Origin of the sequence: Uruburuella testudinis, from assembly GCF_022870865.1 — a bacterium.
GTDB classification, from domain to species: domain Bacteria; phylum Pseudomonadota; class Gammaproteobacteria; order Burkholderiales; family Neisseriaceae; genus Neisseria; species Neisseria testudinis.
The window spans coordinates 2759703-2817373 of record NZ_CP091508.1; the positions used below are offsets into that span (position 1 = coordinate 2759703).

A 57671-nucleotide genomic window follows, 5' to 3' on the forward strand; every position below is an offset into this window, starting at 1 on the left:
TACTCGTAAAATACAACCTAATCATTATGATTTTTTCAAAGATCATAATGTTTTAGTCACACAGCAAAAAGACAACCCATTAGAATGGATTTCCTACTGGGTTCGATTTCATGTTAAGTTTCATGAAGTGGATAGTATTTTGCTATATGACAACAATAGCATATCTTATACCACCTCTCAACTAGAAGGTTTATTATCATCAATTGAAGGCCTCAAAAAAGTTTGTGTTATTAAATGGCCGATTCCATTTGGGCCTACAGGTGGCCCAAAATCAGTTTGGGACTCTGACTTTGGTCAACATCAGGCTTGGGAACATGCTTTAACACGATTTTTATTTCAAGCAAACTGTGCCATTATTGGTGACATAGATGAGCTCCCTGCTCATGAAGACAATTCTAGTATCCCATCTATTTTATCAGCTATTGATGAGCCCGTTTTATCCTATAAACGTAGGCAAATTATAGAGGTTGCAAGCTGTGATGAGTATTTTAACCTACCAAGGCTTCATTGTTATAGCCATTTATATGAAAAAGATAAATCAGTAATTGCACCAAAGTATTCTATTAACCCCAAAAAAATCGCTCGAAATAGCCATCTATTAGTTCATCAAGTTATAGGAAACAAGGTAAATCATAGTGATAAAATAATATCTAGGCATTTTGGAAATTTAAGAATGGATTGGCGTAATAATAATTACGTACCTATTAAATTGAAAACAATAGATATGTTTTCAAATGAGCTACTAGAGGATAATTTTATTAGAGACTGTTTTTCTCAAATAAATACTAGCTGGCTGAAATAATATATTTTGAATATTTCTTATTCATGAGTGTAAAAATATGACAATTACTATTACTGGAACAGGCTATGTTGGCCTTTCTAATGCCATCCTGCTAGCACAACATAATCAAGTCATTGCATTGGATATTGATGCTGCTAAAGTTGCTCTCTTGAATAATCATCAATCTCCAATTGTAGATGCGGAAATTGAAGATTTTTTGATAAACAAGCCTTTAAATTTTCAGGCAACATTGGATAAACAATCGGCTTATGCAAATGCTGATTTTGTGATTATCGCCACACCCACAGATTACGACCCACAAAGCAACTATTTCAATACCCAATCGGTGGAAGCGGTTGCACGGGATGTATTATCGGTTAATCCAAATGCACTGATGATAATAAAATCAACCGTACCAGTGGGCTTTACCGAACGTTTAAAGCAGCAACTAGGTACAAAAAACATCATTTTCTCGCCTGAATTTCTGCGCGAAGGCAAGGCGCTATATGATAATCTTTATCCAAGCCGAATTATTGTCGGCGAACGTTCGGCACGGGGTCAGCAGTTTGCGGACTTACTGAAATCGGCGTGCTTTAGAACTGACGTGGAAGTATTACTCGTAGATAACACGGAAGCGGAGGCCATCAAGCTGTTTTCCAATACATATTTGGCAATGCGCGTGGCCTATTTCAACGAACTAGATACTTATGCTTCTGTCCATGGCTTAAATACGAAGCAGATTATCGACGGCGTTTGTTTGGATCCGCGTATCGGCAGCCATTATAATAATCCGAGTTTCGGTTACGGCGGCTATTGTCTGCCGAAAGACACCAAGCAACTGTTGGCCAATTATCAAGATGTGCCTCAAAACTTAATCAATGCCATTGTGGAGGCCAATCGCACCCGCAAGGATTTTATCGCCGAAGATATTCTCAAGCGTAATCCGAAAACCGTGGGCATCTACCGCCTGATTATGAAAGCGGACTCGGATAATTTCCGTGCATCTTCCATACAGGGTATTATGAAACGCTTAAAAGCCAAGGGCATTGCTGTCATTGTGTATGAGCCGGTATTACAGGAAGTGGAATTTTTCCACTCTAAAGTAGTCAATGATTTGGCTGAATTTAAAGCTGTTTCGGATGTGATTGTTGCCAATCGGGTAACCGATGATTTGCAAGATGTGCTAGATAAGGTATATAGCCGTGACTTATCCGGCTCTGATGCCTAAAAACGCTACAAAACTACAGATTAGATTTGGAAGGAGCCCCATTTAATTTGTCTTAAAACTGATTAAATGTTTGATTATACATTCCCTATCTATGTTAGCCCTTCAACCAAGGAACCGTTTTTTGCTGTATTTATTCAGACAATTGCACCGCAAGCAACAAATCCACAAAGGTAAATTTTTGCCGATTGCGGCTTATACCCACCAATCAGGTCATGAATCTGCGTGGTTGGGCTATGCTTACTATCGCCTCTGCATGTATCAATCGGCAGCAGCACTGTCTTATCAAGGCCGCAATTGGAAAAACTGGCTGGCATATATTGTGTCATTGGCAGCTTGTGGGCAGCGTAAAAAAGCGCGTCGAATAACTTTCAAACTGCTGAAAACACGCTTGTTCGGCCGCAAGCAAAAAATTGCCTTGGCAGATTCTCTGGCTCCGTTTGCGCCGGTATTGGCGTTGGCAATCCTAGAGCAAGTGGATAAAAAACCGCCCGCACTTTATGCTGCCTTATTGCTGCGTTTGGGTAGAAAGGCGGAAGCACAGGCCGTTTTAACTGTAGCACTACACAGCCGCTGGATACAGCAAAAACCCGAGCTTTACCTGCTGGCAGCTAATGCAACAGAGTGTTCGCCGCAAAAGCAGCTCAATTATGCCAATCAATTTACTGAAGCTTATGGCTTGGACACCATACACTTAAAAAACAACGGAAAACCATTTGCCGCCTGCAATCTTGCCTGTCATACAACAGGGGCAATAGATAATGGCCCGTTAGTTACCATCTTGGTTACTGCTTTTCGCAGTGCAGCGCGTATCGGTTATGCATTGGATTCTCTATTGCAGCAAACTTACCGCAATATTGAAATTATTGTGGTAGACGATGCCAGCGATGATAATACCGGTGCAATCGTTCAAACAATGGCCGTTCAAGATATGCGCCTACGCTATCTCAAGCTGCCTGCGAATATCGGTACATTCGCAGCTAAAAATATGGGAATCCGCTTAAGCAGAGGTATATTTGTTACCTGCCATGACTCTGACGATTGGGCGCATCCGCGTAAAATTGAGTATCAACTACAGCCGTTACTACAAAACCCTGCACTGGTTTACACCACTTCTCAATGGTTACGAGTTCAAGATAACGGCGAATATTATGCCCGACCCGTGCATCCATTAATGCGACTTAACCCGGCTTCGCCCTTATTTCGCAAAGAAATTGTATTGACAAAAATGGGAGCATGGGATTGGGTACGCACTGGTGCCGACAGTGAATTTTCCGAGCGCCTGAAACAGGTATTTGGGGCAAAAGCATCAGTGCAAATTAAAAAACCTTTAACTTTTGGTGCACATAGGCCAGACTCTTTAATGACGGCACCTGACACCGGCTATGATGCCCATGGTATTTCTGAAACACGCCTGGCTTATTGGGAGGCTTGGCGCAACTGGCAGATTGCATGTTTTGCCAAGGGCAAGATTCCGAAAATCCCTTCAGACGGCCTCACACTCCGCCCCTTTCCTGTGCCGGAAAAAATAATGATTGACCCTGAGAATCTGCAATTATGTGAAAACCACATCCTCAGCTTGGTAAACAGCCAACCTACATCAATCGGAACATACTGATGAAACTGAACAACCTCACCATTTCCAACAATGCCCCCTTCACCCTCTTCGGCGGCTTAAACGTCTTAGAAGACCTCGACTCTACCCTCTACGCCTGCGAAAAATATGTAGAAGTTACCAATAAGCTAGGCATTCCTTATGTATTCAAGGCGTCGTTCGACAAGGCCAACCGCTCTTCCATCCACTCTTATCGCGGTGTGGGTTTGGAAGAGGGCATGAAGATTTTTGCGGCGGTGAAAGAGAAATTCGGCGTGCCGGTGATTACTGATGTGCACGAGCCTTACCAATGCGAGCCGGTGGCTGAAGTGGTGGATGTGTTGCAATTACCGGCGTTTTTGGCGCGCCAAACTGATTTGGTGGTAGCGATGGCAAAAACCGGGCGCGTGATCAATATTAAAAAACCGCAATTTCTTAGTCCATCGCAAATGGCTAACATTGTGGAAAAATTCAAAGAAGCGGGTAATGCTCAGCTGATTTTGTGCGAACGCGGTGCCAATTTTGGCTACGATAATCTGGTGGTGGATATGCTCGGTTTTGGTGTGATGAAGAAAACCTGCGGCGATTTGCCGATTATCTTTGATGTTACCCACTCTTTGCAACAGCGTGCTTCGGGTGCATCGGCATCGGGCGGCCGCCGTGAGCAGGTATTGGATTTGGCGCTGGCGGGTATGGCCACGCGTTTGGCAGGTTTGTTTTTGGAAGCGCATCCGAATCCGGATAAAGCCCGTTGCGACGGCCCCAGCGCCCTGCCGCTGGATAAGCTGGAAGATTTTCTGATTCGGGTAAAAGCGGTAGATGATGTAGTGAAATCATTTAGTCAACTTGAAATCCAATGATTATTAAAAGTTTGATAAACAATCACTGAATACTAAGCTTTATTAATTTTCAACTACTTAACAACGCTGACTAAATCTTGATTACATCTAAATTTTAAGTTACCGAAATAATAGCTCGAAGGAAAATAAATGAAACAAATCAAAAAAGCTGTCTTCCCCGTAGCAGGTATGGGTACCCGCTTTTTACCAGCGACCAAGGCTAATCCGAAAGAAATGCTGCCGATTGTCGATAAGCCATTGATTCAATACGCGGTTGAAGAAGCTGTTGCTGCCGGTTGCACAGAAATGGTATTTGTAACAGGGCGCAGCAAGCGCAGCATTGAAGATCATTTCGATAAGGCTTATGAGCTAGAAACTGAATTGGCTCTTCGTAATAAAAACAAGCTGCTCAAGCATGTGCAGGATATTCTGCCGCCTGAAATTACTTGTATCTATATACGCCAAGCTGAAGCCTTGGGCTTGGGGCATGCTGTATTGTGTGCACAAGCTGCCGTAGGAAACGAACCCTTCGCAGTAATTCTGGCCGATGATTTGATTGATGCACCACAAGGCGGTTTGAAACAGATGGTGGATATCTACAATCAAACAGGCAACAGCGTATTGGGGGTTGAAATGATTGATCCTGCTCATACTGCCTCTTATGGTATCGTAGAAACGGAACAACTGCGTAACTATACCCGTATCACCAATATCATCGAAAAGCCAAAACCTGAAAATGCACCTTCGAATTTGGCAGTGGTGGGCCGCTACATTCTCACCCCTCGGATTTTCGAATTGCTTACCGATCTGCCCCGTGGAGCCGGTAATGAAATCCAACTTACTGACGGCATTGCCCGTTTATTGGATCATGAGTTTGTATTGGCACACACCTTTGATGGTAAGCGCTATGACTGTGGTAGCAAAATCGGCTACTTGGAAGCAACTCTTGCCTATGGCTTAAAGCATCCCGAAACCGGTGAGCAATTCAGTGCTCTACTCAAACAATATGCAGAAACGTTAAGCAAATAAGTTCATATTCATTTGAAATATTACTTCAGCCTGCTTTAATACTTCTTTTGTATTTTTTCTACATTTTTTGGTGGGGAAAATCTGCATACAGTTTCAACATTCGATTGCTAAAGCAAGGTAGTAGCCAAATTTATCAGGGCCATTGATTCATTGCATATTCAAAGCGACTGCAACAAATTCGCTCTATGATTAATTTGTAAATTGCAACCCTGCGTTTCAACCACCATGAAGGCTTTTGTTAGGATACGATTTTATTATGACCATTCTTGTTACCGGCGGCACCGGCTTTATCGGCTCTCACACCGTTATTGAGCTTATACGGGCCGATTATGATGTGGTGATTTTGGATAATTTGTGCAACTCTTCACCTAATATTCTGCCGCGCCTACATCAAATTACCGGATGTAATATCCCTTTTTATCAAGGTGATATCCGCGACCGTAGCATCTTAAAAGAAATTTTTTCCAAACATGAAATTTCTACGGTGATGCATTTTGCCGGCTTAAAAGCCGTTGGTGAAAGCACGCAGATGCCGGTTAAATATTACGACAATAATGTGGTCGGCAGCCTGATTTTGGCCGAAGAAATGGCCGCCGCCGGTGTTTTCAATATTGTGTTCAGCTCATCAGCTACTGTGTATGGCAATCCTGAGCGCACACCGATTACGGAAGACATGCCCACCGGCGGCACCACCAATCCGTATGGCACCTCCAAATATATGGTCGAGCGTATTTTGGCCGATATTCAAAAAGCCGACCCGCGTTGGAGCGTGATTCTACTGCGTTATTTCAATCCGGTTGGTGCTCATGAAAGCGGGCTGATCGGCGAACAGCCAAACGGTATTCCCAACAATCTGCTGCCGTATGTCTGCCAAGTGGCTGCGGGCAAGCTGCCTTATCTGTCGGTGTTCGGCGATGACTATCCAACACCGGATGGCACCGGGGTACGCGATTATATTCATGTGGTCGATTTGGCCAATGGCCATCTGAAAGCTATGCAGGCAAAAAGTAACCAAGCCGGTGTGCACACTTATAACTTAGGCACCGGTAACGGCTATTCGGTATTGGAAATCATCCGCGCATTCGAACAAGCTTCAGGGCTGCATATTCCCTATCAAATCCGCCCGCGCCGGCCGGGGGACATTGCCACCTGCTTTGCCGACCCGGCTTACACAACGGCACAAACAGGCTGGCGGGCCGAACGAAACCTGCATCAAATGATGGAAGACGCATGGCGCTGGCAAAGCCAAAACCCTGACGGATATCATCAATAAAGGCTTCTTTAATATTGCATCCTTATCAAAGGCCGTCTGAAACTTTTCTATTTCAGACGGCCTTTGTTTTTTTATCGAATTTACTCATACCCAAACAATATTGCATGTTAAAATAGTCTACCATTTATCTGTTAATCAAACCACTTGTGAACACAGCCCTTATTTTCTCCAACGGCATCTGGCGTATTGCGCACCTTGCCGCTTTTTTGCCGGAATATCATTTGCAAAAGGCACGTGCTTCGGCGCCCGACGATGCAGTGGTTATCGGCTGGGGTTTGCGCCCTTCCACACAAAAAGCCCGTGCTTATGCCAAGCGGCACGGGTTGCCGTATATTGCACTGGAAGATGGTTTTTTACGCTCGTTGGGTTTGGGGGTGGCGGGCTGGCCGCCGTTTGCTTTGGTGCATGATGATTTGGGTATTTATTACGATACCACCCGCCCTTCCCGTTTGGAGCAGTTGATATTGGCGGCAGACAAGATGCCGTCTGAACAACTGGCTGAAGCTGAACGGGCCATGGCTTTAATCGTGGCAGACAAGCTTTCCAAATACAATCATGCGCCCGATAACTCATATAGGCCGTCTGAAGCCGGAAAAGACATTGTATTGGTTGTCGATCAAACGTTTGGCGATATGGCGGTGCAATATGGCGGGGCGGATGCGGCCTCGTTTGAAACAATGTTTCAGACGGCCTTAGCTGAAAACCCCAATGCAGAAATTTGGGTCAAAACCCACCCCGATGTATTAAGCGGCAAAAAGCGCGGCTATCTTACCCGGCTTTCCTCACAAGCAGAAAATTTGCGCCTGCTGGCTGAAGACATCAATCCGATTTCACTGCTGCAACAAGTAAGCAAAGTCTATTGCGTTACCTCGCAAATGGGTTTTGAAGCACTGATGTGCGGCAAGCCCGTGACAACATTCGGCTTGCCGTGGTATGCCGGTTGGGGCGTCAGCGACGACCGCCACCCCCAAGCCGCAGATTGGCACAAGCAAGGCCGTCGTGCACCGCGCACACTGCCGCAGCTGTTTGCCGCCGCCTACCTGCAATACAGCCGCTATATCAACCCCAACACGGGCGAACCGGGCACGGTGTTTGATGTTATTGATTATCTGGCCGCCGCCCGCCGGTTAAACGAAAAACTGCGTGGCGATTTATATTGTGTGGGCATGTCGCTGTGGAAGCGGGCGGTGATGCGGCCTTTTTTCAATGTGCCCTCATGCCGCCTGCACTTTGTTTCATCATTGAAAAAGCTGCAATCGGCACGGCTGCCCAAAAATGCGCGTCTGCTGGTCTGGAGCCGCGGCAACGATGCCCTGATTGATTTCGCCCACCGGCAAAAACTGCCGCTGCTGCGCATGGAAGACGGTTTTATCCGCTCGGTGGGTTTAGGCTCAAACCTGGTGCCGCCGCTCTCATTGGTGGTGGATGATATGGGCATTTATTTCAATGCACAAACCCCTTCCCGCTTAGAACATATCCTGCAACACCACCATTTTACCGCGCAAGATCTTCGGACGGCCTCAGCCTTGCAAACTGCACTCACAGAAGCCGCCATCACCAAATACAACGTTGGCGGCAACAGCCTGAGCCTGCCCGACACCGATCAAAAAATCCTACTCGTGCCCGGCCAGGTTGAAGATGATGCCTCTATCCGCTACGGCTCACCAAAAATTAATAAAAATCTCGACCTGCTCAAAAAAGTGCGCACGCTCAATCCAGATGCCTACATTGTTTACAAACCGCACCCCGACGTGGTGAGCGGCAACCGCACCGGCCATATCCCTGCCGCACAAAGCCGGCAGTTTGCCGACCAAGTGGCCTCAGAATGTGACATTCTCACCTGTCTGCAACAGGCCGACGAAGTGCACACCATGACTTCGCTGACCGGCTTCGAAGCGCTGCTGCGCGGAAAACACGTGCATTGCTATGGGCAGCCTTTTTACGCCGGCTGGGGGCTCACCCACGATTACCTGCCCCACCCGCGCCGCACCCGCCGGCTGAGCTTGCAGGAACTAATTGCCGGCACACTCATCTATTACCCGAGTTACATTCACCCCGACACAAGGCGCATGGTCGATGCAGCCAGCGCCATTACCATTTTGAAGCAGCAAAAAAAGATGCTGAAAAACAACAATCCGCTACACCGCAGCTGGCTAAGCAAGCAAACCGGCAAAATAAAGCAGCTGTATTTGTCGTTCAAACAATCTTAAATGTTATATTTACACATTACTGCAAAAAAACGATAACAAACCCGCCATGGCCAAAACCGAACCCATTAAAAGCTATCTGCAAGAATTAGCCGACACAGCCAACCGTATCCTGCTGCTGCAAGGGCCGATCGGCCATTTTTTCAGCGACTTGGCCGACTGGCTGCAACAGCGCGGCAAAGTCGTGTTCAAGCTGAATTTCAATGCCGGCGACACCCTGTATTACCCCGAAACCCGGCCGAACACTTTTACCTATACCGATACCTTTCAAAACTTCCCTGAGTTTTTAGCCGCCTTTATTGCCGAACACCATATTCAAGCCATGGTTTGCTTCGGCGACACCCGTCCTTACCATATGGCAGCCAAAAAGCTGGCCGACCGGCTCGGCAACGTGAGCTGCTGGGCATTTGAAGAAGGCTATTTCCGCCCCTACTTCATTACTTTAGAAAAATGCGGCGTTAACGCTTATTCGCCGTTGCCGCGCGATGCCTATTTTTTTACCAAAGCCTATCCGCGCCTGAGCGAGCAAGAATACCGCGACCCGATGCCGGTGCCGGCAGGTTTCTTACCAGTGGCCAAACACGCCATCCGCTATTACGTGGCCACCTATCTGCACCGAAACCGCTACCCAAACTATATCCACCACCGCATTACCGATATCGGCCACTACGTCAAACTGTGGACACTCTCGGGCCTCAAACGGGTCAATTACGTTTTCCAAGACCGCCATTTCGCCAAACAGACCGAAAACGGCAAATACGGCAAATTTTTCATCCTGCCGCTGCAAGTATTCAACGACAGCCAAATCCGGATGCACAGCGATTTTTCATCTGTGCGCAACTTTCTGCTGCACGTGCTGACTTCATTTGCCGCCCACGCCCCGGCCGACGTCAACCTGATTGTCAAACACCACCCAATGGACCGCGGTTTTATCGATTATCAAAAAGACATCCGCCACTTCATCAAAAAACACCCCAAGCTCAAAGGCCGCATTTTTTATGTACACGATGTGCCGCTGCCGGTATTTCTGCGCCACGGCATCGGCATGGTAACCCTCAACAGCACCAGCGGCCTTTCCGCACTGATTCACAATATGCCGGTAAAAGTAATCGGCCGCGCCCACTATGATATCCCCGGCATCACCTTTCAAGACAAACTGGCTGATTTCTGGGTGCGCCCCACCCCGCCCGACCGCGACTTATTTCATGCCTACCGCATGTATCACATCAACGTTACCCAAATCAACGGCAGCTTTTACAGCCGGGTCAACTTTCCCGATGATGATAATAAAGCATTCAGGCCGTCTGAAACCCGCCGCGCCACCATGCAAACCGACAAAGCAGCCGGCTGAAAGCAGCCAGCCGGCTTATGGGCACAACTACCAGGCCGTCTGAAACCCACACAATAAATCTGCGCCCGCCCCTTGAGTTTTCCGCCGCCGCCCACACTTTTACAGGCAACTTTAATAATCCGTTCCAACATACCACTATGAGCAACAAAGACTTTTACGAAACCCTGGGCGTGGCCCGCAGCGCCAGCGATGACGACATCAAAAAAGCCTACCGCAAGCTGGCCATGAAATATCATCCCGACCGCAATCCCGACAACAAAGAAGCCGAAGACAAATTCAAAGAAGTGCAAAAAGCCTACGCCATTCTTTCCGACAAAGAGAAAAAGGCTGCCTACGACCAATACGGCCATGCCGGTGTCGACCCCAATATGGGCGCAGGTGGTTTTGGCGGATTCGGCGGCGGCTTCAGCGGCGCACAAGGTTTTGATTTTGGCGATATTTTCAGCCAAATGTTTGGCGGTGCCGCAGGCGGCGGCCGTCAGCAAAACTATCAGGGTGCCGATTTGCAATATGCCGTAGAAATCAGCCTCGAAGAAGCCGCCAAAGGCATTAAAAAACGCATCACCATTCCCACTTACGAAGAATGCGATGTCTGCCACGGCTCCGGCGCCAAGCCCGGCACCTCGGCCAGCACCTGCTCCACCTGCCACGGCTCCGGCACCATCCACGTGCGCCAGGCCATTTTCCAGATGCAGCAAACCTGCCCCACCTGCCACGGCAGCGGCAAAGAAATCAAAGACCCCTGCATCAAATGCCGTGGCGAAGGCCGTGTCAAAACCAGTAAAACAGTTGAAGTGAATATTCCCGCCGGCATCGACGACGGCCAACGCATCCGCCTTTCCGGCGAAGGCGAGCCCGGCCAGCACGGCGCACCCGCCGGCGATCTGTATGTGATTGTGCACGTTAAAGAGCACAAAACCTTTGAGCGCAACGGCTTGGATTTGCATTGCGAGCTGCCCATCAGCTTCACCACCGCAGCACTCGGCGGCGAAGTCGAAGTGCCCACACTTGATGGAAAAGTCAAACTGAATATTCCCAAAGAAACCCAAACCGGCCGCCGCATGCGCGTCAAAGGCAAAGGCATCAAATCCCTGCGTTCCAGCGCCATCGGCGACTTATACTGCCATGTTGTGGTAGAAACACCGATTAACCTGACTGAGCGTCAAAAAGAGCTGTTGGAAGAATTCGACAAAATCGCCACCGGCCTCGACCGCTCGCAAACCCCGCGCCAAAAATCATTCTTTGACAAAGTGCGCGATATCTTCGACTAAGCATTTCAGACGGCCTCAAGCAGCATCTTCAATAAAGGGCACACATCAACGTGTGCCCTTTTTATACCCATTCACAAAAATAACCTAACAGCGTTGACTCGCCTTGCCGTACTATTTGTACTGTCTTCAGCTCGCCGCCTTGTTAGCTTACTTTTGTGAATGGGTATTATTGGCAGCAAACCCATCTGCTTTTCTGCCCATTCGAAAGCCTTTGCAAAACTCCTGTTGCCACACCCACAATCATCTGAATAACGCCATCCCGGCACAGCCCGCAAGCCATGCCCGGCCCGCACATATCGTGAAATATAAAAACAGCAATTGAATCACTGATTTTTTTAAATAAAACCAACTGTTTTAAAAGAGAAATTAATAAAAAATTTTCAGCATTAAAATTACCAAATCTATAATATTGAACGTGTGTTTGGAATAAGAAAATACCAAAAAAGAGCAGCCGATTGATAGCAAACTGCTGTTTGTATAAACATAAAAAACACAAGAATACTATCGTTAAATTCAAATCAATTGAATACAAAAAGCTGAGCAAAGATCATCCATGCACACAGGCAGGCATAGCGGCGCAGTATTTTTATACGAGCCAGATAATCACCTGCCTGGCGGGTTGCCGGACAGCAAATTTTATCCGGCTGTATTTGTTTGGTGTTGCCGCATTCGGTTGGTACTGTAGCACCCTGTTCCCTTCCCGTCCCAACGGGAGGGTTAGGGTGGGGGTAAAATCGTGAAGGATTTTATATCTCATAGATTATCTTATCCCAAATTCACGTGATTTAAAGTGCCACGCTATTAAGAATTACCAGTCATACCAATTCCTCCAAAACAAACAAAAAAAGCAGCCATATAGGCTGCCACCATTAAAAACCGTTACCGGCTTTAATCATAATTCAAAACAATACTTTTTTCTGTCGGCTGTTTTCCTGTCGCAAATTGCACAGCATCAGCAAAAAAATCATAATTTTCACCAACAAATTCAATTTCATTTTCGTCAATATCAAACAATCTTAGCTTACCATTCACGGGCTTTAGGCAACAATGGCGGATATTTTCTAAAAACCAGCCATAAACACCGCTCTCAATGCTGTCAACAAATGCCGCATCTTGATTGTCTGCGGTATCTTCTATTTGGCGAACATCCACCAAATCAGCCACACACATCATCACACCGGCAGGCAATTGATGATATCGACCATCAACAACCGCCCAAGCATCTTTTTCACTCTTAGACGAACAAATCAATATTTGCCCGCGATAATCGGTTGACCAGCTACGCAGCTCAATTGTTTTTTCGCCGCCTCCGATCAAAAACGCCCATGGCTGTTTTACACTCAATGCTTTCATAGCACGCCTATGTTATACTAAGTACACTATACTATTATACTTAATATAATTATGCAAGATAAAAACCAACTTTTTCTCGACTTATTACAAGCTGCCGAAATGACACAGGCTGATTTGTCGCGCACATTTTCAATCACTACCGCAGCAATCAGCCGTTGGCATAAAATTGGCGTTCCCAAGTACGCCGCTGCTTATCTCAAGCTTCACGCCGAAAATATTCGGCTCCGCAAGCAAATTGATGAAATGCAAAAAGCCCACAAAGCCTGCTTCTCGTGTGCATTGATTCCCATCGACCACTTTCTGCCGTCAATTGATTTGAATTGCACGACAGCACAAAAGGTTTGAATGCTCAGCTGCCTACCGTAATTTGCGGCGCTATCGCCATACCGGCTCAAAAATAAAAACCTTCTGCATGCAGAAGGTTTTCAGACGGCCTAAATCGCCAATCAAATCAGATTATTGCAATACACCCGAGCCGTCTACTTCGATTTCCACACGGCGGTTGGGTTGCAGGCAGGCGATCAGTGCTGTGCGGCCGAGATCGCTGCTGCATTCCTGCACCGGCTGCGCCTCACCCATGCCTTGGGCGCTCATCACACCGGCGGGCACACCGCGTTGAATCAGATATTGGCGCACGGTTTCAGCACGACGCTGCGACAACGCCAGGTTATAGGTGTCGCTGCCCAAACGGTCGGTATGGCCGACGATGCGGATGGCGCGCAAACGGTCAAAACGTTTAACCTGAGTGGCAAACTCATCCAACCTGGCTTTACCGGCAGCATTCATATCGGCAGCACCGCTCTTGTCGAATGCAAACAACGCATCGGCAGCAATGGTAAAGCGTTGGGTTTGCTCATTGGGCGAGCTGGGCGGGCATACCGCTTCGGCAGGATCCACCGCACGCCAGAAAAAGCTGCGGGTGAACTTATCTTTGTCGTAAATTACCTTGAATTGGCAAGTGGTCACATCATTGGTGCCTTGGCCGGGCGTGTGGAAGTGAAACAGATAATCCCATTCGCGCACATTAAACATACCTTCATCATAATGCGGGCGGCCGATGAGCTTATAAAGCTCGTCTTTAGTCATGCCTGCTTTAACATTCGCCAATTCATCAGCAGTGGGGAACGTGCCGCGATCATTGTTAAACGTTACCGAAAAAGGCTCGGGAAACACCGGCTCGTCGGTGGTGCCGTCGGGTTTGACATTGCTCTTGGTTGCACAAGCAGCCAACAGGGCGGCAGCCAGCAAGGATAAACCGATTTTCATCATTTGATTTGCTTTCATAATTATTCCTTTATATGTTTCAGGTGGTATATGTTTCAGACGGCCTACTGATACAGGCCGTCTGAAAGCCTGATTACCACTGATAGCCTACACCTGCGGTGGCACCGTAATGGCCGCGCGAATTGCCCGAAGCCGTGCCTTTAATCACCCAGTTGCCGCCGTCAGAAATGCTGGAGAAGCCCAGTGCATAACCGCTTTCACCGCGATACACACCGCCCGCAATCGCCACCATGCTCTTGCCCGGCAGATAAGCCTGCGGCAAGCCTGCTACAGCCATCGCAGCAGCCGTACCGGCATTGGCATTGTTTTCAACACCTTCGATACGGTTGTTGATGTTGTTGGCCAAGCCGTTCAGCTGGTTAACGTTTACCGCATCCGTGCCGTTGACACCGGCGCCGACATTGGTGATGGTATTGCCGCCGTTGTTCAGGCCGTTTTCAGTCACGCTTACAGTTTTGGCCGGATCGCTGTTGGCAATGGCAACACCGCTGTTATTCACTGTGGTATTCCCGGCTTTCACACTGTCTACAGCCAGATCTTTATTCAGAGTTACCTGAACGCCGTTAGCTGTAGTGGCGGTTTTGATGTTGGCATCACCGGTTACTGCCACAGTATCGCCCAGTTGACGATTAACGACATCACCGCTATCAGCGCTGAAATTCAGCCCTTTGTTAATTGCAGCGGTATTGCTTGCCACGTTTTGGTTGGTGGTATACAACTGGCTGCCGTTGACCGCTTGAGTGCTGGTGCTGCTCACTTCACCGTTTGCCAAGCCGCTGATGGTATTGGTAGCAGCATCGGTAACCACATTGCCGACAGTCGTTTTGTCAAACGTTACCTCTTTTGCCGTTGCAACGGTATATTCTACGCCGCCGTTGGCATTGGTGCCTTCAGTAACCGTAATATTTTGCCCCGCTGCAACCGAGCTGTGTTTCCCGACTTGTTGCTGTACCGCATACAACTGGCTGCCGTTCACCGCATCGGTGCTGTCGGCTGAAATATCACCGTTAGCCACGCCGGTAATTTTGTTACCGCCGTTAGCCAAGCCGTTTTCAGTCAGGCTTACCGGTGCTTTGCCGCTCTCTGCTGTTGGCGTGATGGTAACGCCGCTGTTATTCACAACGGTTTGCGTGCCGTCTTCGTTGCCAAAGGTCGCGCTGTTCAGATCGGTGAGGTCTTTCGCCATCTTCACAACCAATTCGCCACCTTCACTGTCTACACGCAGGTTAGCCGCACTGGCTTCGGCATCATTATCCAAATCACCGCGAACGGTTAAGGTGTCGTTCAGTTTCTTGGCAATGGTGTCGCCTTGGTTGCCGGCAAAGTTCAAACCGTCGTTTAAGGTTGCAACTTCTTCTTCGCTGCCGTCCGGTTTGGTGTAGACGATACGGGTTTTGCTTTCGCCGTTTTCACCGTCGTTGCCGTCCAGACCCGGCGCACCGTTTTTCACACCGATGGTGGCTTGGGCGCTGGTGCCGTCCGCACCGGCAGGGCCGGTCAGACCGATAGTGCCGTCTGCACCGTTGAGGCTGACGCCGTCTTTACCGTCTTCGCCTTTCACCACAATGGTGCCGGCGTTTTCATTATCACCGATGGTGATGTTGTCGGCCAGATCGACTGCGTAATCCGTCACACCGGTTTCTTCATTCGTGGTCGGGGTCACCGTCAACGAATCTGAACCTGCGCTAACCGTTGATTTCTCGGCGTTAACGGTATACGTGGTTACTGTGCCCTCTGTGTTGCTTGTAACAGTGGTATTGTTGCCGGCTTCAACCACGGTCGAGCCACCGCCGGCATCAATAATCGCTTTATTGAGCTGATCAAGGTTAACGGCATCGGTTCCCTCGGTACCTTCCGCAACATTGGTGATTTTGTTACCGCCGTTGTTCAAGCCGTTTTCAGTCAGGCTTACCGGTGCTTTGCCGCTCTCTGCTGTTGGCGTGATGGTAACACCGCTGTTATTCACAACGGTTTGCGTGCCGTCTTCGTTGCCAAAGGTCGCGCTGTTCAGATCGGTGAGGTCTTTCGCCATCTTCACAACCAATTCGCCGCCTTCGCTGTCTACACGCAGGTTAGCTGCACTGGCTTCGGCATTATTCGCCAAAGCACCGCGAACGGTTAAGGTGTCGTTCAGTTTCTTGGCAATGGTGTCGCCTTGGTTGCCGGCAAAGTTCAAACCGTCGTTTAAGGTTGCAACTTCTTCTTCGCTGCCGTCCGGTTTGGTGTAGACGATACGGGTTTTGCTTTCGCCGTTTTCACCGTCGTTGCCGTCCAGACCCGGCGCACCGTTTTTCACACCGATGGTGGCTTGGGCGCTGGTGCCGTCCGCACCGGCAGGGCCGGTCAGACCGATAGTGCCGTCTGCACCGTTGAGGCTGACGCCGTCTTTACCGTCTTCGCCTTTCACCACAATGGTGCCGGCGTTTTCATTATCACCGATGGTGATGTTGTCGGCCAGATCGACTGCGTAATCCGTCACACCGGTTTCTTCATTCGTGGTCGGGGTCACCGTCAACGAATCTGAACCTGCGCTAACCGTTGATTTCTCGGCGTTAACGGTATACGTGGTTACTGTGCCCTCTGTGTTGCTTTCAACCGTGGTATTGTTGCCGGCTTCAACCACGGTCGAGCCACCGCCGGCATTTTTGATTGCATCATTCAGTTGGTCGACATTCACTGCATCAGTACCATCGGTACCTGCGGCCACATTGGTAATCTTGTTACCACCGGCATCAATACCACTTGAAGTGATGCTCGGGCCGTTGGTAATGGTCAGACCGTTATTGTTTAATACCGTATTGCCGGTTGTTACACTGCCGTCTGAACCCAAATTGATATTTTGAGCCAGTTTGACAATCAGTGTATCAGTTCCGTCTGCTTCAACGCCGATATTGCCGTCTGTCAACGCGCCGGTATTGTTACCCTTCACATTCACAGTTTCGCCTAATTTGCGCTCAAACTGCGTTCCGGTATCGCCGGCAAATGTCAGCGGATTGTTCGCAACGTTTGCCAGTTGATCTTCGGTAGCTGCCTGACCGCTGGTAAAATTATCCGGGTCGAAAGTGGTGTTGGTCAAACCGCCGATGGTGCCTGTATTCCCATTAATGGTTACCGGGTTGCCGTTGTTGGCATCGCCTACGCTGATGCTGTTTGCCAAGCCGAAAGTGACCGCATCGGCATCTGCTGTTTTTGTCAGCGTAATATTGCCGTCGGTGTTGTTCAAATCAACCGTTTCACCCGGGGCAACATTGCTGCTGCTTTCACCGTTGGCGGTTAAGTTCCAGCCTTGGTTTACATGGGCAATCGCATCGTCGATATTGGTTTCACCGGTGCCGCCGATGCCGTCTGTATCGCCGCCCATGGTGATATTGCCTTGATTATCAACAGCGGCATCACCACCCAAGACATTCACAACCGAATTGGCCACATTGCCCAAGCGGTCGGTCACCAGATACAACTGGCTGCCGTTAATCGCATCAGTAGACGTTTCGCTGATTTGGCCGGCGGCAACATTTTGAATCTGGCGCTCGCTACCTGCCGCCCCTACGCTGAATGCGCTGGTTGGTGTATTACCGGCAAAACCACTATAAGCGATATCGTTTACTGTTGCTTCATTGACCGAAGTAACGGCTGTTGTTACCGAGCCTCGGCCAATCGCCACATCACCAGTAGCAGTATTGGCTGCCGCCTGGTCACCGATGGCAATTGCATAGTTAGTACCGGCAACACTTTCCATACCGATAGCGGTTGCACGGAAAGTAGCATTGGCCGAATTACCGATAGCGATGGCATTGTTGCCGGTAGCATTGGCATTATTGCCGGCTGCAATACTGTTATTACCGGCAGCCTGAGCGCCATAACCCACTGCAACCGAACGGGTGCCGCTTGCTGCAGATGTTGCGCCTAATGCTGTCGATTGATTACCGGTAGCGCGGGAACGACGGCCGACCGCTGTAATTTCAGTCAGCGCACTGCCATCCACACCAACAACCACACCATTACCAACCGCTACTGATTGAGAAGCATAAACATTGATATTGCTGCCCAATGCATTGCTGCCCTCTCTAGTGATATTGGTGTAGGCACCAACCGCAGTCGATTGGCGGCCTTCCACTGTTGTTTCTGCGCCGATGGCAGTAACATAGTTGGCATCGCCCGCACTGACATTGCTGCCGACCGCAATACCGCCCAAACCGGTAGCTTTGGCATTTACACCGGCAGCCAAAGCATTTTCGCCTGTAGCACCGTCATTGTTATAGTTGCCGTCTTGGTCATTATTGCCGTTTACGCTGTAGTAATGAACTGCATCGCCACCGCTGATATTTTTGATTTCTTCAGCCAATTGGTTGGACACCATATACAACTGGCTGCCGTTAATCGCATCGGTAGAGGCAGCGCTGATTTGGCCGGCGGCAACATTTTTGATTTGGCGTTCGGCGCCTGCCGCACCAACTGACACAATAGCGCCGTCAGTTAAAGTACCCGAGCCGGCAAAGCCGCCATATTCGATACCGTTTACCGTAGCCTCGGTGGTTTGTACATATTGATCAGCGGTTGAATCATTGCCCAACACCACTGCGCCGGTCATGCCGTTTGCAACGGTAACATTGTTGCCCATAACGAACACATTGGTGTCCTGTACGCTGTTGTTATAGCCGACAATCGCCGAATTGGAGGCATTTACTTCATTTTGAATGCCGCCTGAAGTGGTAATCACACCGTTGCCATCACGGGTAACCGCTTCGCCGCCCAAGTTGTTACGGCCGCCCAAGATAAACGAATTATCGGTGCTGCTGCCGACGGCATTGTTGTTACCGGCCGAGAAACTGTTGCTGCCGCTGACGATAGACGGATCACCAACCGCACTTGAACCTTCACCGCTGACCACATTGCCGGTGCCGATGGAAATCGTATTGGCAGCTGTGGCTTGTGCACCGTTACCCATAGCAATGGCATTTTCACCGCCGGCTACAGCAGCAGTACTAATTGCTACCGCACTCACACCTGAAGCTTGAGCAAATCTTCCGATAGCGGTTGCATTATTCGCACCGGCATTGGCATTAAAGCCAATACCAACGCTTTCATAGCCAAGCGCTTTAACGCTTGAGCCGACGGCAACCACATTACGAGTTGCAGTTGTTACCCCGCCATTCGCAAAGTTACCGATCAATACGTTACGATCATTATTTGTGCGTAAACCACTCTGCGGCCCCATAATAATAGAACGATCAGAAGTAGATTCCTGCCCTGCCAAATGACCGACATAAACATTGTTATCACCTTTGGCTGCATCACCAGCAATTGAACCAACGGCTACGTTACTATCACCTGATATATAGCGGCCGGCACCCGAACCGACAAACGTATTTCCGCCGGATCCAAAGCCAGGGAATGTGGCATTTCTTCCATCATTCGAAGTCAGCCCGGCGCCGGCACCGTTACCAATCATCACATTGCCATTAGCACGGGTATCAGTAATGCCGCGACCGGCTCCTGAACCCAACGCGATATTACCGTAGGAAGCGGTATTTTCACCGGCTTCTCGACCGATATACACACTTGGCGCACGATTGCCGTCTGTCACTGCCGCTTGCAGGGTTTGAGTGGCGGTATCCAATTTGCCCGCCTCAAAACCGATGGCGACACTGTAATCTTTTTTCGAGTTTACGCCCGCTTCAGTACCGATATTGACGTTTTGAATATTCCAGTTATCTACCGTACCCTTTGCAGCATTTTCACCGATAGAAATATTGCGGCCGCCATCGGCAGTCGCACCGTATCCAATAGCAATATTATTCATTTTGCCAACGGTCGTGCGGTTATTCGGATTTTGCGGGTCGTCCATATCAGCACGGCCTGCCGTGGCGCTTTGCCCGATGGCAATCGAACCGGAAGTGACTGCATTTGCACTGCTGCCGACAGCAACGCTGCCTTCTCCTGCCGCTTTCGCATTCACGCCGGCCGCCAATGCATTTTTACCTGTGGCACCATCATTATTATAGTTGCCGCCTTGAACACTCTCGTCATCTACACTGTAGTAATGAATGCCGTCACCGCTGCTGCTGATATTTTTAATCTCTTCAGCCAATTGGTTGGACACCATATACAACTGGCTGCCGTTGATGGCATCCGTGCTGGTTGTGCTGATTTCACCTGCGGCGACATTAATGATTTGGCGCTCTTTGCCTGCATCGCCCACGCTCACCACACCGTTTTCAGCACTGCCTTGACCGGCAAAGCCGCTGTAAGTGATGCCGTTGACCGTTGCGCTACTCACGGCAGCCGCAGCGCGATCGGCCGAAGCATTGCCCAACACCACGCTGTTGGCTTGGGTAGTGGTCACATTGCTGCCCACCACAAAGGTGTTGTTTTGAGCGATATTATTGTCATTACCCAGAGAGTAAGAGCCTTCGCCACTGATGGTGGTCGGGTCGCCGATAGCACCGGAATTTTTGCCGGTCACGTTATTGCCAAACCCGATACTGATTGACTGCTCGCCCACAGCCTTCGCATTTTTACCGATAGCAACGGCATTAACGCCCGAAGCGGTAGCCGTGTCACCCACTGCCAAAGAAGAGCTGCCGGATGCTTTGGCATTGGCACCCAAAGCAGAAGCATTGGCCGCTGTAGCAGACGAGGCAATACCAACGGCAGTGGTGTAACGCGCACCATTAATCACCGTCGCTTCACGATTCGGCATACCCTCTTCATCGCGAGACAAAGGCCCTAATTCTGCACCGGCCGCCGCGCTGGTGCCGATGGCCACACCATATTCTCCCGTGGTGGCATAACGACCGATGGCTACCGAAGCGCTGGCCAGATTGGTTGCCGAATCTTGTAACGTTCGGGCACTCTGCCCAATCGCTACCCCGCCGTAACTTTTTGAATTTTGGCCGATAGCAATCGTTGCCGCATCAGTCACCCGTTGAGAATAGGCATTCTCACCGATTGCAATCGCATCAATTGATGCTTGTGCATTTTGGCCGACAGCAATACCGTTATTACCTTTGTAAAGTGTCGTTTCCATTGCTCCGCTCTCCAAATTGAGCGCAGTTATCGGAGTATCAATCGTTTTAGCACCGCTACCCACAGCAATGGCATTGCTGGCATTATCCACCACAGCCTGATCACCGATGGCAATTGAGCTGGTACCTGTTTGATCGGCGCCACTGCCGGCTTTTACCTGCGCCGCTTTGCCGATTGCAATCGAGCTTGCGGTTAAGCTTTTAGCGCTTTTGCCGATGGCAGTCGCACTATCTGCCGTTGCTGTTGTATCTGTACCAATGGCCAGGGCATCTGCTGCGCTGGCTGTGGCCGCGGTATCCGTATCCAAATAAGCATCTGTAGCGGTTGATGAGCCGATGGCGATCGAACGAGTGCCGCTGGCTTGTGAAGAGTGGCCGACAGCCAAAGCATTGGCGCCGGTGGCGCTGGCGACATTACCGAGCGCGGTTGAATAGTCGCCGGAAGCAGTTGTTTGACGGCCCATTGCAATTGCAGTGTTGCCTGACGAAACGGTGCCGGTGCCGATGGCAACTGCCGAAGGGCCGGCAGCTTTATTGCCCATACCCATTGCCAATGCATAACCATCGCTGGCTTCATTACCATTACCGAAGGCAAACGCAGCATAATTGTTGCCTGTCATACCGGCAATATTATTGTAACCGACAGCGGTGCCGCCTGCACGGGCAATGCTGTTTTGACCGATACTAACAGCCGATGGCGATACGCCGTTTGTAGTAGATGAATCATCATTCTTAGGCTGATTGTGCTCAGGCATGGTCACCCATTGTGCAGCAGTGCCGTCACGGTTAGTGATTTGCTGATAACCCACACTCTGATTGCTGGAATAGGCGTTTGCGCCGATTGAAATATTTCCTGTTAGGTTATCAGTCGGCAAAGAACTAGTCGCCGCTATTGCATTAGTACCAATCGCAATCGAATCCTGCGCTAGTGCGCTGGCCGTGCCTGATGTACTGGCGGTCGAACCGATAGCTACCGATGCATAACCGGCCACAGGGAAGGCCAGCAGCAAGGCGGCTACGGATGCTTTGATACCGGTCAGCAGGGCACCGAAGGCTGATGCAGCAGCAGTTTGGCTGCGCGCATTGCGCTTGCCTTTGGTGTTGTCTAATTCAGATACGGCCACCCAGCTTTGGCTGGATTCGTTCCAAACGGTTTTATAAACCTTATTCATGAGCATTTTTCCTAATTTATGTGGTTTAAAGTAACTTTGAAGTACTTCAATTGCCTTATGACTATCAAAAACAACTGAGTGCACGGCTTAATAGCCCGGCTTTCAGCATCGCAACCGCCGCAAACCGGCAGATGACGAAATTTGTCACCCGTCGGCGCGGTGTTAACTTTTATATTTTCAAAAAAGTGTTTAAAATTAAACAAGTTGTTTAAAATTTCAGATTCGCGGAAAACGCGATAAGATATTTCTAGCAATTTGCATGCCAATATGCAGCCGCCTGATTAGAACGGGGCGGATTGTTTTATAGGTGATTCAAGCAGTGATTGTTTCGCAAAATTATGAAGATTCTGACGAAAAATGTCACTTTAGTATAATTACCTTACTTTTAGTTGCCGCACCCTGTCTTAACCTTATCGCTTTTACTGCAAAAGGCTCCTTAGATTCGCATTTCAAACGCAACTTTGGTGTGATGGTATTGATGAACCCACTCGGCGGAAATATTATCCATACAATTCGTCAGGCGGGAAAACGCAGCACTTATGCGGCAATACTGAGAGCCATTCAAAAGAAAGGCATCAGCCAACGCAGACCGGATGCTTGAATCCGACATTTTCAACATTTATCGCAATACTTGAAAACAGCAGCAACATCAACCGTTTGATCGAAACAAGTGTTCGACTTACGCCTCTAACGTTTGAAGCAACTTGAAATTGGTGAAAGACCTGAAAATAAAAGCAAATTGATTGTGGTGTTAATTCTGCCTTACAGCGAGCACCACCTTTCTACGCCGCTGCTTGCCGATTTGATACAAAGCATCCGTTGAACCACCAACAGGCCGTGAGTTTTCAGACGGCCTATTATTAGAGCATGGCCACCTGAAACCAAGGATGCCATATTTCCAATCAACAAAAGCCAGCGTAGGTGGTCAGATTCTCAAATCCGACATTTCCAACATCACCGAAATACTTGAAAACAGCAGCAACATCAACCGCTTGGTCGAAAAAAATGTTCGACTTACACCTCTAACGTTTGAAGCAACTTGAAATTGGTGAAAGACCCGAAAATAAAAGCAAATTGATTGTGGTGTTAATTCTGCCTTACAGCGAGCACCACCTTTCTACGCCGCTGCTTGCCGATTTGATACAAAGCATCCGTTGAACCATCAACAGGCCGTGAGTTTTCAGACGGCCTATTATTAGAGCATGGCCACCTGAAACCAAGGATGCCATATTTCCAATCAACAAAAGCCAGCGTAGGTAGTCAGATTCTCGAATCCGACATTTCCAACATCGCCGAAATACTTGAAAACAGCAGCAACATCAACCGCTTGGTCGAAACAAATGTTCGACTTACACCGCGGCCGTTTGAAGCAGCTTGGATTTGGCAAACAAACCTGAAAACAAAAGTAAATTGATTGCGGCGGTATTCCCGTCTTACAACAAGCGCTGCCTTTCCGCGCCGCTGCTCGCCGATTTGATTAAAGGATCCGTTGAACCATCAACAGGCCGTGCGTTTTCAGACGGCCTGCTATGATTAGAGCATGGCCATCTGAAACCAAGGAGGCCAATGCACAAAAGCAACCTAAATTAACATGTGTTCGGAATAAGATAATCCATAAGATATAAAATCCTTAACGGTTTTACCCCCCGCGGGGATAAGGAGGGAACAGAGTACTGAGCCACCAAACAAATACGGCAGCACCCAACCGGATACTGCCGGATAAAATTTGATGTCCGGCAACCCGACAGCCCGGTGATTATTCGACGTATATAAAAATACTGCACCGTCATGCCTGCCTGCTCGTGCTATGAACTATCTTTGCTCAGCGTTCTGTCGTCAATTGATTTAAATTTAACGATAGTCTTCTTGTGTTTTTTATTTTTATATAAACAGCAGCTTGCTGCAAGTCGGCTTCTCTTTTTTGGAATTTTCTTATCCCGAACTCACGTTATTTATAAAGAGGTTTTTTGGTATTTAGAAAGGTGTTTGGGATGAAAAAATCATCTTAAATATCCAATAGACCTGTATTTCAAACCTGAGTATGCCTTGCAGCCCCAATTTTTAATAAAAAAACCGGCCTTAATGGCCGGTCTTCAACTTTAATTACATAATCAAGCTTGTTCATTAGCTTCAGCGGCTTTATCCACCAATTCAACCAACGCCAAAGGTGCATTATCACCTTTACGGAAGCCATATTTCAATACGCGAACATAACCACCGTTGCGGGTAGAAAAACGAGGGCCCAAGTCATCAAACAATTTAACCACTACATCACGATCACGAGTGCGGTCAAATGCCAAACGACGATTGGCCAACGACGGTTTTTTACCCAAAGTAATTAAGGGCTCTACTACACGACGCAACTCTTTTGCTTTCGGCAAAGTGGTTACGATGGTTTCATGGGTCAACAAAGAGTTTGCCATGTTACGCAACATTGCAGCGCGGTGGCTGCTGGTGCGGTTTAATTTACGATTGCCATTACGATGACGCATGTCATTATCCTTTAATCTTCAAACTTACGGCTTTTCCAAGCCGACAGGCGGCCAGGCTTCCAGTTTTGATCCCAACGTCAAGCCTTTTGAGGCCAACACTTCTTTGATTTCGTTCAAAGATTTACGACCCAAGTTCGGAGTTTTCAACAACTCGGTCTCAGTACGTTGAATCAAATCGCCGATATAATAAATATCTTCAGCTTTCAGACAGTTAGCCGAACGTACAGTTAATTCCAAATCATCTACCGGACGCAACAGAATCGGATCAATCGGAGGCGCTTTTTCTTCAACCTCTTCAACCGGAGTTCCTTGCAAATCCGCAAAAATAGACATTTGATCAATTAAAATACGTGCTGCACTGCGTACTGCTTCTTCCGGATCCAAAGAGCCGTCGGTTTCAATATCCAAAACCAGACGATCCAAATCCGTACGCTGTTCCACACGCGCAGGTTCAACTTCAAAGCTAACACGACTGATGGGCGAAAAGCTCGCATCCAGTTGAATAGCACCAATATGTTTATTCTCATCGCGCACTGCCCGACGTCCTGAAACAGATTGGTAACCACGGCCTTGCTCAACCTTGATTTCCATTTCAATATTACCATTGTCAGACAAATGGCAAATAACATGTTCCGGGTTGATAATTTCCACATCATGCGGCAAATCAATATCTCCGGCTACTACTTCACCGGTACCGGATTTTTTCAAGGTTAACTGAACTTGGCTACGACCATGCAGCTTAAACACCACACCTTTCAGATTCAAGAGAATATCAACAACATCCTCCTGCACTCCGTCAAGTGTGGAGTATTCATGCAATACACCGGTAATAGCCACTTCAGTCGGGGCAAAACCATTCATGGATGACAGTAAGATACGACGCAAAGCATTACCTAAAGTATGGCCGAAACCACGCTCAAACGGCTGCATTGATACTTTGGCACGGGTAGTAGACAAAGTATCCACATCAATTTGACGGGGTTTCAAAAATTCGGAAGTGCTATTTTGCATTTAACTGTCCCTCACTGAGCTAGCATTATTTAGAGTAGAACTCTACCACCAGCTGTTCATTAATATCGCCAGTCAATTCTGAGCGATCCGGCATATTTTTAAATACGCCTTCCATTTTACCTGCATCAACAGATACCCAGCTCGGCATACCGATTTGTGCTGCCAAACCCAATGCTTCTTGAATACGCACTTGTTTTTTAGCTTTTTCGCGAATAGCCACCACATCACCAGCTTTCACTTGGAAAGAAGGAATATTGACCACTTGTCCATTCACGGTAATGGCTTTATGGGATACCAATTGACGCGCTTCAGCTCGAGTAGAACCAAAACCCATACGGTATACAACATTATCCAAACGAGATTCCAACAATTGCAACAGCAACTCACCAGTAGAACCTTTACGGCGCGCAGCTTCAGCAAAGTAACGGCGGAATTGACGCTCCAACACGCCGTAAATACGGCGGATTTTTTGTTTTTCACGCAGTTGCAGACCATAATCTGACAAGCGCGGCTTGCGGGCACCATGCTGACCCGGAGCGGAATCAAGTTTACATTTAGACTCTAAAGAGCGACGCGCACTCTTTAAAAACAAATCTGTGCCTTCACGGCGAGCTAATTTACATTTAGGGCCGATATAACGTGCCATATCTCAATCACTCCAATATTAAATACGACGTTTTTTAGGCGGACGGCAACCGTTATGCGGCAACGGGGTAACGTCGGTAATGCTGGTAATCTTGAAACCAAGAGCGTTGAGCGCACGAACAGAAGATTCACGACCCGGACCCGGGCCTTTAATACGAACTTCTAAATTTTTAACGCCATACTCTTGGGCAACTTTACCAGCTGCTTCTGCAGCTACCTGAGCTGCAAACGGTGTACTTTTACGAGAACCTTTAAAACCCGCACCACCTGAGGTAGCCCAAGATAACGCATTGCCTTGGCGGTCGGTAATAGTAATGATGGTATTGTTGAATGATGCATGTACATGCACAATACCTTCACTCACGGTTTTACGTACTTTTTTGCGTACACGCGAGGCTGTGTTTGCTTTAGCCATTAATCAAATCCTTAAAAAATTATTTCTTACCGGCAATCGCTTTACGCGGACCTTTACGGGTACGCGCATTGGTGCGGGTACGCTGACCGCGACACGGTAAACCACGACGGTGGCGAAAACCGCGATAGCAACCCATATCCATCAAACGTTTGATGCTCATGGTAACTTCACGGCGCAAATCGCCTTCTACTTCATATTTGGCAACTTGCTCACGCAAAGCTTCCAGTTGTGACTCGTCTAAATCTTTTACTTTAGTGCTCGGCACGACATTCGCAGCCTCACAAATTGATTTAGCACGAGTAGCGCCAATACCGTAAATAGCTTGCAAGCCAATTACAATATGGGCGTTATTAGGGATATTCACCCCTGCAATACGAGCCATATTTTTTTCCTTTAGGGCAAAAGTTGGTCACTATAACACAAACCAAAACCAATGTAAATTTATTAGCCTTGACGTTGCTTGTGACGGGGGTCAGTACAAATCACTCGAACCACACGATTACGACGAATAATCTTGCAGTTGCGGCAGATTTTTTTAACAGAAGGTTGTACACGCATCATTTTTCCTTTCGTGAATTATCTTGCTCGGAATACAATACGCGCACGGGTCAAGTCATAGGGAGTCAACTCCACTGTAACTTTATCTCCTGGAGAAATACGGATGTAATGCATCCGCATTTTTCCGGAAATATGACCCAACACAACGTGATCGTTTTCCAATTTTACTTTGAATGTTGCATTTGGCAGAGTTTCTAAAATCTCGCCTTGCATTTGTATGGTATCTTCTTTAGCCATAAGTTTCTTATTTACGTGATAATGATTTCATATCAGAACGCTTCATGAGATGCTCATATTGTTGAGTTACCCGATATGAAGCAATTTGTGTGCTGAAATCCATGGTTACCACGACAAGAATCAACAAAGATGTTCCACCTAAGTAAAAAGGAACATTTAAGGCTGTTGTCAAAAATTCAGGTATCAAACAGATAATGGTAATATAGAGCGCACCAAAAAAAGTCAGTCGCAATACCACTTTTTCCAAATATCTGGAAGTCTGCTCACCCGGACGGATACCAGGAACAAAAGCACCACTTTTTTTCAAATTTTCTGCCATCTCACGCGGACTGAATACCAATGCCGTATAAAAGTAGCAGAAGAAAATAATGGTCGCTGCAAACAATAAAATATAAACAGGTTGGCCATGCTGCAACATGCCCGCTATTTTATACAGCCAGCTATCCGTATTGTTCGATCCAAACCAACTCAACAATGTTGAGGGGAACAAAATGATACTTGATGCAAAAATAGGCGGAATCACACCGGCCATATTCAACTTAAACGGCATATGGGTATTCTGCCCCTGCATTAATCTGTTCCCCACTTGTCGTTTGGCATAATGAATCGGAATTTTACGCTGTGCACTTTCAAAATACACCACAGCATAAATCAATATCAGAACACCTATAACAATCGCCACCGCCATGAGCATACTCATGGATCCTTGACTGGTTAAAGTGAGTAACTGGGCAATTCCAGAAGGAATGCCTGCAGCAATACCGGCAGTAATAATCAGAGAAATACCGTTACCTACACCTCTTTCCGTCATCTGCTCGCCCAGCCACATTAAAAACATTGTGCCGGTTACCAAACAAACAACTGTAGAGATATAGAATTCAAGCTGAGATGCAACCACTACACCTTGCTGAAATACAAATGTAGCAACGCCAAAGCTCTGCAAAATTGCTAATACAACCGTACCATACCGCGTATATTTCGTAATAATTCTGCGACCTGCTTCTCCTTCTTTTTTTAAAGCTTTCAAAGAAGGTAAAATTTCCGAAGCTAACTGCACAATAATAGAAGCTGAAATATACGGCATAATACCGATAGCAAAAATACTAAAGCGCTCGAGTGACCCGCCGGAGAACATATTCAGCATACCGAGCATGCCACTGCTTGCGCTTTCGTATAGCTCAGCTAAAGCGGCTGCATCTACACCCGGAACAGGAATATGAGCACCAATACGAAACACGATTAATGCTCCTAACAAAAATAGTAACCGTTTTTTCAAGTCACCGAATTTTGCCAGTCCTGATAAAGATTGTTGATTAGCCACTTATATCCAAGCCTTATTCTTCGATTTTTCCGCCAGCTGCTTCAATAGCAGCTTTTGCACCTTTGGTTGCTTTGATGCCTTTTAGCGTAACAGCCTTGGCAATTTCTCCTGAAGCAATAACCTTAACATTCAAGATATTTGCACCAATGATCCCGGCTTGTTTCAATGCCAATACATCGATTTCGTCAACAGCCACCAGAGCCAATTCACTCAAACGCACTTCAGCATTACTTGCCGCAGTCAGTGACTTGAAGCCGCGCTTCGGCAAGCGGCGTTGCAAAGGCATCTGACCGCCCTCAAAGCCTACTTTATGGAAGCCACCAGAACGGCTTTTTTGGCCTTTATGACCACGACCGCCAGTTTTACCCAAACCGCTTCCGATGCCTCGACCCACACGACGTTTTGCGTGGGTTGAGCCTTCTGCCGGCTGAATTGTATTCAAAAACATATTATGACTCCACTTTCAAAAGGTAGCTGATTTTATTAATCATGCCACGATTTTCGGGGGTATCCAATACTTCAACGGTATGTTCGCGATGACGCAAACCCAAACCGCGAGCACAAGCACGATGTGACTCAATAGTACCGATTAAGCTTTTAGCCAAAGTCACTTTAATCTTTTTTTGTTCACTCATGATCAGATCCCAAAATATCTTCTACAGTTAAACCACGTTTTGCAGCAATATCTGCAGGTGTGTATAACTTCGACAAGCCATCCAGGGTTGCACGTACGATATTGTACGGGTTAGTCGAGCCATGAACTTTTGCAGAAATATTATGAACACCCATTGCATCAAAAACTAAGCGCATCGGGCCGCCGGCTTTTACACCACTACCCTCTTTTGCAGGTTGCATAAAAACTCGGGTAGCACCATGACGGCCAATCACTTCATGGTGAATCGTGCCGTTTTTCAACGGTACTTTAATCATTGAACGACGAGCTTGATCCATTGCTTTTTGTACGGCAACCGGCACCTCTTTGGATTTACCCTTGCCCATACCAATGCGGCCATCACCATCGCCAACTACAGTCAAAGCAGAAAAGGCCATAATGCGACCACCTTTAACCACTTTGGTTACGCGGTTCACGGCAACCATTTTCTCAATTAAGCCATCGCCGCGTTCTTCAATTTCATGTTTTGCCATCTCAGGTCTCCAATCTGTTAGAAGCTCAAGCCATTTTCGCGAGCAGCTTCAGCCAACGCTTTTACACGGCCGTGGTATTGAAAACCAGAGCGATCGAAAGCAACTTTTTCTACACCGGCTTCTTTTGCCTTTTCAGCAATCCGTTTGCCAACCAAAGCCGCTGCTTCGATATTGCTGCCTGATTTTAAGCCACCACGCACTTCAGCTTCTAAGGTAGAGGCTTGAGCCAATACTTTATCACCTTCAGCACTAATTACTTGGGCATAAATGTGGTTGTTTGTGCGAAATACACACAATCTCACCATTTTCAAATCCGCAATACGGGCACGGGTTTTACGTGCGCGGCGGAGTCGGGTTACATGTTTATTCATTAGTGAGCCTCAATTATTTTTTCTTGGTTTCTTTCATTACCACCACTTCGCCAACATAACGAACACCTTTACCTTTATAAGGCTCCGGCGAACGGAATGCGCGAATTTCAGCAGCAACTTGACCAACCGCTTGTTTATCAGCACCGCTCAAAACAATCTCTGTTTGTGACGGTGTTTGCACAGAAACACCCTCGGGCATTTCATAAACAATCGGATGAGAGAAACCTAATGACAAATTCAGTGTTTTGCCTTGAGCCTGGGCACGATAACCCACACCAATCAGCTGAAGTTTTTTCTCAAAACCCTCAGCAACACCTTTTACCATATTGCTCACCAATGCACGAACAGTACCGGACATAGCATTTGCATGCTTGCTGTCGTTTGTGGCGGCAAAAGTTAACTGGCCATCATTCAATTCAATCGCAACGTCAGCAGTCAAAGGAAACGCCAACTCGCCGTTCTTGCCTTTTACTGTTAATTTATCTGTTCCAAATTTTACTTCTACGCCAGCAGGAACAGTCACTGGATTCTTAGCTACGCGTGACATAAATATTCCTCCATTAGGCTACGATGCACAACAGCTCGCCGCCAACGCCTTCCGAGCGGGCTTTGCGGTCAGTCATGACACCTTTAGAAGTGCTAACGATTGCTACACCCAAACCATTCATCACAGTAGGAATGTCGTTAGAACCTTTATAAACACGCAAACCAGGACGCGAAACACGTTTGATTTGTTCGATTACCGGACGACCCGCGTAGTATTTCAATTGAATTTCCAAAACGGGTTTTGCATCTGCTGAAACTGCGAAGTCCTCAATATAACCTTCATCTTTCAAAACCTTAGCAATGGCGCATTTCAGTTTTGAAGACGGCATAGCAACAACAACTTTATTGGCGCGTTGTGCATTGCGGATACGGGTCAACATATCGGAAATAGGATCATGCATACTCATTATTAATACTCCTATTACCAGCTGGCTTTAATTACACCCGGAATTTCGCCACGCATAGCGATTTCACGGATTTTAATACGACCCAAACCGAATTTACGGAATGTGCCACGGGGACGTCCGGTCAGCGCACAACGGCGACGTTGGCGGACAGGAGCTGCATTACGCGGAATTGCTTGAAATTTCAAACGTGCCTCAAAACGCTCTTCATCAGTAGCATTTGAGTCATTAATAACAGCAAAAATCGCTTCACGTTTAGCGGCATATTTTTTTGCCAATGCAGCACGCTTCAACTCACGATTAATAAGTGCTTTCTTAGCCATGATTATCCTTTAAACGGAAATTTAAACAACGACAACAGCGCTTTCGCTTCTTCATCGGTTTTAGCAGTGGTTGTAATAGTAATATTCAAGCCACGCAAAGCATCGATTTTATCGTATTCGATTTCCGGAAAAATAATTTGCTCACGAACACCCATATTGTAGTTGCCGCGACCATCAAATGACTTACCACTAACACCACGGAAGTCACGCACACGGGGCAAAGCAATAGTTACCAACCGATCGAGAAACTCAAACATTTGTTCACGACGCAGAGTTACCTTGCAACCCACCGGATAGTTATCACGGATTTTAAAACCAGCAATAGATTTACGGGCAACAGTTACCACAGGCTTTTGACCTGCAATTTTCTCCAAATCAGCGACGGCATGCTCCATCACTTTTTTGTCTGCAACCGCCTCACCCACACCCATATTCAGGGTAATCTTTTCAATACGCGGCACTTCCATAATTGATTTATAGCCAAATTGCTTCATCAATTCCGGAACGACAGTGCCATTATAAAACTCTCTCAAACGAGCCATGTTATCTCCTTAAGCACCAATGGCCGAACCGTTGGATTTGAATACACGAACGCGCTTAACTTTGCCCTCGCCTTCAACCAATTTAATACCCACACGGTCTGCTTTTTTTGTTTCAGGATTAAAAATGGCAACATTAGAAATAGCCAAAGGCATATTTTTCGTAACGATACCACCTTCAACACCACGCATAGGATTCGGTTTTTGATGACGTTTGGCTACATTCACACCCTCTACCACAACCTTATCACCCAAAACGCGAATCACTTGGCCTTGCTTGCCTTTATCTTTACCGGCAATCACAATGATTTGATCACCTTTAATAATTTTGCTCATTGTCGCTTCCTTACAATACTTCAGGCGCCAATGAAACGATTTTCATAAATCGTTCATTTCGCAACTCACGGGTTACCGGGCCAAAAATACGCGTGCCCAACGGCTCAAGCTTGTTATTCAACAATACTGCGGCATTGTTATCAAACTTGATCAAGGCACCATCAGGACGACGTACACCTTTCGCAGTACGAACAACAACAGCACTATATACATCGCCTTTTTTTACACGGCCACGTGGCGCTGCATCTTTTACTGCAACTTTAATAATGTCGCCAACAGAAGCGTAGCGACGCTTGGAGCCGCCCAACACTTTGATGCACATTACACGGCGCGCACCAGAGTTGTCAGCCACATCCAAGATGGTCTGCATTTGAATCATGTCATTACCTTTAAATAAACCAACTTAATTTACCATTTTCAGACGGCCTCCAAGCTTAAAAATAAGCTAACAAGCCAATCTGAAACCTTTGCGGTTCCAGTAAACCAGTCTTGGGCCCCGAAGGGAGAATACTTCCAGAGAGAAACTGAAAGATTAAGAAACGAAGTTTACAGCCAAATTTAATTTGCTGCAAGACTTCGTTTCTATTAAAGCACTAATCTGTATCAAAAATTAAACAGTTTGTGCTTTTTCTACCAGCTCTTTCACAACCCAAGATTTGGTTTTTGACAGCGGACGGCTTTCCTCAATCACAACCACATCACCAATGCCATATTGGTTCTGCTCATCATGAGCGTGGATTTTAGTAGAACGACGAATAATTTTACCGTACAAGGGATGCTTCACCTTACGCTCAACCAGCACTGTCACGGTTTTTTCCATCTTGTCGCTTACCACTTTGCCTTGCAAAGTACGAACATTTTTAATTTCGCTCATTACTTAGCACCTTTTTCTTTTAAAATGGTTTTAATACGAGCAATATCGCGACGCACTCTTTTTAACTCACTGGGTTTTCCCAATTGACCGGTAGCATTTTGCATACGCAGACCGAATTGCGCCTTCAGCAAATCAAGTAAATCAGCATTCAATTGCTCAACAGATTTGTCTTTCAATTCATTCGCTTTCATTATTGACCTACCTGTCTTACTACAAACACAGTCGGAATCGGCAGCTTGGCAGAAGCCAACTCAAATGCCTCACGAGCCAGAGACTCCGGCACGCCATCCATTTCATACAACATTTTACCCGGTTGGATCTCTGCCACATAGTATTCAGGAGAACCTTTACCGCCACCCATACGTACTTCTGCAGGTTTGGCTGTAATAGGCTTGTCTGGAAATACACGAATCCAAATTCGGCCACCACGCTTGATGTGGCGAGTCATGGTTCGGCGAGCCGCTTCAATCTGACGCGCAGTCAAGCGACCGCGACCCACAGCTTTCAAACCGAATTCGCCAAAGCTGACTTTATTACCGCGGGTAGCAATACCGGTATTACGGCCTTTATGCTGTTTGCGGTATTTCATTCTAGTTGGCTGCAGCATGACGACCACCTGCCTTTCTTTGTCTCTTTTCTTGCTCGGGTTTGGCTTGAGCTTTCTCAGCACCTTCGCCGGTATACACCCAGACCTTCAAACCCAATACACCATAAGTAGTATGCGCTTCGCTGGTTGCATAGTCTACGTTTGCACGCAAAGTATGAAGCGGTACACGGCCTTCACGATACCATTCGCTACGGGCGATATCTGCACCATTCAAACGGCCTGAAGTCATGATTTTGATACCTTTGGCACCAACACGCATGGCATTTTGCATAGCCCGCTTCATAGCTCGGCGAAACTGCACACGCTTCTCCAATTGCTGAGCAATACCATCGGCAATAATTTGCGCATTCAGCTCCGGCTTGCGGATTTCTTCAATATTAACGTGTACCGGCACGCCCATCAGGGCTTGCAAATCACGTTTCAATATTTCGATATCCTCACCTTTTTTGCCGATTACCACACCAGGGCGGGCCGAATGAATGGTAATACGTGCAGATTTAGCCGGACGTTCGATTACAACACGACCAACAGAGGCATTTGCCAAGCGCTTGCGCAAGTAGTTACGAACATCAATGTCTTGTTTCAAAACAGTAGAAAATTCATTACTTTTAGCAAACCACTTAGACGACCAATCTTTGGTTACCGCCAGGCGAAAGCCTGTAGGGTTAATTTTTTGTCCCATAGCTTTTCCTTAATTGCCCACTGTCACACTGATATGACAAGTTTGTTTTTCAATGCGGTTACCGCGGCCTTTGGCACGAGCTTGAAAGCGTTTCAGGCTGGGGCCTTTATCCACAAAAATGGTAACAACTTTCAATTCGTCGATATCAGCACCTTCGTTATGCTCTGCATTCGCAATAGCTGATTCCAGCACTTTTTTAATTAACTCAGCACCTTTTTTAGGGCTAAATGCCAAAATATTCAAGGCTTGGGCAACGTCTTTGCCACGAATCAAATCTGCAACCAACCGGGCTTTTTGTGCAGAAATACGGGCGTTTTTATGTTGTGCATTAACTCTCATGATTCACCTTATTTCTTTTTAGCCTTTTTATCAGCCAAATGGCCTTTAAAGGTACGGGTCAATGAGAACTCACCCAACTTATGACCAACCATATTGTCGCTGATAAATACCGGCACATGCGTGCGGCCGTTATGAACAGCGATGGTCAAGCCGATAAAATCGGGTAAAATGGTAGAACGACGCGACCAAGTTTTAATTGGGCGCTTATCATTGCTTGCACGAGCCGCATCTACTTTTTTCAGCAAATGCAGGTCTACATATGGGCCTTTTTTCAATGAACGAGCCATATTAATTAACCTTTATTTGAGTAACGGCGGCGAACAATCATATTGTCCGTGCGTTTATTGTTACGGGTACGGTAACCTTTAGAAGGTGTGCCCCACGGGCTAACCGGCTCACGAGCCTCACCGGTACGGCCTTCACCACCACCATGCGGGTGATCAACCGGGTTCATCACCACACCGCGAACGGTCGGGCGAATACCGCGCCAACGATTGGCACCGGCTTTACCGATTTTTTTCAGACTCTGCTCTTCATTACCGACTTCGCCGATAGTAGCACGGCAATCTACATGGATTTTACGCACTTCACCTGAGCGCAGACGCACTTGAGCATAGATACCTTCTTTAGCCAGCAACACAGCAGAAGCACCGGCAGAACGTGCAATTTGCGCACCCTTACCCGGCTTCATTTCGATACAGTGGATAGTGGTACCAACCGGAATGTTGCGGATCGGCAGAGTATTGCCGACTTTAATCGCCGCTTCAGCACCAGACACCAATACTGCACCGGCTTGAATACCGCGCGGTGCGATAATGTAACGGCGCTCACCGTCGGCATAGCACAACAGTGCGATAAATGCAGTACGGTTCGGATCGTATTCAATACGTTCAACTTTAGCCGGAATACCGTCTTTATTACGTTTGAAATCCACCACACGATAATGCTGCTTATGACCACCACCTTTATGACGGGTAGTGATATGGCCGTTATTATTGCGGCCGGCAGTAGAGTTTTTCTTTTCAACCAGCGGTGCGTAAGGCGCACCTTTATGCAAACCTTCTGCCACAACGCGAACCATGCCGCGACGACCAGCAGAGGTAGGCTTCATTTTTACAATAGCCATCGACTTATTCCTTATCTGCAGCTGCAGCAGTGGCTTCCACATCGATCTGTTGACCGGCAGCCAGGCTTACGTAAGCTTTTTTGACATCGCTGCGGCGACCAATGGTACGACCAAAGCGCTTGGTTTTGCCTTTGGTGGTCACAGTAGTTACTGAAGCCACTTCAACATTAAATAACAATTCAACAGCAGCTTTGATTTCCTGCTTGGTTGCATTAGGCAACACTTTAAATGTCATTTGATTATGTTTTTCAGCCAACAGGTTGCTCTTTTCAGAAACAACAGGAGCCAAAATTACTTGCATCAGGCGTTGTTGATTCATACCCATTGCTCCTCTAACTGTGCAACTGCATCTTTAGTGATAACCACTTTTTTATAACGCAGCAGGCTGTACGGATCGGCTTGTTGTGCTTCCAAAACCATTACATTGGGCAGATTGCGCGAAGACAGATATACGTTTTCATCCAATTGCTTGGTAATAAACAATACTTGCTCCAAGCCCAAGTTTTTCACTTGTTCGGCAAACTCTTTGGTTTTCGGGGTAGCAGCTGATAATTCATCAATCACAAACAAACGTTCGTCACGCACCAATTGCGACAAAATCGCAGCCATGCCGGCGCGGTACATTTTACGGTTTACTTTTTGAGTAAAATTTTCAGACGGCTTGTTCGGAAAAGCACGGCCACCACTACGCCAAATCGGAGATGAAGTCATACCTGAACGCGCACGGCCGGTGCCTTTTTGACGCCACGGTTTTTTAGTGGAATGATTGACCTCAGCACGCGTTTTTTGAGCACGGTTACCTGAACGGGCATTTGCCAAAAATGCAGTAACCAATTGGTGCACCAGCGCTTCATTGTATTCGCGGGCAAACAAGGCATCAGAAGCAGCAAGGCTACCGGCAACCTGTCCTTTAGCATCAATTACTTTCAATTCCATTACGCACCTACTTTCACGCTGGGACGTACCACGACGTCGCTGTTTACCGCACCGGGAACGGCACCTTTTACCAACAGCAGCTGACGCTCTGCGTCTACACGCACAACCTCGAGGCATTGAACTGTTGATTTGGTATTACCGTATTGACCGGCCATACGCTTACCCGGAAACACACGACCCGGATCTTGGGCTTGGCCGATAGAACCAGGCACACGATGCGAACGCGAGTTACCATGAGAAGTACGTTGAGAACCGAAATTATGACGCTTGATAGTGCCTGAGAAACCTTTACCCTTTGAGGTACCGGTAACATCAACCAACTGACCGGCTTCAAACATGGCAACGGTAATTTCATCACCCGCCTTCAGCTCGCCCAATTTTTCTTCAGATAAAGCAAACTCAACCAAGCCGCGACCAGCTTCCACACCCGCTTTTGCGAAGTGGCCGGCTTCAGCCTTGGCTACGCGATTGGCTTTTTTCTGACCAAAGGTAACTTGAACGGCTGCATAACCGTCAGTATCTTTGGATTTTACTTGCGTGACGCGGTTGGCAGACATGTCCAACACGGTTACCGGAACAGATGCACCCTGTTCGTTAAACACGCGGGTCATACCTACTTTGCGCCCAACCAGACCTAAAGTCATGATTATTTTCCTTTTAAATAAAGGGGCGGGCTACGATTGGCCCACCTTCGGACAATGATAAAACTTGGCACAAATGCGCCAAGCTGGTTATTATAATACAGTTTTTCTAAAAATATCAACAACAACTCATTATTTATCCCGAGGCCGTCTGAAAATACCGACAACGCGTTCAGACGGCCTTTCACACATATCCATTTTTTGTTAATAATCGTTAAAAAAATACTGTTCCGTTTGATTATTCTATTTTATGATAGATACTTTTCCATCTTCCTATATCCGTCATGACCACCCTCACCGAACTCACCCACAAACTGGAAAACATTTTCCAAATCGACCGTGCCGATCTTGATTTCGGCATTTACCGTATCCTAAACAGTCGCAGTCGTGAAATCAGCAGCTATCTGAACCAAACCCTGCCAAAAGCGGTGCAAAGTGCTTTTGCCGAACGTCATGCCGCCGCACTTGAACAATGGCAACAAGAGCTTGACAACCTAATCCAAACACTGCAAGCCGCTGGTGTCGCCCCTGACACCAGCCCCAAAGTGCACGACTTGAAGCATAAGATTCAGACGGCCTCGCAAGCAAGTTCAGCTGATGAAACAGCGGTATACAACCACCTCTACACCTTCTTCTCACGCTATTATGACGAAGGTGATTTTATCAGCCAACGCCGTTATAAGGGTGACACCTATGCCGTGCCGTATAGTGGTGAAGAAGTGCTGCTGCACTGGGCAAACAAAGACCAATATTACACAAAATCAGGCGAAAACTTCAGCAACTACCGCTTTGCCTTGGGGGATGACCGTCAAGTATTTTTTCGTTTGGTGAATGCCGACACCGCCAAAGATAACCGCAAGGACAACAACGCCAAGCGCGTGTTTGCCCTCGCCGACTACCGTGCAGCCGAAATGGATGACGATGGCGAAATCATCAGTGATGAAGTTCTGCCCATCAGCGAAACCGACAACGGCCAAACGCTACAAATCTGCTTTGTATACCGCGCGGCGGATAAGAACGCCAAGCAAGATGATTTCAGCCGACAGGCGATCGAATCTATCCTTGCCGACAGCCGTGTAGACGTTGAGTGGCGTGATGCCTTAAACAAACACGCGCCTACCGCCAAGAATCCCACCCGCACTTTGCTTGAGAAACACTTAAGCCACTACACCCAAAAAAACAGTGCCGATTATTTTATCCATAAAGACTTAGGCGGATTTCTCACCCGTGAGCTGGATTTCTATATCAAAAACGAGGTGATGCAGCTTGACAATATCCAATCCGCCGACAGCTTCGCCCGCATTGAGCGGGGTTTGCGTCTGATTCAGACCCTGCGCCGCATTGCCCACGACATCATCGCCTTTTTAGCGCAATTGGAAAATTTCCAGAAAAAACTGTGGCTGAAGAAGAAATTTGTCACCGCCGGCAGCTATTTGATTACCTTAAACCAGATTCCCGCCAAACTGCTGGATACCGTATTCGCCAATGCCAAACAGCTTGAGGCATGGAAAAATCTCTTTGCATTCAAACAGTTACCCCCCCCGCGATTTAATTTCTGTTGTTGAATCAAACCCTTATCTGGTGGTCGATACCGCACTTTATCCGCCCCAGTTTCAAGCCGAGCTGCTCTCCGAACTCTCTCTTAATCTTTCAGACGGCCTTGATGCCGCCACCGATGGCGTGCTGATTCATGCCGACAATTTTCAGGCACTTAATCTGCTGAAAACCCGCTATCGTGAGCAGGTGAAATGTATTTATATTGATCCGCCTTATAACACGGGAACAGATAACGATTTTATATATAAAGATAGTTATCAGCATTCAAGTTGGGCGAGCATGATGTCTTGTCGCTTTGATTTAGCAAAAACTCTGATGAACACTCATTCTGGCATCTGGGTTAGTACCGATGATGGTGAATATGCCCGCCTAAATATGATTATGGAGAACACTTTCGGTGGTAGTAACTTTGTTACTGATGTTATTTGGAATAGCCGAAAATCAGTATCTAACGATGCTCTTATTTCTGGAGCAATCAATCACACGACTTTCTTTGCCAAAGATAAATCTATTTTAGAGACTTATAAAAAAACGTTTAGACTACCTGAAAGTACCGATGGATTTTCAAATCCTGATAATGATCCTCGTGGTTTATGGAAACTCGACCCTTTAGACGCTCCAAATGTTCGAGCAAATTTAAGCTATGGCATTATCAATCCGCAAACTGGTGAAATCTTTTTTCCACCGGAAGGTAGGTGTTGGCGATTTGAAGAACCATTTGTTCAAGAGCTAATTAAAGATAAGCGTATTTTGTTTGGGCGGACAGGAAGAGGAAAACCTGCATTCAAGCGCTTCTATGAAGATGCTAAAGAAAAAGGGAAAACACCGACAACTCTATGGGATGATGTTGGAACAACAACTAATGGTACAAAATTATTACACACTCTCTTTAAAGACGTTCTCTCCAAGGACGAACTGAATAAAATCAAGCCCAAGCCATTTGAGTTTATGCAGAAAATTTTTCAGCTTTACCGTACAGATAAAGCTATTTACCTCGACTACTTCGCCGGTTCCGGCACCACGGCCCATGCCGTCATCAACTTAAACCGTGAAGACGGCGGCAAACGCAAATATATCTTGGTGGAACAAGGCGAGTATTTCGATACCGTATTAAAACCACGCGTGCAAAAAGTGGTGTACAGCGAGAATTGGAAAGACGGCAAGCCGATGCCGTCTGAAAACGGTACGGAAGCCAATCCGCATAACGGCGTGCCGCAAATCGTTAAAGTATTAAAACTCGAAAGCTATGAAGACACGCTGAACAATCTGCATTTAACAGACAACTCGCCACGGCAGTTGTTTGAAGATTTGCCCGAGCCTGCCCGCCAAGCGGTGCAGACCGATTATCTGCTGCATTATATGCTTGAGCATGAGGGGCGTGAATCGCTGCTGAATATTGATGATTTCAGACGGCCTTTTGATTACCGCTTGAATATCGCCACTTCTTCGGCAGGGGCGTTTAGTGCGCAGGTGATTGATTTGGTGGATACCTTTAATTATCTGATTGGGCTGACGGTGATCGCCATTGATGATCAGCGTTATACACGTGGTTTTGTGTTTGTTGAAGGGCGTCTGCCTAATCAGCACGAAGATGATAAAACGCTGATTGTGTGGCGCGATTGTGAAAAATGGGACTACGATCAACTGCCTGAACTGCTTGCCAAGCGAGACATCAATCCCGCCGGCCATGAATATGCACAGGTGTATATCAATGGCGACCACAATATCGCAACCGTGTGGGAAGAGGCATTTGCCGGCAGCTTGAAATTAAAGCCGATTGAGCCTGAATTTTTGCAATTGATGTTTGCGACGGAGGCGGTGTAATGGCGAGTTTTCACGACCATTTGATTGTTAACCGCTGGCTGTTGTCGCTGTTTCACCAAACCGATTTGCAGGGTTTGAAGCAGCGGCTGGGCGGAGATACCGCTGAACATGAGGCCGGCGATGGGCAAACGCGTTATTTTCATGCCTTAACCGGTGTTTTGCATTTTGAGCATGACACCCCGCTGACCGAGCTTGATTTGCGCCGTTATGATTTGAATGTCAATGCCCACTGGCTCAAAATTACCGAAGCACGCAACCGTGAATCGGGGCATGCGTTGCAGATGAAGTATTTTCAATATTTGTCGCTGTTGTTTAGCGAAATTTATTTGGATTGGTATTTTAACCGCAAAGCCGACCTTCAGACGGCATTAAATAGCCAATTGGCGCAATACCGCAAGGAACGGCATGCCGAACCGCTGCAAGATTTTTGTCTGGATGATTTAAACAAAATTGCGTTTTGGAATGCGACCGGCAGCGGCAAGACGCTGCTGATGCATGTGAATATTTTGCAGTATCTGCATTATTTTTCAGACGGCCAAGACAATGTGTCGCCCGATAAAATCATTGTCTTAACCCCGAATGAGGGCTTGAGCCGCCAGCATGTTGCTGAATTGTGGCAGTCGGATTTCGATGCGGCGCTGTTTGACAAAAACCGCAGCGGCAACAAGTTATTCCGCCATCAAATTGAAGTCATCGACGTCAATAAACTGGGCGACAAACACGGTGATAAAACCGTGGCGGTGGAGGCGTTTAGCGGCAACAATCTGGTGCTGGTCGATGAAGGGCACCGCGGCACCTCGGGCACTGAATGGCTGGCTCGGCGTGAGGTGTTGGTGCGCGGCGGTTTTGCCTTTGAATATTCGGCAACGCTGGGGCAGGCAGTGAGCGGCGGTAAAACGGTGACGGAGCAACTGGATGACATCCGCAAGAAAAAAGCCCTCCCACACTTTGGTGTGACTAAGCAAAGCGAGCTCTCCAAAGAGCAAAAAAAGCAAATCAAAGAACTGCCCATTACCGAGGCGGAAATGCAAACAGCACGGCAAACGGCGGTGTTTGAAGTGTATGCCAAAGCTGTGATTTTTGATTACTCTTATAAGTTTTTTTATGCCGACGGCTACGGCAAAGAAAGCCTGATTCTGAATATGGAAGACGAGGCGTATCAGCGGCATGATAAGCTGTATTTTACCGCCTGTCTGTTGGCGTTTTATCAGCAGCTGTATCTGTATGAAACGCAGGCAAGCCGTCTGAACGTTTGGAATATCGAGAAACCGCTGTGGGTGTTTGTCGGTAATAAAGTTGCCGATGATGACAGCGATATTTTGGCAGTGATTCGTCATTTGGCATTTTTTCTCAATCATCCTGAAATCGTGCAAAACTGGCTGGGCGATTTGCTTAACGACCGTGCCCGGATTTTGGACAAACATGGTAACAACATCTTTTTGCAGCGTTTTGTACCGCTTATGGGGAAATTCGAGAACACAACCGCACTTTATACCGATATGTTGCACAGGCTGTTTCATGCAACGCACCACGGGCGTTTGCAGTTGCGCCATCTCAAAAAAAGCGACGGCGAATTGGCGTTGTCGGTGGGCGGTCACGGCAAACCGTTTGGTCTGATCAATATCGGCGATGCGGCAGGATTTTTGAAAACCGCTGAAGCGAATGCTGATTTTGACAGCGGTAGTGATGATTTTGCCGAAGGGTTGTTTGGCGGTATCAATGCCAAGACAAGTCCGGTGAATCTGCTGATTGGCTCACGCAAGTTTACCGAGGGCTGGTCAAGCTGGCGGGTGTCGACCATGGGTTTGCTGAACATGGGGCGCAGCGAGGGCAGCCAGATTATCCAATTGTTTGGGCGCGGGGTGCGTTTAAAGGGGCGGGATTTTTCACTTAAACGCAGCCTGCCAGAAGAGCGTCGCGGCCAAGCATGCCAAGACCTGCACTTAGACAAGCTGGAAACGCTGAATATCTTCGGCGTGCGCGCCAGCTATATGGACCAGTTCAAAAAATACCTGCAAGAAGAAGGCATTACTCCGCCTGATGAAATGCTGATGCTGGATTTTAAGGTGCGGCCGAACTTACCGAAAACCAAGCTCAAAACCCTACGCCTCAAAGACGGCTACAAAGACAACCAAAAACAAGGCTTCAAGCGTACTCAGAATGTGTGGCTGTATGAAGTGCCGCACGAGTGGCAAGGCAAAATCAAACCGCCACATGCCCTGCTCGACCGCTATCCCCGTGTACAAGCGTTAAGCAGTGCCGGTGCGAAAACCCGCGAATCGATCTATGAACAACGTGAAATCCACCGCCTCGATTCACGCTGGTTTGAGTGCTTTGATTGGGATGCTATCTACCTTGCCCTGTTAGACGACAAACTCAAACGCAGCCGCAACAATCTGCGGTTGGACAAAGGCCGTCTGAAAGCTTTTGCCCTGCAAAACGACTGGTACACGCTGTATATTCCGGCCGGTGAGCTTACGGTCAACAGCTTTTCCGATATTCAAAAACAGCAAGCCTTGCTGATTGATTTGCTGCTGATTTATACCGAGGTGTTTTATAGCCGCTTGAAGGGGGCGTATGAAGCACAGTTTTATGAAACGGTGTGGGTAGATGAAGACAACGGCTCGATGCAGAATCATTATCGCTTTGAAATCGAACCGACTGCCGAGGGCTCGGAATATGAAAAACGGTTAAAAGAGCTGAAAAATTTTGTCGAATCGGGCTGTCTCAAGGAAGCATTGGGCTGGAACGATGGCGGTAATATCGAGGCGATTTGTTTTTCACAGCATTTGTATTATCCCATCATAACGCTGCAAAATCGCGACACATTACCCCTGAAAATGCAGCCGCTGGCGATGGATGAGAGCAGCGAAATTCGTTTTGTACACGATTTGCAAAAGGCTCATGAATCCGGGGAATTAAAGGCGTGGAGCGGCGGCAAAGAGGTGTATCTCTTACGCAATGCCGCCAACAAGGCTAAGGGGTTGGGCTTTGCTTTGGCCGGCAATTTTTACCCTGATTTTTTATTGTGGCTGGTGGATAGCAGCAGTGGTAAGCAGTGGCTCAGCTTTATCGACCCCAAAGGCATTCGTCAAATGGACTTATCCGACCCTAAATTCGGCTTGGCGGAAGAAGTCAAAAAACTGGCACAAGATTTAAAGCTGGATATGACGCTGAACAGTTTTGTGTTGTCGGTTACGGCACAAAAAGATTTACTCAATGCTTCCGCTTTAGGCGATGACTTTTTCAGGCAAAAGCAAATTTTGTTTATGGAGCAACAAGACTACTTGAAGCAGATGTTTGCAATGATTTTAAAGGGGTAAAACGATGCGGATAAGCGCCCACCAAGCCAAATATTTCGCCCACGAGCTGATTTGCCGTAAAAGCGGTGATGATGTAGAGCGGCTGTCATCTTCACTGTTTGATGCCAAAGTGGATTTAAATCCGCATCAGATTGATGCGGCGTTGTTTGCCCTCAAAAATCCGCTACAAGAAGGCGTGATGCTCGCCGATGAAGTGGGTTTGGGCAAGACCATTGAGGCGGGGCTGGTGTTGTGTCAATTATGGGCAGAACGCAAACGCCGCCTATTGGTGGTCTGCCCCGCCTCACTGCGCAAACAGTGGGCGCAGGAGCTAAACGACAAATTCGCCTTGCAAGCGCAAGTGGTGGATAAAAATGCACTCAAGGCATATGACGGCTCATTGCCGCGCTATCTGCACGAATGCCCCCCACACGTGATGGTGATATCTTATCCGTTTGCGGCCCGCCATGCTGATACGCTTGCCATCGAGCATTTTGATTGCGTGGTGTTGGACGAAGCACACAAATTGCGTAACGCCCATAAAAGCAGTAATAAAACCGGACAGGCTTTGCGCCGCGCCTTCAGGGGGCGTAAGAAAATCCTGCTCACCGCCACGCCGCTGCAAAACTCGCTGATGGAGCTGTATGGATTATCCACGCTGCTCGATGAGTATTTGTTTGGTGATGAAAAGCTGTTTCGCAAACAGTTTATCAGCCAAAATAACACCGGCGAACTGCAAACCCGGTTAAGCAATTTTGTCAAACGCACGTTACGCAAAGATGTGACCGAATACATCCGCTACACCCGACGTCATACGCTGACACAGCGCTTTACCCCCACCGATGCCGAACATGCCTTGTATGAGCAAATCAACGCCTTTTTACAACGCGAACAATCCTATGCCCTACCCCGCAGCCAACGCCATTTACTCGGGCTGATTTTGCGCAAACTGCTGGCATCCAGCCCGCTGGCGGTAGCAGATACACTCAACACTATTGCAGGCCGTCTGAATAACTTGCAGCAATCTGCCGTCAGCACAGATTTATTTGAGCACATTGCCACAGAAGAAGAGGACTTTTCCAGTGATTACGATGATTGGGAAGAAGACGAAACACAAAATAACGAACAGAATGAAATGCCGTCTGAAAGCGCCATCAACATTCCGGCGCTACAGGCCGAACTCACCGAAATCCGCCAATTTATCACCCACGCGCACAACCTAAGCACCGACAGCAAAGCTACAGCCTTATTACAAGCCCTGCAAAGCGGCTTTGCCAAAATGCGCGAATTGGGTGCACCTCAAAAAGTGATTGTGTTCACCGAATCGGTACGCACACAGCAGTATCTGTTTGATTTTTTGAACCAACACGGCTATCAAGACCGGATGGTGTTGTTTTCAGGCAGCAATAACCATCTGCACGCAAATACCGCCTATCGACAATGGCTCACGACACATGAAGGCAGCGACCGTATTACCGGCTCGCCGGCGGTGGATAAACGCTCTGCCCTAATCGACCATTTCAAAGAGCATGCCCAAATCATGATTGCCACTGAGGCTGCCGCTGAAGGGGTGAACCTGCAATTTTGCTCGCTACTCATCAATTATGACTTACCGTGGAATCCCCAACGGATTGAGCAGCGTATCGGACGTTGTCACCGCTATGGGCAGAAATTTGATGTGGTGGTGATCAACTTTTTGAACGAACGCAACGAAGCCGACAAGCGTGTACTCGAATTGCTGAGCGAAAAATTCAATCTGTTTGATGGCGTGTTTGGTGCATCGGATGAGATTCTCGGCCGTATTGAAAGCGGGCTGGATTTTGAAAAACGCATTGCCAAAATTTATGACACCTGCCGCACTCCGCACGATATTCAGGCAGAATTTGATCAATTGCAACAGGAATTACAAACCGATATTCAGGCAGCCATGCAAAAAACCAACCATCAACTGCTCGATCACTTTGATGAAGATGTGCATGACCGCCTCAAGCTGCAATTAAACGTCAGCCAAGATCGACTCAACCACATCAGCCGCTGGTTTTGGCTTTTGACCCGCCATGCCCTTGCCAACCATGCCGATTTTGATGAAACGCACAAAAGTTTTCATCTGCACAGCCTACCGGCACCGCACTTGCCACCCGGGCTTTATCGTTTGCTGCATCAAAACCAACCGTTAAACGGCGTATGGCATGATTACCGCCTCAGCCACCCACTGGGCGAATGGTGCATCGAGCACAGCCTGAATGCAGACACCCCGCCTGCTTTCTTAACCTTCGACTATCAACACCATCCGACCCGAATCAGTGTTTTGCAGCAAAAACAAGGGCAAAGCGGCTGGCTGCAACTGGATAAAATCCACTTTCAATCTGAAGCGGAACACAAAGAGCAGCTACTGTTTACCGCCCGTAGTGACGACGGTGAATGGCTGGATGAGGACTTTTGCCGTAAGTTACTCAGCCTTAGCATTGCGGCAAACGAACGGGCAGACAACGTTCCCGCAGACATCGCCGCCAACGCTGCCCAAGCCGTCTCCGCCGCCATCGCCAAACAGGCCGAGCAGGAACATCGCCTGCTTAAACAAGAAAGCGAGCGCCTGGAGAAATGGGCGCAAGACAAAATTGCCGCCGTCAAACAAACGCTTGACGATACCGGCGAGCAATTGCAACAAGCCAAACGGGAAAAACGACATGCTGCCACTTTAACCGAGCTTGCTGAGTGCGAACAAAAAGTCAAAGAGCTGGAACAAAAACGTCGTCGGCTGCGGCAGAAAATGAATGATGATGAAGATGAGATTGAACAGCAACGTGACGAACTGATTGATGCCATTAACGCTAAGCTGCAGCAACGTAGTGACAGCAGTAAAGTATTTTGCCTGCGCTGGCGGATTGTTTAATTGCATTCATATGGTATAGATTATGCAAGCAGCCACGCACAGCAGCTGCCTATTCAGCATATCGTCTCCCGACTCAGCAACGTTTGCAAAATGTTGTAATAAGCACCTATCCAACCAATAAAAAAGCCCAAACATTTCTGTTTGGGCTTTTGATTAACAAAGCTTATTGTACTTTGATTTCCACGTCCACACCGGCCGGCAGATCCAACTTCATCAATGCATCGGTAGTCTTATCAGTCCAGTCCACGATGTCCATCAGGCGCAAGTGGGTACGGATTTCCAATTGTTCACGTGAAGTTTTGTTCACGTGCGGCGAACGCAGGATGTCGAAACGCTCGATTTTGGTCGGCAGCGGAATCGGGCCTTTTACAACGGCGCCGGTACGCTTGGCAGTTTCAACGATTTCTTGCGCAGAGCGGTCAATCAGGCTGTAATCGTATGCTTTCAAGCGGATACGGATTTTTTGGTTTGCCATTTGTCTATATCCTTAACTTAAGCGATTACAGAAGATACCACACCGGCACCTACAGTACGGCCGCCTTCGCGAATCGCAAAGCGCAAACCTTCTTCCATGGCGATCGGGGCAATCAGCTCTACGGTGATGGCCACGTTTTCACCCGGCATTACCATTTCCACGCCTTCGCCCAAGGTTACCGCGCCGGTAACGTCGGTGGTGCGGAAGTAGAATTGCGGACGGTAGTTGGCGAAGAACGGGGTATGACGACCACCTTCTTCTTTGCTCAGTACGTATACTTCGGCTTTGAATTTGGTGTGCGGGGTAATGGTGCCCGGCTTGGCCAATACTTGACCGCGCTCTACTTCTTCGCGCTTGGTACCGCGCAGCAATACGCCCACGTTGTCACCGGCCTGACCTTCGTCCAGCAATTTGCGGAACATTTCCACACCGGTACAGGTGGTTTTTTGGGTGTCTTTCAGACCAACGATTTCGATTTCGTCGCCTACGTGGATGATACCGCGCTCTACACGACCGGTTACCACGGTACCGCGGCCTGAGATTGAGAATACGTCTTCAATCGGCAGCAGGAAGGGTTTGTCTACGGCACGTTCCGGTGTCGGAATGTAGCTGTCCAGTGCATCAGCCAAAGCGAAGATGGCAGGTTCGCCGATGTCTGAAGTGTCGCCTTCAAGGGCTTTCAGAGCGGAGCCTTTGATGATCGGGCAGTCGTCGCCCGGGAAGTCGTAGCTGCTCAGCAGGTCGCGGATTTCCATCTCAACCAATTCCAGCAACTCTTCGTCGTCAACCATGTCGCATTTGTTCATGAACACGAGGATATAGGGTACGCCTACTTGGCGGGCCAACAGGATGTGTTCGCGGGTTTGCGGCATGGGGCCGTCGGCAGCAGAACATACCAAGATTGCGCCGTCCATTTGAGCGGCACCGGTAATCATGTTTTTAACGTAGTCGGCGTGACCCGGGCAGTCTACGTGAGCGTAGTGGCGGGTTTCGGTTTCGTATTCTACGTGTGAGGTATTAATGGTAATACCGCGGGCTTTTTCTTCCGGGGCATTGTCGATTTGGTCGTAGGCTTTGGCCGCGCCACCGAATTTTTTTGACAAAATGGTGGTCAATGCTGCGGTCAATGTGGTTTTACCATGGTCAACGTGACCGATGGTGCCAACGTTTACGTGCGGTTTGCTCCGCTCGAATTTTTCTTTAGCCATGAGCTAATTCCTTTAAATAAAGAACGATTAAAGATCAAATGTAAGGGGTGGCCGTCTGAAAGGTTTCAGACGGCCTATTCAGATTAGCCTTTACGGGCTTCTGTTACTTGCGAAGCAATGTGTGCCGGTGCTTCGGCATATTGCTTAAACTCCATAGAGTAGGTGGCACGGCCTTGGGTGGCTGAGCGCAGGTCGGTTGAGTAACCGAACATCTCTGCCAGCGGCACTTCGGCGCGGATTTTTTTGCCGCCGATACCGTCATCGTCCATACCTTGAACAATGCCGCGACGACGGTTCAAGTCGCCCATCACATCGCCCATATACTCTTCAGGGGTTTCTACTTCAACAGCCATCATCGGCTCCAGCAGTGCCGGAGAGGCTTGGCGCATACCTTCTTTAAAGGCTTGCGAAGCGGCCAATTCAAATGCCAGCTGCGAAGAGTCAACATCGTGATAAGAACCGAATACCAAACGGATACGCACATCTACCACTGGGAAGCCGGCAACCACACCGTTGGGCAGGGTGTCGCGGATACCTTTGTCAACAGACGGGATGAATTCACGCGGAATCACACCACCTTTGATTTCATCGATGAATTCGTAGCCTGTGCCACCCGGCTCCATCGGCTCCATCTCAATCACAACGTGACCGTATTGACCTTTACCGCCGGATTGTTTGGCGTGTTTGTATTCAGCTTTCACGGCTTTGCGGATGGTTTCACGGTAAGCCACTTGCGGTGCGCCAATGTTGGCTTCCACAGCAAACTCACGCTTCATACGATCCACAATAATTTCCAAGTGCAACTCGCCCATACCCGAAATAATGGTTTGGCCTGACTCTTCATCTGTACGCACGCGGAAAGACGGGTCTTCCTTAGCCAAGCGGTTCAGAGCGATACCCATTTTCTCTTGGTCGGCCTTGGTTTTCGGCTCAACGGCAACGTGGATTACCGGCTCGGGGAATTCCATGCGTTCCAAGATAATCGGTGCACCTTCGGCACACAAGGTTTCACCAGTGGTCACGTCTTTCAGACCAATGGCAGCAGCAATGTCGCCGGCGCGAACTTCTTCAATCTCTTCACGGTCATTAGCAGTCATTTGCACCAGACGGCCGATACGCTCACGAGTGCCTTTAACCGAGTTGATTACGCTGTCGCCTGATTTCAACACGCCCGAATAAACACGGATGAAGGTCAGGTTACCGACGTATTTGTCGTTCATCATTTTGAACGCCAAAGCCGAGAACGGTGCATCATCGCTGGCTTCACGGCTGTCAACCTCTTCCGAATCCGGCTTGGTACCTTGCACCGGCGGAATATCGGTCGGTGCAGGCAGCAGCTCAACAACGGCGTCAAGCATACGTTGCACACCTTTGTTTTTAAAGGCAGAGCCGCACAGCATGGGCTGAATTTCACCAGCCAGCGTGCGTTGACGCAAAGCTGAAACGATTTCTTCTTCAGTCAGCTCATCACCACCGAGGTACTTGTCCATCAGCTCTTCAGATGCTTCTGCTGCTGCTTCAATCATGTTTTGACGCCACTCTTCAGCAGTATCGGCCAAATCAGCAGGAATGTCACCGTATTCGAAAGTTACACCTTTGTCGGCTTCGTTCCAAATAATGGCTTTCATTTTAACCAAGTCAACCACGCCTTCGAAGTTGTCTTCTGCACCCACCGGAATCACGATCGGTACCGGATTCGCACGCAAGCGGGTTTTCATTTGTTCAACTACGCGGAAGAAGTTGGCGCCTTGGCGGTCCATCTTGTTTACAAAGGCCAAACGCGGCACTTGGTATTTGTTGGCCTGACGCCATACGGTTTCAGACTGGGGTTGTACGCCGCCCACTGCGCAGTAAACCATTACCGCGCCATCCAATACACGCATAGAACGCTCAACTTCTACGGTGAAGTCAACGTGTCCCGGGGTATCGATGATATTGAAGCGGTGTTCTTTAAACTGCTTGGCCATACCCGCCCAGTAAGACGTTACGGCTGCAGAAGTAATGGTAATACCGCGCTCTTGTTCTTGCTCCATCCAGTCAGTGGTGGCTGCACCATCGTGCACCTCACCCAATTTGTGGGTCAGACCGGTGTAGAACAGAATACGTTCGGTAGTAGTGGTTTTACCTGCATCAATATGGGCAGAAATACCGATATTGCGGTACAGGCTGATCGGGGTTTTACGAGCCATTTTGGTCGCCTTTCTAAATCGGGATTAGAAGCGGAAGTGTGAGAATGCTTTGTTGGCTTCTGCCATGCGGTGCACCTCTTCGCGTTTTTTCATCGCGCCGCCACGGCCTTCGGCCGCATCAATCAGTTCACCCGCCAGGCGCAAATCCATAGATTTTTCACCGCGTTTGCGGGCTGCATCACGCACCCAACGCATTGCCAGAGCCAAGCGGCGTGAAGGACGAACTTCAACAGGAACTTGGTAGTTGGCACCACCGACACGGCGGCTTTTTACTTCCACAACCGGTTTGGCATTGGCAATAGCGGTGTTGAACACTTCAATGGCTTCTTGGCCGGTTTTTTTCTCAATTTGCGCCAAAGCACCATAAACGATGCGTTCTGCAACCGATTTTTTACCGTCAATCATCAAAACGTTCATGAATTTAGACAACTCTACGCTGCCGAATTTCGGATCCGGCAATACGTCGCGCTTGGGGACTTCTCTACGTCTTGGCATTTTAAATTTCCTTTAGTCTATTCAGTTGGGGCATGCCCATGAGCATTTATCGAAACGCTCACTTACTCGGCCGCATTTTTTCAATTCAGACGGCCTACGTGCCTTAAATAATCTGTGTTGCGCCCTGCATTATTTAGGACGTTTCGCACCGTATTTAGAACGGGCTTGTTTACGGTCTTTCACACCTGCGGTATCCAAAGAGCCGCGAACGGTATGGTAACGCACACCCGGCAAGTCTTTTACACGACCGCCGCGAATCAGCACCACGCTGTGCTCTTGCAGGTTATGGCCTTCACCGCCGATGTATGAAATGACTTCGAAACCGTTGGTCAGGCGAACTTTACATACTTTACGCAATGCAGAGTTCGGTTTTTTCGGAGTAGTAGTGTACACACGGGTACACACGCCGCGTTTTTGCGGACAGGCTTCCAGTGCAGGCACTTTGTTTACGTACACGGGCTTTTGACGGCCTTTGCGTACCAATTGGTTAATAGTAGGCATTTTTTCTCGTTCCTATTGAGTGAAATACATTGCAGGCACCATGCCAGCAAGAGCGGAATTATAGCCTCTTTGCAAATACCGAGTCAACAGGCCGTCTGAAAAATGGTTTAATGCTCAAGATATTAACGACTTTATGTTGCACTCAAATGACACTTTTATATCCGCCTAAAAAAACAGTCATCCGTACTCGCTTCGCAGCATGATCGTTATTGCTTCAGCCAGACGCCTCATCAACGTGCTTTTTGAATGGGCAGTACCAAAGGCCGTCTGAAAATTGCTGCAAAAAACCGCCCTATGATTTCCCATAGGGCGGTTGGTTTGACTGAATACTTACTCGGCTTCTTCAACCTGCTCGGCCACTTCCGCTTCGTGATGTGCCTGCCATTGCTGGCGACGACTACGATGGTAAGTCAGGCCGGTACCAGCGGGAATCAGGCGACCGACAATCACATTTTCTTTCAGGCCGCGCAATTCGTCTTGCTTGCCCATAATGGCCGCTTCGGTCAGCACGCGGGTGGTTTCCTGGAATGAAGCCGCTGAGATGAAGGAGTCGGTAGACAACGAGGCTTTGGTAATACCCAACAGGATATTCTCATAGCGCGCCGGCTCTTTGTCTTCTTCCATCGCTTTTTCATTCGCCAGCATCACATCGGCACGTTCAACCTGTTCACCGGTGATGAAGCCGGTTTCCCCTGCATCGCTGATGTTCACGCGACGCAGCATTTGGCGGATGATGACCTCAATGTGCTTATCGGAAATCTTCACCCCTTGCAGGCGGTAAACCTCTTGCACCTCTTGCACAATGTAACGTGCCAGCGCTTCGATGCCTTGCAGACGCAAAATATCGTGCGGATCTACCGAACCGTCGACGATGGTTTCGCCACGGTTGACCACTTGGCCGTCGTGCACCAGAATCTGCTTCTCTTTGGAAATCAGAGTCTCATAAGCCACGCCGTCCACATCAGTGATAATCAGACGCTGCTTGCCTTTGGTTTCTTTACCGAAAGATACGGTGCCGGTTACCTCGGCCAGCATGCCGGCATCTTTGGGGATACGGGCTTCAAACAACTCGGCCACACGCGGCAGACCGCCGGTAATGTCGCGGGTTTTCGAGCTGGCTTGCGGAATACGCGCCAGCACATCGCCCTTACCGATTTCCTGACCTTCGCGCACAGTAATCACCGCACCGACCGGGAACGCCATAGACACAGGCGTATTGGTACCGGGAATACACACTTCCAAACCGTTTTCATCCAACAATTTTACCGTCGGGCGCAGCAGCTTGCTGGTGCTGGAAGCACGGCGCTTACCGTCAATTACCACCAATGTAGACAAACCGGTCACATCATCGGTTTGCTTGGCAACAGTCACACCCTCTTCAATATTCTCAAAGGCCACCCGACCGGCATGCTCGGTAATCATCGGGCGGGTATGCGGATCCCACGTGGCCAGCGTTTGGCCGGCTTTCACGCCCTCGCCGTCTTGCACCAGCAAAATGGCGCCGTACGGCACTTTATGGCGCTCGCGCTCGCGACCGATGTCGTCATGAATCACCACTTCGCAAGAACGGCCGATGACCACCAGCTCGCCCTTGTTGTTGGCCACATAACGCATTTGGCTGCTGAAGCGTGCGGTGCCGTTGGATTTAGCTTCTACCTGACTGGCCGCAGCGGCTCGCGATGCGGCACCACCGATGTGGAAGGTACGCATGGTCAGCTGGGTACCCGGTTCACCGATAGACTGAGCGGCAATCACACCAACAGCTTCGCCGGAGTTCACCAATTTACCACGCGCCAAGTCACGGCCGTAACAATGGGCGCACAAGCCGTAACGGGTTTTGCAGGTAATCGGCGTGCGCACTTTCACTTCGTCCACACCCGATTGGTCAATCAAATCAACCAACTGCTCGTTCAAGAGCGTACCGGCTTCCACCAAGGTTTCATTGGTAGACGGGTCGACAACATCGGAAGCAGTTACGCGGCCGAGAATACGGTCACGCAGCGCTTCAATCACATCACCGCCCTGCACCACAGCTTTCATCACAAAGCCATCAGTGGTACCGCAATCATCTTCCACCACCACCAAATCTTGGGTAACGTCTACCAAACGGCGGGTCAGGTAACCGGAGTTGGCGGTTTTCAAAGCGGTATCCGCCAAGCCCTTACGCGCACCGTGGGTTGCAATAAAGTATTGCAATACAGTCAACCCTTCGCGGAAGTTTGATGTAATCGGCGTTTCGATAATCGAGCCGTCAGGCTTGGCCATCAAACCGCGCATGCCTGAAAGCTGCTTAATCTGTGCCGCAGAACCACGGGCACCGGAGTCGGCCATCATATAAATCGAGTTGAACGACTCTTGTTCCACTTCTTTGCCGTCACGGTCAAGCACTTTTTGCTTGGAGAGGTTGTCCATCATCGCCTTGGCAATACGGTCACCCGCGCGACCCCAAATATCGACCACTTTGTTGTAACGCTCGCCGTTGGTCACCAAACCTTGACGGTATTGGTCTTCGATCTCTTTCACTTCAGCATTGGCGTCTGCCAGCAAACTGGCTTTCTCTTTCGGAATTTCCATATCATCGACACAAATCGAGATGCCGCCTTTGGCTGCAAAACCAAAGCCGGTATACATCAGATGGTCGGCAAAAATCACGGTATCCCGCAGGCCGCACAAGCGGAACGAACCATTAATCAGCTTAGAAATTTCTTTTTTCTTCAATGCCTTATTAATGTATTCAAACGGCAAGCCTTTGGGCAGGATTTCGCTCAACAGCGCCCGGCCGACGGTGGTTTCGTAGCGGTTGATTACCGGTTCGAATTCACCCTGCTCGTTTTTCACCCATTCACGCAAACGCACGGTAATCTTGGTACCCAATTCAACCTGCTTGGTGTGGTAAGCACGATGCACTTCTTTCACATCGGCAAACAGACTGCCTTCACCTTTGCCGTTGATTTTGTCGCGGGTCATGTAATACAGACCCAAAACGATATCTTGCGACGGCACGATAATCGGCTCGCCGTTGGCCGGTGACAAGACGTTGTTGGAGGCCAACATCAGCGTGCGTGCTTCCATTTGTGCTTCCAAGCTCAAGGGCACATGGACAGCCATTTGGTCACCGTCGAAGTCGGCATTGAATGCGGCACAAACCAGCGGGTGCAGCTGAATGGCTTTGCCTTCAATCAGAATCGGCTCAAATGCCTGGATGCCCAAGCGGTGCAGCGTCGGCGCACGGTTGAGCATAATCGGATGCTCGCGAATCACTTCTTCGAGAATATCCCACACCTCCGGCACTTCCTGCTCAACCAATTTCTTGGCCGCTTTTACGGTCGTGGCCAAACCTTGCACTTCCAGTTTGTGGAAAATAAACGGTTTGAACAGCTCCAATGCCATTTTTTTCGGCAGACCACATTGGTGCAAGCGCAGGTACGGGCCTACGGTAATCACCGAACGGCCGGAATAGTCTACACGTTTGCCCAACAGGTTTTGACGGAAACGGCCGCCCTTACCTTTAATCATATCGGCCAGCGATTTCAGCGGACGCTTGTTGGCACCGGTCATGGCTTTGCCGCGGCGGCCGTTATCCAGCAGCGAATCAACGGCTTCTTGCAGCATGCGTTTTTCGTTACGCACGATGATGTCAGGGGCGTGCAGCTCCAACAACCGTTTTAACCGGTTATTACGGTTGATGACACGGCGGTACAAATCATTCAAATCGGAAGTGGCAAAACGGCCGCCATCCAAGGGCACCAACGGACGCAAATCCGGCGGCAACACCGGCAGCACATCCATAATCATCCATTCCAGCTTCATGCCCGAGCGTTGGAATGCTTCCAACACTTTCAAGCGTTTGGCGATTTTTTTGATTTTGGTATCGGAGCCGGTGGATTCCAATTCTTGGCGCAATACTTCGATTTCAGCGGCGATGTCGAGACCGCGCAACAAATCGCGCACACCTTCCGCGCCCATTTTGGCATCAAAATCATCGCCGAATTCATCCAACTTGGCATAGTAATCATCTTCGGTCAGCAATTGGCGGCGTTGCAGCGATGTCATGCCGGGATCGGTAACCACAAAGGCTTCGAAATACAGCACGCGCTCGATGTCGCGCAAAGTCATGTCGAGCACCATGCCCAAACGGGACGGCAGCGATTTCAAGAACCAGATATGAGCCACCGGTGCGGCCAGCTCAATGTGGCCCATGCGTTCGCGGCGCACTTTTGACAAAGTAACTTCCACGCCGCATTTTTCACAGGTAACACCTTTGAATTTCAAGCGCTTGTATTTACCGCACAAACATTCGTAATCTTTAACCGGGCCGAAAATCTTGGCACAGAACAAACCGTCACGCTCAGGCTTGAACGTGCGGTAATTGATGGTTTCCGGTTTTTTCACTTCGCCGTAAGACCATGAACGGATGGTTTCCGGAGAGGCGATGCCGATTTTAATGGCATCGAATTCTTCTTCCATGCCGGCAGACTGCAACGGATTAAATAAGTTTAACAAATTCATTTTTGCTCCTTATGGAACGGTGGTTTTCAGACGGCCTGTTTGATGAAACGGCTTTCGAAAATATGGCTACTTTCAGACGGCCTTTCTTATTTCAAAGGCCGTCTGAAAACCGGTTCCGATATTTAGTAACGTTCCAGATCGATATCCAAGCCCAACGAACGAATCTCTTTTACCAACACGTTGAATGACTCAGGCATGCCGGCATCGATTTTATGTTCGCCTTTCACAATGTTTTCGTACATTTTGGTACGACCTGTAACGTCATCCGACTTCACAGTCAACATTTCTTGCAACGTGTAAGCAGCACCGTAAGCTTCCAGTGCCCACACCTCCATCTCACCGAAGCGCTGGCCGCCGAATTGGGCTTTACCGCCCAACGGCTGCTGGGTCACCAGTGAGTACGGTCCGGTCGAACGGGCATGCATTTTCTCATCAACCAAATGGTGCAGTTTCAGATAATGCATCACGCCTACGGTAACGCGGCGGTCAAATGCTTCGCCTGAACGGCCGTCATACAGCGTAATTTGGGTTTTACTGTCGTTGAAGCCCAATTTTTCCACTTCGGGATCATCACTCGGATATGCCAGGTTCAGCATATCGCGGATTTCCGATTCTTTTGCACCGTCAAATACCGGCGAGGCAAATGTGGCACCGCGTTTCAGATTGGCTGCCAACTCGAGAATCTCGTCATCATTCAATTCGTCGAGATGTTCCTGCTTGCCGCTGTTGTTGTACAGCTTGTTCAAAAATTCGCGGATTTCGCCC

Annotated in this window: 54 protein-coding genes and 1 pseudogene (2 of these 55 cut by a window edge); 15 read left to right on the top strand and 40 right to left on the bottom strand. The window is 48.3% G+C overall.

Features of this window, described 5'->3' with window-relative positions:
* The 9 genes from LVJ83_RS12620 to dnaJ all read left to right on the top strand — a co-directional run.
* Positions 1 to 802 carry the 3' portion of a hypothetical protein gene (locus LVJ83_RS12620; protein WP_244785011.1) on the top strand. 347 nt of this gene lie to the left of the window's left edge, so only the last 802 of its 1149 coding nucleotides appear in the window; its start codon lies beyond the left edge, outside the window; it ends in the stop codon at positions 800 to 802.
* 37 nt (positions 803 to 839) lie between these two features.
* Complete coding sequence (locus tag LVJ83_RS12625; RefSeq protein ID WP_244785012.1) at positions 840 to 2009, top strand: nucleotide sugar dehydrogenase; 1170 nt, start codon at positions 840 to 842, stop codon at positions 2007 to 2009.
* Between the two features lie 121 nt (positions 2010 to 2130).
* Positions 2131 to 3624: a glycosyltransferase family 2 protein gene (locus LVJ83_RS12630; protein ID WP_244785013.1), complete on the top strand. Its 1494-nt coding sequence runs from the start codon at positions 2131 to 2133 to the stop codon at positions 3622 to 3624.
* Positions 3624 to 4460, top strand: a complete 837-nt coding sequence (kdsA, locus tag LVJ83_RS12635; RefSeq protein ID WP_425316007.1) for a 3-deoxy-8-phosphooctulonate synthase — start codon at positions 3624 to 3626, stop codon at positions 4458 to 4460. Before LVJ83_RS12630 ends, kdsA begins: the two co-directional genes overlap by 1 nt.
* Positions 4461 to 4589: 129 nt before the next feature.
* Positions 4590 to 5468, top strand: a complete 879-nt coding sequence (galU, locus tag LVJ83_RS12640; RefSeq protein ID WP_244785014.1) for a UTP--glucose-1-phosphate uridylyltransferase GalU — start codon at positions 4590 to 4592, stop codon at positions 5466 to 5468.
* A 256-nt stretch (positions 5469 to 5724) separates the two neighbouring features.
* A complete protein-coding gene (galE, locus tag LVJ83_RS12645; RefSeq protein WP_244785015.1) occupies positions 5725 to 6741 on the top strand; it encodes a UDP-glucose 4-epimerase GalE in 1017 nt (338 codons plus the stop codon).
* A 146-nt stretch (positions 6742 to 6887) separates the two neighbouring features.
* Positions 6888 to 8951 (top strand): capsular polysaccharide biosynthesis protein, encoded by a 2064-nt coding sequence (locus tag LVJ83_RS12650; RefSeq protein ID WP_425316008.1) that lies wholly within the window; start codon positions 6888 to 6890, stop codon positions 8949 to 8951.
* Between the two features lie 46 nt (positions 8952 to 8997).
* Entirely contained in the window at positions 8998 to 10299 is a 1302-nt protein-coding gene (locus tag LVJ83_RS12655; RefSeq protein ID WP_244785016.1) for a capsule biosynthesis protein, read from the top strand.
* A 137-nt stretch (positions 10300 to 10436) separates the two neighbouring features.
* Positions 10437 to 11570, top strand: a complete 1134-nt coding sequence (gene dnaJ / locus LVJ83_RS12660) for a molecular chaperone DnaJ (RefSeq protein ID WP_244787785.1) — start codon at positions 10437 to 10439, stop codon at positions 11568 to 11570.
* Positions 11571 to 11736: 166 nt separating this feature from the next.
* Here dnaJ and LVJ83_RS12665 read toward each other — a convergent pair whose 3' ends face one another.
* Together LVJ83_RS12665 and LVJ83_RS12670 are read right to left on the bottom strand one after the other, a co-directional pair.
* The gene (locus LVJ83_RS12665) at positions 11737 to 12114 is read right to left on the bottom strand and encodes a hypothetical protein (RefSeq protein ID WP_244785017.1); all 378 of its coding nucleotides are present in this window, start codon (positions 12112 to 12114) and stop codon (positions 11737 to 11739) included.
* Positions 12115 to 12458: 344 nt separating this feature from the next.
* Positions 12459 to 12923: an ASCH domain-containing protein gene (locus tag LVJ83_RS12670; protein WP_244785018.1), complete on the bottom strand. Its 465-nt coding sequence runs from the start codon at positions 12921 to 12923 to the stop codon at positions 12459 to 12461.
* 51 nt (positions 12924 to 12974) lie between these two features.
* On the opposite strand from LVJ83_RS12670, the gene LVJ83_RS12675 reads away from it, so the two are divergent.
* Entirely contained in the window at positions 12975 to 13268 is a 294-nt protein-coding gene (locus LVJ83_RS12675) for a hypothetical protein (RefSeq protein WP_244785019.1), read from the top strand.
* Positions 13269 to 13379: 111 nt separating this feature from the next.
* Here the strand turns inward: LVJ83_RS12675 and LVJ83_RS12680 are convergent, their stop codons facing one another.
* From LVJ83_RS12680 to LVJ83_RS12690, 3 genes and pseudogenes are all read right to left on the bottom strand, one after another.
* The gene (locus tag LVJ83_RS12680) at positions 13380 to 13742 is read right to left on the bottom strand and encodes an OmpA family protein (RefSeq protein ID WP_280515239.1); all 363 of its coding nucleotides are present in this window, start codon (positions 13740 to 13742) and stop codon (positions 13380 to 13382) included.
* 24 nt (positions 13743 to 13766) lie between these two features.
* Positions 13767 to 14207, bottom strand: a pseudogene (locus tag LVJ83_RS12685) (outer membrane protein assembly factor BamE); the annotation flags it as partial.
* A 73-nt stretch (positions 14208 to 14280) separates the two neighbouring features.
* Positions 14281 to 22404, bottom strand: coding sequence for a YadA-like family protein (locus LVJ83_RS12690; protein ID WP_244785020.1), 8124 nt, complete (start codon positions 22402 to 22404; stop codon positions 14281 to 14283).
* 307 nt (positions 22405 to 22711) lie between these two features.
* Here LVJ83_RS12690 and LVJ83_RS12695 point away from each other — a divergent pair, with 307 nt between their 5' ends.
* Positions 22712 to 23005 carry a hypothetical protein gene (locus tag LVJ83_RS12695; protein ID WP_244785021.1) on the top strand — a complete coding sequence of 98 codons (294 nt, stop codon included), beginning with the start codon at positions 22712 to 22714 and terminating at the stop codon, positions 23003 to 23005.
* Positions 23006 to 24515: 1510 nt separating this feature from the next.
* Here the strand turns inward: LVJ83_RS12695 and rplQ are convergent.
* The 28 genes from rplQ to rplC form a co-directional block, all read right to left on the bottom strand.
* Complete coding sequence (gene rplQ / locus LVJ83_RS12700) at positions 24516 to 24896, bottom strand: 50S ribosomal protein L17 (protein ID WP_244785022.1); 381 nt, start codon at positions 24894 to 24896, stop codon at positions 24516 to 24518.
* A 24-nt stretch (positions 24897 to 24920) separates the two neighbouring features.
* Positions 24921 to 25907, bottom strand: coding sequence for a DNA-directed RNA polymerase subunit alpha (locus LVJ83_RS12705; RefSeq protein WP_244785023.1), 987 nt, complete (start codon positions 25905 to 25907; stop codon positions 24921 to 24923).
* A gap of 25 nt (positions 25908 to 25932) precedes the next feature.
* Positions 25933 to 26553: a 30S ribosomal protein S4 gene (gene rpsD, locus LVJ83_RS12710; protein ID WP_244785024.1), complete on the bottom strand. Its 621-nt coding sequence runs from the start codon at positions 26551 to 26553 to the stop codon at positions 25933 to 25935.
* 18 nt (positions 26554 to 26571) lie between these two features.
* Positions 26572 to 26967 carry a 30S ribosomal protein S11 gene (gene rpsK / locus LVJ83_RS12715; RefSeq protein ID WP_002216249.1) on the bottom strand — a complete coding sequence of 132 codons (396 nt, stop codon included), beginning with the start codon at positions 26965 to 26967 and terminating at the stop codon, positions 26572 to 26574.
* A 19-nt stretch (positions 26968 to 26986) separates the two neighbouring features.
* Entirely contained in the window at positions 26987 to 27349 is a 363-nt protein-coding gene (gene rpsM, locus LVJ83_RS12720) for a 30S ribosomal protein S13 (RefSeq protein ID WP_244785025.1), read from the bottom strand.
* 62 nt (positions 27350 to 27411) lie between these two features.
* Positions 27412 to 27525, bottom strand: coding sequence for a 50S ribosomal protein L36 (gene rpmJ, locus LVJ83_RS12725; protein ID WP_003697674.1), 114 nt, complete (start codon positions 27523 to 27525; stop codon positions 27412 to 27414).
* Positions 27526 to 27543: 18 nt separating this feature from the next.
* The gene (gene infA, locus LVJ83_RS12730; RefSeq protein WP_003684714.1) at positions 27544 to 27762 is read right to left on the bottom strand and encodes a translation initiation factor IF-1; all 219 of its coding nucleotides are present in this window, start codon (positions 27760 to 27762) and stop codon (positions 27544 to 27546) included.
* Between the two features lie 7 nt (positions 27763 to 27769).
* Complete coding sequence (secY, locus tag LVJ83_RS12735; RefSeq protein WP_244785026.1) at positions 27770 to 29083, bottom strand: preprotein translocase subunit SecY; 1314 nt, start codon at positions 29081 to 29083, stop codon at positions 27770 to 27772.
* A 13-nt stretch (positions 29084 to 29096) separates the two neighbouring features.
* Positions 29097 to 29531, bottom strand: coding sequence for a 50S ribosomal protein L15 (gene rplO, locus LVJ83_RS12740; RefSeq protein ID WP_244785027.1), 435 nt, complete (start codon positions 29529 to 29531; stop codon positions 29097 to 29099).
* Position 29532: 1 nt separating this feature from the next.
* Entirely contained in the window at positions 29533 to 29718 is a 186-nt protein-coding gene (gene rpmD / locus LVJ83_RS12745; protein ID WP_244785028.1) for a 50S ribosomal protein L30, read from the bottom strand.
* Positions 29711 to 30229, bottom strand: coding sequence for a 30S ribosomal protein S5 (gene rpsE / locus LVJ83_RS12750; protein ID WP_244785029.1), 519 nt, complete (start codon positions 30227 to 30229; stop codon positions 29711 to 29713). The genes rpmD and rpsE overlap by 8 nt, the downstream gene beginning before the upstream one ends.
* 17 nt (positions 30230 to 30246) lie before the next feature.
* On the bottom strand, positions 30247 to 30600 hold the full coding sequence (gene rplR, locus LVJ83_RS12755) for a 50S ribosomal protein L18 (RefSeq protein ID WP_244785030.1): 354 nt from the start codon (positions 30598 to 30600) through the stop codon (positions 30247 to 30249).
* Positions 30601 to 30613: 13 nt separating this feature from the next.
* Complete coding sequence (rplF, locus tag LVJ83_RS12760) at positions 30614 to 31147, bottom strand: 50S ribosomal protein L6 (RefSeq protein ID WP_244785031.1); 534 nt, start codon at positions 31145 to 31147, stop codon at positions 30614 to 30616.
* Positions 31148 to 31160: 13 nt separating this feature from the next.
* Positions 31161 to 31553, bottom strand: coding sequence for a 30S ribosomal protein S8 (rpsH, locus tag LVJ83_RS12765; protein WP_244785032.1), 393 nt, complete (start codon positions 31551 to 31553; stop codon positions 31161 to 31163).
* A gap of 14 nt (positions 31554 to 31567) precedes the next feature.
* Positions 31568 to 31873, bottom strand: a complete 306-nt coding sequence (gene rpsN, locus LVJ83_RS12770; RefSeq protein WP_244785033.1) for a 30S ribosomal protein S14 — start codon at positions 31871 to 31873, stop codon at positions 31568 to 31570.
* A 2-nt stretch (positions 31874 to 31875) separates the two neighbouring features.
* Complete coding sequence (gene rplE / locus LVJ83_RS12775; RefSeq protein WP_244785034.1) at positions 31876 to 32415, bottom strand: 50S ribosomal protein L5; 540 nt, start codon at positions 32413 to 32415, stop codon at positions 31876 to 31878.
* Between the two features lie 9 nt (positions 32416 to 32424).
* A complete protein-coding gene (gene rplX, locus LVJ83_RS12780) occupies positions 32425 to 32748 on the bottom strand; it encodes a 50S ribosomal protein L24 (RefSeq protein WP_244785035.1) in 324 nt (107 codons plus the stop codon).
* Between the two features lie 10 nt (positions 32749 to 32758).
* Positions 32759 to 33127 (bottom strand): 50S ribosomal protein L14, encoded by a 369-nt coding sequence (gene rplN / locus LVJ83_RS12785; RefSeq protein ID WP_244785036.1) that lies wholly within the window; start codon positions 33125 to 33127, stop codon positions 32759 to 32761.
* 231 nt (positions 33128 to 33358) lie between these two features.
* Entirely contained in the window at positions 33359 to 33622 is a 264-nt protein-coding gene (gene rpsQ, locus LVJ83_RS12790) for a 30S ribosomal protein S17 (RefSeq protein ID WP_244785037.1), read from the bottom strand.
* Positions 33622 to 33813, bottom strand: a complete 192-nt coding sequence (gene rpmC / locus LVJ83_RS12795; protein ID WP_244785038.1) for a 50S ribosomal protein L29 — start codon at positions 33811 to 33813, stop codon at positions 33622 to 33624. Before rpmC ends, rpsQ begins: the two co-directional genes overlap by 1 nt.
* The gene (gene rplP / locus LVJ83_RS12800; protein WP_244785039.1) at positions 33813 to 34229 is read right to left on the bottom strand and encodes a 50S ribosomal protein L16; all 417 of its coding nucleotides are present in this window, start codon (positions 34227 to 34229) and stop codon (positions 33813 to 33815) included. The genes rpmC and rplP overlap by 1 nt, the downstream gene beginning before the upstream one ends.
* Positions 34213 to 34911 carry a 30S ribosomal protein S3 gene (gene rpsC / locus LVJ83_RS12805; RefSeq protein WP_244785040.1) on the bottom strand — a complete coding sequence of 233 codons (699 nt, stop codon included), beginning with the start codon at positions 34909 to 34911 and terminating at the stop codon, positions 34213 to 34215. The genes rplP and rpsC overlap by 17 nt, the downstream gene beginning before the upstream one ends.
* 9 nt (positions 34912 to 34920) lie before the next feature.
* A complete protein-coding gene (rplV, locus tag LVJ83_RS12810; RefSeq protein WP_244785041.1) occupies positions 34921 to 35250 on the bottom strand; it encodes a 50S ribosomal protein L22 in 330 nt (109 codons plus the stop codon).
* Between the two features lie 8 nt (positions 35251 to 35258).
* Complete coding sequence (gene rpsS / locus LVJ83_RS12815) at positions 35259 to 35537, bottom strand: 30S ribosomal protein S19 (RefSeq protein ID WP_002215422.1); 279 nt, start codon at positions 35535 to 35537, stop codon at positions 35259 to 35261.
* Positions 35538 to 35542: 5 nt separating this feature from the next.
* A complete protein-coding gene (rplB, locus tag LVJ83_RS12820) occupies positions 35543 to 36376 on the bottom strand; it encodes a 50S ribosomal protein L2 (protein ID WP_244785042.1) in 834 nt (277 codons plus the stop codon).
* A 4-nt stretch (positions 36377 to 36380) separates the two neighbouring features.
* Positions 36381 to 36695, bottom strand: a complete 315-nt coding sequence (rplW, locus tag LVJ83_RS12825; protein WP_244785043.1) for a 50S ribosomal protein L23 — start codon at positions 36693 to 36695, stop codon at positions 36381 to 36383.
* A complete protein-coding gene (rplD, locus tag LVJ83_RS12830; protein WP_244785044.1) occupies positions 36692 to 37312 on the bottom strand; it encodes a 50S ribosomal protein L4 in 621 nt (206 codons plus the stop codon). The genes rplW and rplD overlap by 4 nt, the downstream gene beginning before the upstream one ends.
* Positions 37312 to 37956: a 50S ribosomal protein L3 gene (rplC, locus tag LVJ83_RS12835; protein ID WP_244785045.1), complete on the bottom strand. Its 645-nt coding sequence runs from the start codon at positions 37954 to 37956 to the stop codon at positions 37312 to 37314. The genes rplD and rplC overlap by 1 nt, the downstream gene beginning before the upstream one ends.
* A gap of 281 nt (positions 37957 to 38237) precedes the next feature.
* Here rplC and LVJ83_RS12840 point away from each other — a divergent pair, with 281 nt between their 5' ends.
* Genes LVJ83_RS12840 through LVJ83_RS12855 form a run of 4 tightly spaced genes read left to right on the top strand, consistent with a single transcriptional unit; the run spans position 38238 to position 47529 of the window.
* A complete protein-coding gene (locus LVJ83_RS12840; protein ID WP_244785046.1) occupies positions 38238 to 39518 on the top strand; it encodes a restriction endonuclease subunit M in 1281 nt (426 codons plus the stop codon).
* On the top strand, positions 39472 to 41334 hold the full coding sequence (locus LVJ83_RS12845; protein WP_244785047.1) for a site-specific DNA-methyltransferase: 1863 nt from the start codon (positions 39472 to 39474) through the stop codon (positions 41332 to 41334). The genes LVJ83_RS12840 and LVJ83_RS12845 overlap by 47 nt, the downstream gene beginning before the upstream one ends.
* Entirely contained in the window at positions 41334 to 44657 is a 3324-nt protein-coding gene (locus LVJ83_RS12850) for a DEAD/DEAH box helicase family protein (protein WP_244785048.1), read from the top strand. The genes LVJ83_RS12845 and LVJ83_RS12850 overlap by 1 nt, the downstream gene beginning before the upstream one ends.
* A gap of 4 nt (positions 44658 to 44661) precedes the next feature.
* The gene (locus tag LVJ83_RS12855; RefSeq protein ID WP_244785049.1) at positions 44662 to 47529 is read left to right on the top strand and encodes an SNF2-related protein; all 2868 of its coding nucleotides are present in this window, start codon (positions 44662 to 44664) and stop codon (positions 47527 to 47529) included.
* 163 nt (positions 47530 to 47692) lie between these two features.
* On the opposite strand, the gene rpsJ is transcribed toward LVJ83_RS12855, so the two are convergent.
* The 7 genes from rpsJ to rpoB all read right to left on the bottom strand — a co-directional run.
* On the bottom strand, positions 47693 to 48004 hold the full coding sequence (gene rpsJ, locus LVJ83_RS12860) for a 30S ribosomal protein S10 (RefSeq protein WP_244785050.1): 312 nt from the start codon (positions 48002 to 48004) through the stop codon (positions 47693 to 47695).
* Between the two features lie 17 nt (positions 48005 to 48021).
* Positions 48022 to 49212, bottom strand: coding sequence for an elongation factor Tu (gene tuf / locus LVJ83_RS12865; protein WP_244785051.1), 1191 nt, complete (start codon positions 49210 to 49212; stop codon positions 48022 to 48024).
* A gap of 83 nt (positions 49213 to 49295) precedes the next feature.
* The gene (gene fusA, locus LVJ83_RS12870) at positions 49296 to 51401 is read right to left on the bottom strand and encodes an elongation factor G (RefSeq protein ID WP_244785052.1); all 2106 of its coding nucleotides are present in this window, start codon (positions 51399 to 51401) and stop codon (positions 49296 to 49298) included.
* A gap of 24 nt (positions 51402 to 51425) precedes the next feature.
* Positions 51426 to 51896: a 30S ribosomal protein S7 gene (rpsG, locus tag LVJ83_RS12875; RefSeq protein ID WP_244785053.1), complete on the bottom strand. Its 471-nt coding sequence runs from the start codon at positions 51894 to 51896 to the stop codon at positions 51426 to 51428.
* Positions 51897 to 52025: 129 nt separating this feature from the next.
* On the bottom strand, positions 52026 to 52397 hold the full coding sequence (gene rpsL / locus LVJ83_RS12880; protein WP_002218431.1) for a 30S ribosomal protein S12: 372 nt from the start codon (positions 52395 to 52397) through the stop codon (positions 52026 to 52028).
* A 330-nt stretch (positions 52398 to 52727) separates the two neighbouring features.
* Positions 52728 to 56906, bottom strand: a complete 4179-nt coding sequence (gene rpoC, locus LVJ83_RS12885) for a DNA-directed RNA polymerase subunit beta' (protein ID WP_244785054.1) — start codon at positions 56904 to 56906, stop codon at positions 52728 to 52730.
* A 122-nt stretch (positions 56907 to 57028) separates the two neighbouring features.
* Positions 57029 to 57671, bottom strand: partial view of a DNA-directed RNA polymerase subunit beta gene (gene rpoB, locus LVJ83_RS12890; protein WP_244785055.1) — the 3' end only. It continues 3539 nt past the right edge of the window; 643 of the gene's 4182 nt are visible here — the last part of the coding sequence; its start codon lies off the right edge, out of view — the gene reads right to left on this strand; it ends in the stop codon at positions 57029 to 57031.

Coding starts and splice junctions, on each gene's coding strand:
- LVJ83_RS12625 (WP_244785012.1), top strand. CDS start 840: ATGACAATTACTATTACTGGAACAGGCTATGTTGGCCTTTCTAATGCC.
- kdsA (WP_425316007.1), top strand. CDS start 3,624: ATGAAACTGAACAACCTCACCATTTCCAACAATGCCCCCTTCACCCTC.
- galU (WP_244785014.1), top strand. CDS start 4,590: ATGAAACAAATCAAAAAAGCTGTCTTCCCCGTAGCAGGTATGGGTACC.
- galE (WP_244785015.1), top strand. CDS start 5,725: ATGACCATTCTTGTTACCGGCGGCACCGGCTTTATCGGCTCTCACACC.
- LVJ83_RS12655 (WP_244785016.1), top strand. CDS start 8,998: ATGGCCAAAACCGAACCCATTAAAAGCTATCTGCAAGAATTAGCCGAC.
- dnaJ (WP_244787785.1), top strand. CDS start 10,437: ATGAGCAACAAAGACTTTTACGAAACCCTGGGCGTGGCCCGCAGCGCC.
- LVJ83_RS12670 (WP_244785018.1), bottom strand. CDS start 12,923: ATGAAAGCATTGAGTGTAAAACAGCCATGGGCGTTTTTGATCGGAGGC.
- LVJ83_RS12675 (WP_244785019.1), top strand. CDS start 12,975: ATGCAAGATAAAAACCAACTTTTTCTCGACTTATTACAAGCTGCCGAA.
- LVJ83_RS12690 (WP_244785020.1), bottom strand. CDS start 22,404: ATGAATAAGGTTTATAAAACCGTTTGGAACGAATCCAGCCAAAGCTGG.
- rplQ (WP_244785022.1), bottom strand. CDS start 24,896: ATGCGTCATCGTAATGGCAATCGTAAATTAAACCGCACCAGCAGCCAC.
- LVJ83_RS12705 (WP_244785023.1), bottom strand. CDS start 25,907: ATGCAAAATAGCACTTCCGAATTTTTGAAACCCCGTCAAATTGATGTG.
- rpsD (WP_244785024.1), bottom strand. CDS start 26,553: ATGGCACGTTATATCGGCCCTAAATGTAAATTAGCTCGCCGTGAAGGC.
- rpsK (WP_002216249.1), bottom strand. CDS start 26,967: ATGGCTAAAGCAAACACAGCCTCGCGTGTACGCAAAAAAGTACGTAAA.
- rpsM (WP_244785025.1), bottom strand. CDS start 27,349: ATGGCTCGTATTGCAGGGGTGAATATCCCTAATAACGCCCATATTGTA.
- rpmJ (WP_003697674.1), bottom strand. CDS start 27,525: ATGCGTGTACAACCTTCTGTTAAAAAAATCTGCCGCAACTGCAAGATT.
- infA (WP_003684714.1), bottom strand. CDS start 27,762: ATGGCTAAAGAAGATACCATACAAATGCAAGGCGAGATTTTAGAAACT.
- rplO (WP_244785027.1), bottom strand. CDS start 29,531: ATGTTTTTGAATACAATTCAGCCGGCAGAAGGCTCAACCCACGCAAAA.
- rpmD (WP_244785028.1), bottom strand. CDS start 29,718: ATGAGTGAACAAAAAAAGATTAAAGTGACTTTGGCTAAAAGCTTAATC.
- rpsE (WP_244785029.1), bottom strand. CDS start 30,229: ATGGCAAAACATGAAATTGAAGAACGCGGCGATGGCTTAATTGAGAAA.
- rplR (WP_244785030.1), bottom strand. CDS start 30,600: ATGAATAAACATGTAACCCGACTCCGCCGCGCACGTAAAACCCGTGCC.
- rplF (WP_244785031.1), bottom strand. CDS start 31,147: ATGTCACGCGTAGCTAAGAATCCAGTGACTGTTCCTGCTGGCGTAGAA.
- rpsH (WP_244785032.1), bottom strand. CDS start 31,553: ATGAGTATGCATGATCCTATTTCCGATATGTTGACCCGTATCCGCAAT.
- rpsN (WP_244785033.1), bottom strand. CDS start 31,873: ATGGCTAAGAAAGCACTTATTAATCGTGAGTTGAAGCGTGCTGCATTG.
- rplE (WP_244785034.1), bottom strand. CDS start 32,415: ATGGCTCGTTTGAGAGAGTTTTATAATGGCACTGTCGTTCCGGAATTG.
- rplX (WP_244785035.1), bottom strand. CDS start 32,748: ATGAGCAAAATTATTAAAGGTGATCAAATCATTGTGATTGCCGGTAAA.
- rplN (WP_244785036.1), bottom strand. CDS start 33,127: ATGATTCAAATGCAGACCATCTTGGATGTGGCTGACAACTCTGGTGCG.
- rpsQ (WP_244785037.1), bottom strand. CDS start 33,622: ATGAGCGAAATTAAAAATGTTCGTACTTTGCAAGGCAAAGTGGTAAGC.
- rpmC (WP_244785038.1), bottom strand. CDS start 33,813: ATGAAAGCGAATGAATTGAAAGACAAATCTGTTGAGCAATTGAATGCT.
- rplP (WP_244785039.1), bottom strand. CDS start 34,229: ATGCTGCAGCCAACTAGAATGAAATACCGCAAACAGCATAAAGGCCGT.
- rpsC (WP_244785040.1), bottom strand. CDS start 34,911: ATGGGACAAAAAATTAACCCTACAGGCTTTCGCCTGGCGGTAACCAAA.
- rplV (WP_244785041.1), bottom strand. CDS start 35,250: ATGAGAGTTAATGCACAACATAAAAACGCCCGTATTTCTGCACAAAAA.
- rpsS (WP_002215422.1), bottom strand. CDS start 35,537: ATGGCTCGTTCATTGAAAAAAGGCCCATATGTAGACCTGCATTTGCTG.
- rplB (WP_244785042.1), bottom strand. CDS start 36,376: ATGGCTATTGTAAAAATGAAGCCTACCTCTGCTGGTCGTCGCGGCATG.
- rplW (WP_244785043.1), bottom strand. CDS start 36,695: ATGAATCAACAACGCCTGATGCAAGTAATTTTGGCTCCTGTTGTTTCT.
- rplD (WP_244785044.1), bottom strand. CDS start 37,312: ATGGAATTGAAAGTAATTGATGCTAAAGGACAGGTTGCCGGTAGCCTT.
- rplC (WP_244785045.1), bottom strand. CDS start 37,956: ATGACTTTAGGTCTGGTTGGGCGCAAAGTAGGTATGACCCGCGTGTTT.
- LVJ83_RS12840 (WP_244785046.1), top strand. CDS start 38,238: ATGACCACCCTCACCGAACTCACCCACAAACTGGAAAACATTTTCCAA.
- LVJ83_RS12850 (WP_244785048.1), top strand. CDS start 41,334: ATGGCGAGTTTTCACGACCATTTGATTGTTAACCGCTGGCTGTTGTCG.
- LVJ83_RS12855 (WP_244785049.1), top strand. CDS start 44,662: ATGCGGATAAGCGCCCACCAAGCCAAATATTTCGCCCACGAGCTGATT.
- rpsJ (WP_244785050.1), bottom strand. CDS start 48,004: ATGGCAAACCAAAAAATCCGTATCCGCTTGAAAGCATACGATTACAGC.
- tuf (WP_244785051.1), bottom strand. CDS start 49,212: ATGGCTAAAGAAAAATTCGAGCGGAGCAAACCGCACGTAAACGTTGGC.
- fusA (WP_244785052.1), bottom strand. CDS start 51,401: ATGGCTCGTAAAACCCCGATCAGCCTGTACCGCAATATCGGTATTTCT.
- rpsG (WP_244785053.1), bottom strand. CDS start 51,896: ATGCCAAGACGTAGAGAAGTCCCCAAGCGCGACGTATTGCCGGATCCG.
- rpsL (WP_002218431.1), bottom strand. CDS start 52,397: ATGCCTACTATTAACCAATTGGTACGCAAAGGCCGTCAAAAGCCCGTG.
- rpoC (WP_244785054.1), bottom strand. CDS start 56,906: ATGAATTTGTTAAACTTATTTAATCCGTTGCAGTCTGCCGGCATGGAA.